This window comes from Pradoshia eiseniae, from assembly GCF_002946355.1.
Taxonomy (GTDB): Bacteria; Bacillota; Bacilli; order Bacillales; family Pradoshiaceae; genus Pradoshia; species Pradoshia eiseniae.
Genome location: NZ_PKOZ01000006.1, coordinates 1 through 57671, shown reverse-complemented (window position 1 = coordinate 57671; position 57671 = coordinate 1). Strand labels below are relative to the sequence as shown.

The 57671-nt window shown below is 43.4% G+C and carries 59 protein-coding genes and 1 other annotated feature (1 of these 60 running past the window's edge); of the genes, 54 read left to right on the top strand and 5 right to left on the bottom strand.

Features of this window, described 5'->3' with window-relative positions:
- The 4 genes from CYL18_RS11410 to CYL18_RS11395 form a co-directional block, all read left to right on the top strand.
- Positions 1-596, top strand: partial view of a CAP domain-containing protein gene (locus CYL18_RS11410; protein ID WP_236636427.1) — the 3' portion only. It extends 442 nt beyond the left edge of the window; 596 of the gene's 1038 nt are visible here — the last part of the coding sequence; the start codon falls outside the window, past its left edge; it ends in the stop codon at positions 594-596.
- A gap of 143 nt (positions 597-739) precedes the next feature.
- A complete protein-coding gene (locus tag CYL18_RS11405; protein WP_104849641.1) occupies positions 740-1159 on the top strand; it encodes a YlbD family protein in 420 nt (139 codons plus the stop codon).
- A gap of 12 nt (positions 1160-1171) precedes the next feature.
- On the top strand, positions 1172-1423 hold the full coding sequence (locus CYL18_RS11400; RefSeq protein ID WP_407984538.1) for a YlbE-like family protein: 252 nt from the start codon (positions 1172-1174) through the stop codon (positions 1421-1423).
- Between the two features lie 162 nt (positions 1424-1585).
- Positions 1586-2023: a YlbF family regulator gene (locus tag CYL18_RS11395; protein ID WP_104849639.1), complete on the top strand. Its 438-nt coding sequence runs from the start codon at positions 1586-1588 to the stop codon at positions 2021-2023.
- A gap of 57 nt (positions 2024-2080) precedes the next feature.
- Here CYL18_RS11395 and CYL18_RS11390 read toward each other — a convergent pair whose 3' ends face one another.
- The gene (locus CYL18_RS11390; RefSeq protein ID WP_104849638.1) at positions 2081-2407 is read right to left on the bottom strand and encodes a hypothetical protein; all 327 of its coding nucleotides are present in this window, start codon (positions 2405-2407) and stop codon (positions 2081-2083) included.
- A gap of 96 nt (positions 2408-2503) precedes the next feature.
- Between CYL18_RS11390 and CYL18_RS11385 the strand changes: the two genes are divergently transcribed.
- On the top strand, positions 2504-2776 hold the full coding sequence (locus tag CYL18_RS11385; protein ID WP_104849637.1) for a YlbG family protein: 273 nt from the start codon (positions 2504-2506) through the stop codon (positions 2774-2776).
- A 31-nt stretch (positions 2777-2807) separates the two neighbouring features.
- On the opposite strand, the gene CYL18_RS11380 is transcribed toward CYL18_RS11385, so the two are convergent.
- A complete protein-coding gene (locus CYL18_RS11380) occupies positions 2808-3200 on the bottom strand; it encodes a DUF7147 family protein (RefSeq protein ID WP_104849636.1) in 393 nt (130 codons plus the stop codon).
- A 329-nt stretch (positions 3201-3529) separates the two neighbouring features.
- On the opposite strand from CYL18_RS11380, the gene rsmD reads away from it, so the two are divergent.
- Positions 3530-4093 carry a 16S rRNA (guanine(966)-N(2))-methyltransferase RsmD gene (gene rsmD / locus CYL18_RS11375; RefSeq protein WP_104849635.1) on the top strand — a complete coding sequence of 188 codons (564 nt, stop codon included), beginning with the start codon at positions 3530-3532 and terminating at the stop codon, positions 4091-4093.
- A gap of 29 nt (positions 4094-4122) precedes the next feature.
- Positions 4123-4605, top strand: a complete 483-nt coding sequence (coaD, locus tag CYL18_RS11370; protein WP_201741271.1) for a pantetheine-phosphate adenylyltransferase — start codon at positions 4123-4125, stop codon at positions 4603-4605.
- Between the two features lie 50 nt (positions 4606-4655).
- Here coaD and ylbJ read toward each other — a convergent pair whose 3' ends face one another.
- Complete coding sequence (gene ylbJ / locus CYL18_RS11365; RefSeq protein WP_104849633.1) at positions 4656-5885, bottom strand: sporulation integral membrane protein YlbJ; 1230 nt, start codon at positions 5883-5885, stop codon at positions 4656-4658.
- A gap of 172 nt (positions 5886-6057) precedes the next feature.
- Between ylbJ and CYL18_RS11360 the strand changes: the two genes are divergently transcribed.
- Both CYL18_RS11360 and CYL18_RS11355 read left to right on the top strand, forming a co-directional pair.
- Positions 6058-6843 (top strand): patatin-like phospholipase family protein, encoded by a 786-nt coding sequence (locus tag CYL18_RS11360; RefSeq protein ID WP_104849632.1) that lies wholly within the window; start codon positions 6058-6060, stop codon positions 6841-6843.
- Positions 6844-7860: a SepM family pheromone-processing serine protease gene (locus CYL18_RS11355; RefSeq protein WP_330847587.1), complete on the top strand. Its 1017-nt coding sequence runs from the start codon at positions 6844-6846 to the stop codon at positions 7858-7860.
- 42 nt (positions 7861-7902) lie between these two features.
- Here the strand turns inward: CYL18_RS11355 and CYL18_RS11350 are convergent, their stop codons facing one another.
- Entirely contained in the window at positions 7903-9108 is a 1206-nt protein-coding gene (locus tag CYL18_RS11350; RefSeq protein WP_104849631.1) for a nucleotidyltransferase, read from the bottom strand.
- Between the two features lie 238 nt (positions 9109-9346).
- Here CYL18_RS11350 and CYL18_RS11345 point away from each other — a divergent pair, with 238 nt between their 5' ends.
- From CYL18_RS11345 to CYL18_RS11330, 4 genes are all read left to right on the top strand, one after another.
- Positions 9347-9883, top strand: coding sequence for a YceD family protein (locus CYL18_RS11345; protein WP_104849630.1), 537 nt, complete (start codon positions 9347-9349; stop codon positions 9881-9883).
- Positions 9884-9935: 52 nt separating this feature from the next.
- Positions 9936-10109, top strand: coding sequence for a 50S ribosomal protein L32 (gene rpmF / locus CYL18_RS11340; protein ID WP_049671523.1), 174 nt, complete (start codon positions 9936-9938; stop codon positions 10107-10109).
- 84 nt (positions 10110-10193) lie between these two features.
- On the top strand, positions 10194-10943 hold the full coding sequence (locus CYL18_RS11335; RefSeq protein ID WP_236636424.1) for an enoyl-CoA hydratase/isomerase family protein: 750 nt from the start codon (positions 10194-10196) through the stop codon (positions 10941-10943).
- A 97-nt stretch (positions 10944-11040) separates the two neighbouring features.
- Complete coding sequence (locus tag CYL18_RS11330; RefSeq protein WP_104849628.1) at positions 11041-11580, top strand: RsfA family transcriptional regulator; 540 nt, start codon at positions 11041-11043, stop codon at positions 11578-11580.
- Positions 11581-11698: 118 nt separating this feature from the next.
- On the opposite strand, the gene CYL18_RS11325 is transcribed toward CYL18_RS11330, so the two are convergent.
- Complete coding sequence (locus CYL18_RS11325; protein WP_104849627.1) at positions 11699-12172, bottom strand: N-acetyltransferase; 474 nt, start codon at positions 12170-12172, stop codon at positions 11699-11701.
- Between the two features lie 177 nt (positions 12173-12349).
- Between CYL18_RS11325 and CYL18_RS11320 the strand changes: the two genes are divergently transcribed.
- The 41 genes from CYL18_RS11320 to CYL18_RS11120 all read left to right on the top strand — a co-directional run bounded on the left by CYL18_RS11320 (position 12350) and on the right by CYL18_RS11120 (position 57405).
- Positions 12350-13243, top strand: coding sequence for a 2-dehydropantoate 2-reductase (locus tag CYL18_RS11320; protein ID WP_161497129.1), 894 nt, complete (start codon positions 12350-12352; stop codon positions 13241-13243).
- Entirely contained in the window at positions 13244-13633 is a 390-nt protein-coding gene (locus CYL18_RS11315; protein WP_104849625.1) for a DUF3397 domain-containing protein, read from the top strand.
- A gap of 260 nt (positions 13634-13893) precedes the next feature.
- The gene (gene bshC, locus CYL18_RS11310) at positions 13894-15522 is read left to right on the top strand and encodes a bacillithiol biosynthesis cysteine-adding enzyme BshC (protein WP_104849624.1); all 1629 of its coding nucleotides are present in this window, start codon (positions 13894-13896) and stop codon (positions 15520-15522) included.
- Positions 15523-15773: 251 nt separating this feature from the next.
- Positions 15774-16205, top strand: a complete 432-nt coding sequence (gene mraZ, locus CYL18_RS11305) for a division/cell wall cluster transcriptional repressor MraZ (protein WP_104849784.1) — start codon at positions 15774-15776, stop codon at positions 16203-16205.
- 35 nt (positions 16206-16240) lie between these two features.
- Positions 16241-17176, top strand: a complete 936-nt coding sequence (gene rsmH, locus CYL18_RS11300) for a 16S rRNA (cytosine(1402)-N(4))-methyltransferase RsmH (RefSeq protein WP_104849623.1) — start codon at positions 16241-16243, stop codon at positions 17174-17176.
- Positions 17177-17203: 27 nt separating this feature from the next.
- On the top strand, positions 17204-17554 hold the full coding sequence (ftsL, locus tag CYL18_RS11295) for a cell division protein FtsL (RefSeq protein ID WP_104849622.1): 351 nt from the start codon (positions 17204-17206) through the stop codon (positions 17552-17554).
- Positions 17554-19761, top strand: a complete 2208-nt coding sequence (locus CYL18_RS11290) for a penicillin-binding protein (RefSeq protein WP_104849621.1) — start codon at positions 17554-17556, stop codon at positions 19759-19761. Before ftsL ends, CYL18_RS11290 begins: the two co-directional genes overlap by 1 nt.
- 174 nt (positions 19762-19935) lie before the next feature.
- Positions 19936-21855 (top strand): stage V sporulation protein D, encoded by a 1920-nt coding sequence (locus CYL18_RS11285; protein ID WP_104849620.1) that lies wholly within the window; start codon positions 19936-19938, stop codon positions 21853-21855.
- A 154-nt stretch (positions 21856-22009) separates the two neighbouring features.
- Positions 22010-23500, top strand: a complete 1491-nt coding sequence (locus CYL18_RS11280; RefSeq protein ID WP_104849619.1) for a UDP-N-acetylmuramoyl-L-alanyl-D-glutamate--2,6-diaminopimelate ligase — start codon at positions 22010-22012, stop codon at positions 23498-23500.
- A gap of 4 nt (positions 23501-23504) precedes the next feature.
- Positions 23505-24479 carry a phospho-N-acetylmuramoyl-pentapeptide-transferase gene (gene mraY, locus CYL18_RS11275; RefSeq protein WP_104849618.1) on the top strand — a complete coding sequence of 325 codons (975 nt, stop codon included), beginning with the start codon at positions 23505-23507 and terminating at the stop codon, positions 24477-24479.
- Entirely contained in the window at positions 24480-25832 is a 1353-nt protein-coding gene (murD, locus tag CYL18_RS11270) for a UDP-N-acetylmuramoyl-L-alanine--D-glutamate ligase (RefSeq protein ID WP_104849617.1), read from the top strand.
- A gap of 134 nt (positions 25833-25966) precedes the next feature.
- Entirely contained in the window at positions 25967-27067 is a 1101-nt protein-coding gene (spoVE, locus tag CYL18_RS11265) for a stage V sporulation protein E (RefSeq protein WP_104849616.1), read from the top strand.
- 205 nt (positions 27068-27272) lie between these two features.
- The gene (murG, locus tag CYL18_RS11260; protein ID WP_104849615.1) at positions 27273-28364 is read left to right on the top strand and encodes an undecaprenyldiphospho-muramoylpentapeptide beta-N-acetylglucosaminyltransferase; all 1092 of its coding nucleotides are present in this window, start codon (positions 27273-27275) and stop codon (positions 28362-28364) included.
- Positions 28365-28909: 545 nt separating this feature from the next.
- Positions 28910-29698 carry a cell division protein FtsQ/DivIB gene (locus tag CYL18_RS11255; protein WP_236636412.1) on the top strand — a complete coding sequence of 263 codons (789 nt, stop codon included), beginning with the start codon at positions 28910-28912 and terminating at the stop codon, positions 29696-29698.
- Between the two features lie 556 nt (positions 29699-30254).
- A complete protein-coding gene (gene ftsA, locus CYL18_RS11250; RefSeq protein ID WP_104849613.1) occupies positions 30255-31544 on the top strand; it encodes a cell division protein FtsA in 1290 nt (429 codons plus the stop codon).
- A 36-nt stretch (positions 31545-31580) separates the two neighbouring features.
- A complete protein-coding gene (gene ftsZ, locus CYL18_RS11245; protein ID WP_104849612.1) occupies positions 31581-32744 on the top strand; it encodes a cell division protein FtsZ in 1164 nt (387 codons plus the stop codon).
- Positions 32745-32959: 215 nt separating this feature from the next.
- Complete coding sequence (spoIIGA, locus tag CYL18_RS11240) at positions 32960-33889, top strand: sigma-E processing peptidase SpoIIGA (protein WP_161497128.1); 930 nt, start codon at positions 32960-32962, stop codon at positions 33887-33889.
- A gap of 34 nt (positions 33890-33923) precedes the next feature.
- Positions 33924-34643, top strand: coding sequence for an RNA polymerase sporulation sigma factor SigE (gene sigE, locus CYL18_RS11235; RefSeq protein WP_104849783.1), 720 nt, complete (start codon positions 33924-33926; stop codon positions 34641-34643).
- 157 nt (positions 34644-34800) lie between these two features.
- Positions 34801-35574, top strand: a complete 774-nt coding sequence (sigG, locus tag CYL18_RS11230; protein WP_146102844.1) for an RNA polymerase sporulation sigma factor SigG — start codon at positions 34801-34803, stop codon at positions 35572-35574.
- A 264-nt stretch (positions 35575-35838) separates the two neighbouring features.
- Positions 35839-36072, top strand: a complete 234-nt coding sequence (locus tag CYL18_RS11225; protein WP_104849609.1) for a YlmC/YmxH family sporulation protein — start codon at positions 35839-35841, stop codon at positions 36070-36072.
- A gap of 74 nt (positions 36073-36146) precedes the next feature.
- Entirely contained in the window at positions 36147-36968 is an 822-nt protein-coding gene (pgeF, locus tag CYL18_RS11220) for a peptidoglycan editing factor PgeF (protein WP_104849608.1), read from the top strand.
- A 5-nt stretch (positions 36969-36973) separates the two neighbouring features.
- Positions 36974-37648, top strand: coding sequence for a YggS family pyridoxal phosphate-dependent enzyme (locus tag CYL18_RS11215; RefSeq protein ID WP_104849607.1), 675 nt, complete (start codon positions 36974-36976; stop codon positions 37646-37648).
- 16 nt (positions 37649-37664) lie between these two features.
- Entirely contained in the window at positions 37665-38111 is a 447-nt protein-coding gene (locus CYL18_RS11210) for a cell division protein SepF (RefSeq protein WP_104849606.1), read from the top strand.
- A gap of 8 nt (positions 38112-38119) precedes the next feature.
- Positions 38120-38380 carry a YggT family protein gene (locus CYL18_RS11205; RefSeq protein ID WP_104849605.1) on the top strand — a complete coding sequence of 87 codons (261 nt, stop codon included), beginning with the start codon at positions 38120-38122 and terminating at the stop codon, positions 38378-38380.
- A gap of 70 nt (positions 38381-38450) precedes the next feature.
- On the top strand, positions 38451-39224 hold the full coding sequence (locus CYL18_RS11200) for a YlmH family RNA-binding protein (protein ID WP_104849604.1): 774 nt from the start codon (positions 38451-38453) through the stop codon (positions 39222-39224).
- Between the two features lie 86 nt (positions 39225-39310).
- The gene (locus CYL18_RS11195) at positions 39311-39820 is read left to right on the top strand and encodes a DivIVA domain-containing protein (protein WP_104849603.1); all 510 of its coding nucleotides are present in this window, start codon (positions 39311-39313) and stop codon (positions 39818-39820) included.
- Between the two features lie 61 nt (positions 39821-39881).
- Positions 39882-40119 (top strand) — a binding site (T-box leader).
- 71 nt (positions 40120-40190) lie between these two features.
- Positions 40191-42965, top strand: coding sequence for an isoleucine--tRNA ligase (gene ileS / locus CYL18_RS11190; protein WP_104849602.1), 2775 nt, complete (start codon positions 40191-40193; stop codon positions 42963-42965).
- Between the two features lie 142 nt (positions 42966-43107).
- On the top strand, positions 43108-43599 hold the full coding sequence (gene lspA, locus CYL18_RS11185; protein WP_104849782.1) for a signal peptidase II: 492 nt from the start codon (positions 43108-43110) through the stop codon (positions 43597-43599).
- Positions 43571-44485, top strand: a complete 915-nt coding sequence (locus CYL18_RS11180; protein WP_104849601.1) for an RluA family pseudouridine synthase — start codon at positions 43571-43573, stop codon at positions 44483-44485. Before lspA ends, CYL18_RS11180 begins: the two co-directional genes overlap by 29 nt.
- A gap of 194 nt (positions 44486-44679) precedes the next feature.
- On the top strand, positions 44680-45216 hold the full coding sequence (gene pyrR, locus CYL18_RS11175) for a bifunctional pyr operon transcriptional regulator/uracil phosphoribosyltransferase PyrR (protein ID WP_330847593.1): 537 nt from the start codon (positions 44680-44682) through the stop codon (positions 45214-45216).
- A 123-nt stretch (positions 45217-45339) separates the two neighbouring features.
- Positions 45340-46647: a solute carrier family 23 protein gene (locus CYL18_RS11170; RefSeq protein WP_104849599.1), complete on the top strand. Its 1308-nt coding sequence runs from the start codon at positions 45340-45342 to the stop codon at positions 46645-46647.
- Between the two features lie 194 nt (positions 46648-46841).
- Positions 46842-47780, top strand: coding sequence for an aspartate carbamoyltransferase catalytic subunit (locus tag CYL18_RS11165; RefSeq protein WP_104849598.1), 939 nt, complete (start codon positions 46842-46844; stop codon positions 47778-47780).
- Complete coding sequence (locus CYL18_RS11160; protein WP_104849597.1) at positions 47743-49029, top strand: dihydroorotase; 1287 nt, start codon at positions 47743-47745, stop codon at positions 49027-49029. Before CYL18_RS11165 ends, CYL18_RS11160 begins: the two co-directional genes overlap by 38 nt.
- Positions 49026-50117, top strand: coding sequence for a carbamoyl phosphate synthase small subunit (locus tag CYL18_RS11155; RefSeq protein WP_104849596.1), 1092 nt, complete (start codon positions 49026-49028; stop codon positions 50115-50117). Before CYL18_RS11160 ends, CYL18_RS11155 begins: the two co-directional genes overlap by 4 nt.
- The gene (gene carB, locus CYL18_RS11150) at positions 50114-53326 is read left to right on the top strand and encodes a carbamoyl-phosphate synthase large subunit (RefSeq protein WP_104849595.1); all 3213 of its coding nucleotides are present in this window, start codon (positions 50114-50116) and stop codon (positions 53324-53326) included. The genes CYL18_RS11155 and carB overlap by 4 nt, the downstream gene beginning before the upstream one ends.
- Entirely contained in the window at positions 53323-54084 is a 762-nt protein-coding gene (locus CYL18_RS11145) for a dihydroorotate dehydrogenase electron transfer subunit (protein ID WP_104849594.1), read from the top strand. Before carB ends, CYL18_RS11145 begins: the two co-directional genes overlap by 4 nt.
- The gene (locus tag CYL18_RS11140; RefSeq protein ID WP_104849593.1) at positions 54084-55028 is read left to right on the top strand and encodes a dihydroorotate dehydrogenase; all 945 of its coding nucleotides are present in this window, start codon (positions 54084-54086) and stop codon (positions 55026-55028) included. The genes CYL18_RS11145 and CYL18_RS11140 overlap by 1 nt, the downstream gene beginning before the upstream one ends.
- Positions 55000-55713: an orotidine-5'-phosphate decarboxylase gene (gene pyrF, locus CYL18_RS11135; RefSeq protein ID WP_104849592.1), complete on the top strand. Its 714-nt coding sequence runs from the start codon at positions 55000-55002 to the stop codon at positions 55711-55713. The genes CYL18_RS11140 and pyrF overlap by 29 nt, the downstream gene beginning before the upstream one ends.
- Complete coding sequence (gene pyrE, locus CYL18_RS11130) at positions 55710-56336, top strand: orotate phosphoribosyltransferase (RefSeq protein ID WP_104849591.1); 627 nt, start codon at positions 55710-55712, stop codon at positions 56334-56336. Before pyrF ends, pyrE begins: the two co-directional genes overlap by 4 nt.
- 139 nt (positions 56337-56475) lie before the next feature.
- Entirely contained in the window at positions 56476-56745 is a 270-nt protein-coding gene (locus tag CYL18_RS11125; protein ID WP_104849590.1) for an autorepressor SdpR family transcription factor, read from the top strand.
- An 18-nt stretch (positions 56746-56763) separates the two neighbouring features.
- A complete protein-coding gene (locus CYL18_RS11120; RefSeq protein WP_104849589.1) occupies positions 56764-57405 on the top strand; it encodes an SdpI family protein in 642 nt (213 codons plus the stop codon).
- Positions 57406-57671 lie beyond the last annotated feature (266 nt).

Genomic DNA, 57671 nt, shown 5'->3' with positions numbered 1-57671 from the left:
CATATCGCTTCGAGCTGTCAGAGGAAGACTTGCATTACCGCCCGCTTGTAAAATTGGGAGATATTTATGCTCAAGTATATTTAGATAAATTTTTAGGGGAGGTATCGGGTGTCAGATATATGGATAAGGAGACGCTCATTCTGCATCGTCCCTATGAATTGACCTATCGTGGCAAACTTCATGAAGCACCTGAACCAACAGAGGAAGAGTGGAGACAAATTGAGGCAGGCAGTGAAGCTCAAGTATTGGATTTAACGAATATCATTCGCGCACGCATGGAATTATCGGTTTTACAGTCAGATGAAGAAGCGTCAGCAGTGGCCTTTTTGCATAGTGAGGACATGATGGAGAATGACTATTTCTCTCATGAATCTATCGATGGAAGTACATTGGCTGACCGCCTGAAGAGAGGCAATGTACCTTATATGACAGCTGGTGAAAATATTGCAGCCAATTATTCTGATGCGGTTGCGGCTGTTGAGGGGTGGCTGAACAGCAAGGGGCATCGAGAAAATATGCTGAATAAGGATTATACGCATTTAGGAGTAGGCGTATACCATAAATACTATACCCAGAATTTTATCGGTATTCGCTAATCATAAATAGAGCTTTAAAAAGAGATTTTCTTTTTTAAGCTCCATTTTTGTATGGTCAGAATGGGACTGCTCATTGCTCACATTTTTGCGGTCAGGAACATATACTGTGCTATAGGCGAATGTCTTGTGATGAGGTGAGGGAAATGGATGATTCTAAGCTGCATCCTTCCGTGAGGGAATTCAAGCAATTTTTAAAGGATAACCCTAAAATAGTCAGAGATGTGAGGCTGGGCAAAAAGACATGGCAGGACCTTTATGAAGATTGGTCGTTGCTTGGTGAAAATGATGAACGATGGACAGAATACAGGGATGGTAAATCAGAAGAGCCGGAAGCTAAGGAGGAGACTCCGCAAAAAGGGGAGAAGATTGAACTAATCTCACAGTTATTCAGTCAATTGAAGAATATGGACCCTGAACAAATACAGAAACAAATAGCCAATATAAGCCAAGCATTAGGAGCCATTCAGGGTGTAATCTCCCAGTTTCAGTCATCTTCAGGCAAGAATGAACAGCCCCCATCCCCGCCTGCTAGCAAACATCCATTCAGTTTTCGTCAAGACTAATGGAAGGGGTGAATCTCTCTGAGACAGGATGTATATGAACAGATTCAGGGAAACGAGGATTTACGGGATTTTTTGAGGCAGCAGCCGATGTGGTATCGGAGGCTGTCGCGAAATCCGCAGGATTTCTCGGTCTTTGAAACGGAATCTAAATATTTTTTTAAGAAATCCATTCCAGACCGGGTCTTGCAGCTATCGAACAGTGTCCAAATGGCCTCTATGATGGTTTCAATGTTTCAGTCAATGTCCATGAATAGAGGTTCATGATTAGTCTTTGAATCAGCAGCTGAAGGAGAAGGGCGCTTCGCTGCTTTTTTATTTGGCCTATTTACCTATTGTTATATCCATTCGACTTTGGTCTCTTATGGTGAGGAAGGATTCGCTTATCATGTAAATACATGTTAAAATGAAGCGGGAGGTGAGTATTTTATGCTTGCTACTATTGAAACCGTAGAAATAATGGATCAGGCGGAAAGATTAGCTCAAGAGATCATCCAATCAGAGGTGGGGCTTCATTATCTAGACAGCCTCAGAAAGATGAACTTGGACCCCGTTGCACAAGAAAAAATACAAACCTTCAATGCCATGAAGGATTCCTATGAAGAGGTCCAGCGTTTTGGAAGGTATCATCCGGATTATAAGACGGTGACAAAAGCTACTCGTGAGGCAAAAAGAGAAATGGATTTACATCCATCCATTATTGTATATAAACAAGCTGAGAATAGCCTGCAGCAATTGTTAGATGAAATCAGCATGCTGCTTGGTCATTCTGTATCCCCGCATATAAAGGTGCCCACAGGCAATCCATTCTTTGAGTCTTCATGCGGCGGAGGCTGTGGAAGCGGTGGCAGCTGCGGCTGTTCCTAGTATTTGACTGCGTCAGCGGATAAAGGACAATCCTGTTTAACGGGGTTGTCTTTTTCCTTAAGAGGGGAGAAAGCGTATGCAATCTGCGCATTCATTGCCGCAGCAAAACATTTTTCGCTGAGGGACGAGGAAGCGATGCTTGAATACGAAAAGGGCAGCTTCATTCCTGATGAATTGGGTCTTAGAATGAAGCTGATGTCCTTTCATTACGGCTCCCGCAGAGAGTGCGATTTCCCTTTCAAGTTCGCCAAGCCTGATATCGTTCTCTTTAGCGGTTATATAAAGAAACGGTATCCCGGCATAAACCATTCGTTTGGCTTCGATGATGGAAGCCGATTGTTCGAGAGCGGTGAGAAAATTGAGCCAAATAATATCAAGGTCCATATCTTCCTCTCTTTCCTAAACAATTTTGTAAGTATTGATACCCATTTTGCACTTGTGGTACACTTATCCTAAATGGCAGCTTAAAGGGGAATGATTATGTTTGTAGAAAGACAAAGCCTAATTGTATGGCTGCATAGTTTAAAGCAGGTAAAAACATTGCGTAAAATTGGAAATCTCCATTATGTTTCGCGCAAATTAAAATATGCTGTATTATATGTAAATATGGATGATATTGATGCCGTGACGCAGAAATTAACATCCTATTCATTTGTAAAACGAGTGGATCTCTCGCAGAAGCCATTCATTAAAACTGAATTTGAAAGCAAGAAACACGAGAAAGAAAAAGACGAGTACAAGATTGGCATATAAAGAACCGGACAGATATTGTCCGGTTCTTTTACTATTGCAACGGTGGAAGGTATCGGTTCATCCTCAAGATGCCAACTAAATATTGGTAATAAAGATCTATGTCGGCAAATGAATCAGAATGGCGAACCTCCATATGTATGACATTCTTTTCCTGTTCCTTGGCTGCCTGTTCAAATAGTTCATATCTCTTGGTGACCTTTCCTTCAATGACAGGAATGCCCTCCCTGCAAATATATAAAGGAATGAAGTCTCCATAAGAGGATTTCTTCAGGACAAGCACAAAGGACATCCCCTTTTTGCCTTTGGCGGATACGGCTTCCAAGCATAGGAAGTAATGCACCCGGTATGCATTGGACTTGGCTAGCTCTAGCAGTTCATAAAGATCTGAGAAGCCTTGGCCCAGCTCAATAAAACGTTGATTCATCTAATAAACCTCCTCTGAAAATACTACCAACAGTGTACCATAAAAAAAGCCCTGCGAAATCATTCGCAGGGTCCTTCTATATGCCTCCAAGCGTTGGAGGACAGAAGGCAAAGGGAGAGGAGAAACCGGAGGAAGAACTTATGGGGAAACGTAAGTCTTCTCCGCGGTTGGCAACAACATCAGTTAGAGATGCTGTTACTAACAGTATGGCCATAAAATGCATGTCTATTCATGGAAAACGGAAATTTCCGTTCTGAATTGTGAAAGCAGGAAATTTTATGGTAGGATATTTGAGAAGTTGAATATTGAAGAAATTTGGTGACAGTATGATGAGAGTCATTTCAGGTGTTTGCAAAGGAAGGCCATTAAAAGCTGTACAAGGCATGACGACGCGGCCTACGACTGATAAGGTAAAGGAATCTTTGTTTAATATCATCGGTCCCTACTTTGATGGTGGAATGGTGTTAGACTTGTTCTCAGGGAGCGGTTCTTTAGGTCTAGAAGCCTTAAGCAGGGGGATGGAGAAGGGGATTTTTGTTGAGAAAGACCCAAAAGCCCTGCAGGTGATTAAAGCCAATATCCAGGCCTGTAAGATGGAGGAGGAATCGGAAGTGCTGAGAAGTGATGCACTTCGGTCTATCAAGGCACTGGGAGGAAGAGGATTATCCTTCGATCTTATTTTAATGGACCCGCCGTATAAGATTGCGAATACGATCCCAGCCATCTTAAATGAAATTGAGGAAAATCATCTTTTGTCAGAGGATGGGTTAATTATCTGTGAGCATGGTGAAGAATTGAAGCTGCCAGAACAAATTGGATCTTTTATGAAATACCGTCATGAAAAGTATGGGATAACGGCTATCTCATTTTTTAGAACGCAGGATGAAGTATAGGTAGAGTGAATAGGATGGGAGGGGAAAAGGTGAAAAAAATTGCGATATGTCCTGGGAGCTTTGATCCAATTACATATGGTCATCTGGATATCATCCAGCGCGGTGCAAAAGTATTTGATGAAGTCTATGTCGGTGTTTTACATAATTCAGCAAAGAAGTCACTGTTCACGGTAGAAGAGAGAGTGAATCTCATTGAAGAAGCCACGGCCCATATCCCTAATGTTAAAGTTGACAGCTTCCAAGGATTGACCGTGGATTACGCTAAAAGCAAGAATGCCTGCGCGATGATTCGCGGATTGAGGGCAGTGACAGACTTCGAATATGAAATGCAAATTACCTCCATGAATCGGGTATTGGATGAGGGGATTGAGACATTCTTTATCATGACAAATAATCAATACTCCTTCCTGAGCTCCTCAATCGTCAAGGAAGTGGCCAAATATAACGGCAATATTAGCGAATTGGTACCCGAACCGGTTCAAAAGGCAATTGTTCGTAAAATGCAGGGCTAAGCTAAAGGAGAAGGGTTCCCGTGTGAGAGGGGAATCCTTCTTTTTTCATTCTATTTATGGGTTGATTGGCCATACGCATATAGTAAATAAAAGCAATAGGCCATCAAGCTGATCAGGGTAATCACCGCCCCGTTATGGGAGAGAAATCCCAAAATATCTATTGCAGTTCCATGTCCTGGGGAAAAGGTTTCCTCTACATTGGAGTTTTGGCTCCGGTTTCTTAGACCTATGTAGACTGGATTGAATAAAAGCCATGTTATCAAGCCGGATAAGAGCGTCTGGAGAAGTCTTGCCATGAAGAAGGGCCTGAACCGTATATCTGTTTCAGCGAGGATGCTTGCTACTTGTGCTTGAATACTGAACCCGCTAAAAGCCAATAAAGAGCTGGTGATGATTGCCTGCTGCATGAGAGTGGTATTTTCAACCTGGCTGGTCAGCTGACTTCCTAACGTCATTTCGAAAAGTCCAGTGATGAATGGAATGCTTAAGGATTGCGATAAGCTTAGAAAGCTAAACACGCTTGAAAACAAACCTGCCACAAATGCGGTAATATGTAAAAGGAATAAAACTTTGTTAATGACTGAGAAGATAATGATGAATCCGCCAATCATCAAGAGAGTATGAACAGATGAGCTGACGGCTTCTCCGAGTATTTTTCCGAAAGGCCGCGTGTCCTTTAAGCGAGTGCGGTGCATGATTTTAAAAGCCTCTAAAACAGAAAAAGGCTTGTTTTGCCCTTGTTCTTCAAGCTGCTTCTTTTCTTCCTTGCGGCCATAGAATCTCATTACCAGACCAACGCCGATATTACTGGCATAATGAGAGAGAGCAAGCAGGATTCCGAGCTCCGGGTTTAAGAAAAAACCAACAGACACAGCCCCGAAAATAAATAATGGATTGGAAGAGCTGGTAAATGAAACTAAGCGCTCTGCCTCTACTCTTGTCAGCTGGCCATCCTGTCTTAGGCGAACGGTGAGTTTGGCACCAGATGGATTACCGGAAGCGAGCCCCATCGCCCAGACAAATCCGCCGGCACCAGGCACCTTAAATAGCGGCCGCATAAAGGGTTCCAAAAAGACACCGAGAAATTTCACTACGCCAAAAGCAATCAGCATTTCAGATATGATCAGGAATGGCAATAAGGAAGGAAAGACAATTTCCAGCCAAATATCCAGCCCTCGTACAGAGGCCTCAAATGATTCCTCGGGCATGATAATAAGAGCAGCGGCCATTAATACGGCCGCACTAGCCAGGCTGATGGATTTGAAAATCGATTTATTCAATATAGATCCCTTCCCTTATCTGGTTTAACCTTACTGAACGAGGTGCTACAATAAGATGGAGATACCCTTTGGTCATGAAGGTGAGGGTTTGTCCCCTATACTTGAAAATATGCTGATGTAACGTACTTTTAGAACTAAGGATACTACTTTAGGATGAAGGGAAGACAGTAAAATGAGAGATCCTAAAATTGGGCTTGCTCTCGGTTCTGGAGGGGCAAGAGGATTTGCGCATATCGGCTTGCTGAAGGAGCTGGATAAAGAGGGAATAAAAGTGGATTGTATTGCAGGAAGCAGTATGGGGGCACTAATGGGCAGCTTTTATGCGAGCGGAAGTGACCTGGAATTATTAGAGAAGGTATCCTTGCAGTTCAAGCGAAAGTATTTTCTTGATTGGACCGTCCCGAAGATGGGCTTTGTGGCAGGGAAGAAAATAGAGGAATACATAAGATTGTTTACGAAAAATAAAAAGCTTGAAGATCTCTCCATTCCGCTCGCTGTCATTGCGACTGATATTGAGCGGGGAGAAAAGGTGATATTTAAGGATGGACCAGTTTATGAAGCTGTACGCGCAAGCATTGCAGTGCCGGGAATATTCGTACCCAAGCGGATTGGAGGGAGGCTGCTTGTTGATGGCGGCGTAATAGACAGGGTACCTGTATCAGTCGTACGAGAGATGGGGGCTGATATTGTCATTGCCTGTGATGTATCGAGTTCACATGAGGAATCAAAGGTCGAATCCATCTATGATGTAATTATGAAGAGCTTGGATATTCTCCAGATGGAAGTGGTAAAGGCAAGAGGAATCACGGCGGATGTGACCCTCGACCCGGCGGTAAAAATGTATAATTCAATGGCTTTTACCAATATTCCAGAAATCATTGAGGCGGGAGAAGAAGAGGCAAGGAAGAGGATGCCAGAGATTAAAGACGTGATAGAGCGATGGAAGGAGCATGAATAATTGAACAAGAAACACTTTTCGGGGAAGATATGGATTTTCATGTTGGCAATCATGGTGATTGCGGCTTTTTATAAACTACCTTATTATGTTTCGGCACCCGGATCTGCCGAAGTAATCAGTGATTATGTTACTGTTGAGGACGGGCAGGAGACTAAAGGGGAGTTCATGTTTACGACCGTTCGGATGGGCCGGGCGAATATTTATTCTTACCTGTGGGCAAAAGTGGCTGATTATCACAAAATCTATCAGCTAAATGAGGTCAGGAGTGAGGATGAGACTGATGAAGAGTACTCTGTTCGGCAATTGAAGCTGATGGACGAAAGCCAAAACACGGCCATTCTTAACGCTTATAGGAAAGCAGGCTATGAAGCCACGGTTATGATGGATGGGATATACATATTACATGTCGGTGAGGATACACCGGCTGAGGGGAATTTAAAAGCGGGAGACCGTATTTTAGAGGTTGATGGAAAAGCGATTACGTCGCAGAAATTCTTCGTTAATCATGTCTCAAGCAAGAAAGCGGGGGATAAGGTGAACTTGAAGGTGGAACGAGAGGATGAAACTCTAGAGAAAACCATCACCCTTAAGCGTCTGAAGGAAACGGGCAATATTGGGATAGGAATCACACTCGTAGAGGACCGCACCGTGAAAACAGAACCTGAGGTTGAGTTCAATACTGAAACAATTGGAGGACCTTCAGCAGGCCTCATGTTCAGCCTCGAGATTTACAACCAATTAACTGATATTGACTATACAGCTGGCAAAAAAATCGCCGGCACTGGCACGATTGCGGAAGATGGAACAGTAGGACCAATCGGGGGCATTGATCAGAAAATCGTTGCCGCTGATGAAGAGGGAGCTGAGATTTTCTTTGCTCCGAATGAAGAAGGAGCTAAAGACTCTGATTATCAAATAGCTGTCAAAACAGCAAAAGAAATTGGCTCTGATATGACAATCGTCCCAGTAGATACTTTTGACGATGCGGTGGGATATTTGGAGAAAATGATTCAGTAAAGAGGAAAGGCAATGGGCATCACCCATTGCCTTTTCGCTATATTAAATAATGACTGGCGGCTGATACTCCCTTTTTTGTACCTTTTGCCACATCTCAGCAGGAAGGATGGAGGCGTGTACATTTGCGGCACGCTGTTCAATACTCAGGATTGGGTCATTCGCAGCAGCAGGCCGGGTTAAGAGAAGATGCCCTTTTTCTTTTTTTAGCGACTGCATATATTCACGTCCCTTTTGGGAGAAGCCAAGCACACGAATATAGGTTGGCTTGAGTGTATGCGGGATGTCGTCATTGGTGATGTTCATGAGCAAGTAGGTAAGGAGGCGCTGCAGCCTCGTCCATGTATATCTCTTCGTTTTTACTTTTTGCATGAATTCAAGAAAGGTAGCTGATGTTTGTGCGGCTGTAACGAGCCGATTTTCAAGCCCTTCTTTCATTTCATATATGTCTTTCAGGGCGCTTGGCGAGGTAGTCAATAGTTTCAGCTTTACATAAGGCCAATACAAATCCCATGTGTGCCAAAGTCTCATCTCTTCTTGATAATCCCGCAAGACATCATATGAGGCACCAGGGAGGAAGCGAGCGACATCTTTAAGGCTTCCATCTGCCGTTATTTCCTTTCTTATGGCAGTCGCACTGGCGATGGAATCCTTCGGCAGTGCTGCATCATGATAACCGGAGCCGGTCCGCTGTATGGTTATGGGTTTGATGGAAAGCTTGTTTTTTAAGATGGCAGATACATAATGGAAGCCGAGTATATTATTGGGCTGGTCTAGGGTCAGCATATCTGGATAGTTTTTTTTGAGTTCTGCATAGGCAAGAGCCATTGCCTTAGGATAACTATGCCCCGCATTCATGAAGGTCTTTGCCTGCTGATCAATAAGGTCAGCATGCTCAGCTAATAAGGCGTATGTATTCGTGAAAGGCTCAATCTCACCTTTCTCGCTTCCGAAGCATACCCACTCACATTGTAGTTCCTCAAGCAATAGGATGGCTGCTTCAGAGAAGTATTCGGCTTTCTGAACGGCATGGACGAAGGGCAGCTCAACAATTAAGTCTACACCTGCCTTTAAGGCCATCTTTGTCCTCGCCCATTTATTTACGAGGGCAGGCTCGCCTCTTTGGAGGAAATTCCCGCTCATGACCCCAACGGCTATGTCAGCCTTCGTGCGGGCAAGTGATTGGTCGAGGTGATATTGATGGCCATTATGGAATGGATTGTATTCGACAACTAGTCCTGCAGCTTTCAAAGTTGGACCTCCTAACGTGTTCTTTGTGTATTAATAGTATATGACGGGTTGCTTGGTTGCAAACGGTCGGATTACTTTAGGAAATTCCCTTGTTTTCAAAACACGCATCTTCGGGTAAAATAACAGGACAAGCGCTTAAAATATGGATAAGGGTATCACTTATGGCTGTAAAGAAAAAACATTGACAAATGAGTTTACCAAAGCTATAATTACCTTTGTTGCCTAGAGGTGATAGGATTTGAAATGGACAATTCCGCAACTACAAAAATTCCGCGATAATGGATTTACAATTGATGAAACGGCTGATATGTCGGAGTTAACAAAGATTGACCCGCAAATACGCCGTATTTCACCAATACGAGTATTTGGCAAAGCTGATCTTGGCTCTAACCGTGTAACTTTTCATGTGAAAATATCAGGTACACTGACATTGCCTTGCTCAAGAACTTTAGTTGATGTCCCCTTTCCGATTGATGTACAAACGACAGAAACTTTTCTGTTCAATCGATTGGATGGTATGGAGGATGAAGACGGTGAGTTCCATTTAGCTGAAGGTGATGTAGTGGATTTGACACCGGTCATTAAAGAGATTATCCTGACGGAAATTCCGATGCAGATTTTCTGTGATACAGATAACCCTGCTAATGGGGCTCCGCAATCTGGTGATGATTGGGAAGTAATCTCTGAAGATCAGCAAGTCAAAAAGGTGGATCCAAGACTTGCGAAGTTAGCTCAGCTTTTTGACAAACAGGATGATCATGACAAAGACAAATGAAAGACTACATAAGTCTTCCATAGAACCATCGTTTTTTAAGGAGGTGTAAAACATGGCTGTACCTTTTAGAAGAACTTCTAAAACAAGAAAGAGATTGCGTCGTACGCATTTCAAACTTCAAGTCCCTGGTATGGTTGAATGCCCAAACTGCGGTGAAATGAAATTGGCTCACCGTATCTGTAAAGCATGTGGAACATACAAAGGAAAAGAAGTTGTAAATAAATAATCAACTCGAGAAAACACAGGGAGACCTGTGTTTTTTTGTTGTTGTGAATATGACGAGAGGACAATGGGGGGAGAAGTTTTGAGTGTGATTAAGTATGAACGATTGGGAGAATGCTTATTCGTGACATTGCACAGACCTGAGGTGCGCAATGCGGTTAATTTCGAAATGATGGATCAATTAGCCGAGGCGATTAGCTTGGCAGGTAAGGATAGGGCAATCAAAGCATTGATTTTGACTGGCAGTGGTGAAGAGGCTTTTTGTTCGGGCGGAGATTTAGGGGAATTTCATCGGCTGCATACATATGAAGAGGCCCGGTATATGCTCTTAAAGATGTCTAAGGTTTTAGTCCAGCTTGCTTTTCTTCCTAAGCCGTCTTTTTGTTTCATTAATGGAGCGGCGGTTGGCGGTGGGATGGAGCTGGCTGCAGCCTGTGATTTCCGCTTTGCTAAAGAGGATGCCCGGCTTGGGTTCATCCAAGTCCGCCAGGCAATCACAACAGGCTGGGGAGGGGGAAGTCTTCTGCTTGAAAAGCTTGATTCTCAAAAGGCACTGGAGTGGCTGATGTGCGGACGGTTTATTACGGTTGGGGAGGCAGTTCAATCCCGGTTCATTCAAGCTGCCTATAAGTCCGTAACGAAGGAAGAAATATTAGAGATGGTCAATCCATATATAAAAAACGCTCCTGAAGCGGTCATGGCATATAAAGAGATGCTGATTCGCAAGTGGAAGAGCTCTGGACTTCCGGATAGAATGGAACTGGAAGTTGACCGCTGTGCAGTGTTATGGGAAAAACCGGCCCATTTGGAGGCAGTCAGCAGATTTCTGGCTAAATAAGAAAATCCTCATTTGATAGAATCTTTGTGCATTCTATCTTTCCTACCAACAGCATAAGTATGGATATATAACCATGCAATGGATGGGAGGAAAATAGATGTCAGGATCGAGGCAGGATGGGTGGACAGAGGATGAGGATGCATATTTAGCGGAAGTGGTACTGAGACATATCAAGGAAGGAAGCACACAGCTGAAAGCCTTTGAGGAAGTCGGCAAGGGTGTCACCAGAACAGCGGCAGCTTGCGGGTTTAGGTGGAATTCATTCGTGCGGAAGCAATTTAAGCAGGAGATAGAAGCGGCGAAGAAAACGCGAAAAGAAATGAAAAAAGGAGGCCCGAAAGAGGACCGCTCTGTTGTGCCTCACTCTGATGCGGGGAAGGCTGAAGCAGATGAAGGGAAGGATCTTTCGCTGCATGAGGTGATTGCTTACTTAGCAGAGCTAGCGGGAATGCTTGAGGAATACTCGATTGATTCCTATAAAGAGCTGCAAAGGGCACATGAAATGCTGAAGAAGCATGCTGATGTTCTGATGGAGGAAAAGAAGAAGCTTGAGGAGCAGTACAAAATGATTGAGTCAGAGTATTACGGTCTATTGGAAGTGCTTGAGAAGGCCAGGAAGTTCTCAGTGGGAAAATAAAAAAAAGCACATGCCGGGGTGCCGCTTCCCAAAAGTTAGAGGAAAACTAACTTTTGGCGGTCACTGCTTGTATGTGCTTTTTTGTATGAATGGCTTACCGATGTTAAAGCCATTTGTTTTATTTTTCTAAGAGGCTAACGCCCTCTGGCCTCCAGATAAGCGGGTTCTCTCCCAGGTCTCTTTCCACATCATAAGACACGGATTCGAAGCCCTGTTTTTCCCAGAAGGTTCTGGAGTGTACTCTTGGATTTGTCTTAATCGGAAGACCGAAAGATTTAGCGAAATCGACGAGCATGGTCCCATATCCCTTGCCTTGGTAATCTGGAAGCACTTCCAATTTCCATATCTCGTAATATTCGTGCGGGGGGTTAAAATATTTATCAAAGCGTGCTTCAATCTTATAAAGGCTCATCCGGGCTACCAGCTTATCTCCGTAATAAATGCCGTAAAAAGGTGACTCGCTATCATCCTCAATAAGGTTTGCCTGCAGATCCTCAAGCATAGATAGCTCCTGCAGTCCATATTCCTTAAATTTCTTGAATTCCTCTAAAGTACGATAATTCACTAGTAATCTTTCAACTTTTACACTCATGCCATGTCCTCCCCTTGTTTGTATATCCATCTTCTATGTATTCATTATATATAAAATAATGGAAAATTCATATTGTTTAGTCGAATGGATAATTCCTGTCATCAACGTTCATTGGCTATCTTTCCATGAAAGAAAGGTTTTGCTACAATTATGACAAAAGGGCTGATGGAGGTATATATGAAGGTTGGCATTATAGGAGGAGGATCCATCGGCTTGCTTTTGGCCGGAAGATTAGGGAAAAAACATGAGGTTACTTTATTTACAAGAACAAAGAGCCAAGCCGATCAAATAAACTGCGCCGGAGGAATTGAGATCAAAGGCATTCATCCGGTCTTTACAGAATGTAAGGCAGAGATGCTTGCTCACTCAAAAGCGATTGCAACACAGGAGCTGCTGATTGTTACGGTGAAGCAAGGTGCAATTGAAGAAATCCTTCCATATATTCAAAGTGTGAGGTCACCGCTTCTCTTCTTGCAAAATGGCATGAGTCATTTGAAGAAATTAGATTGTTTACATAGCGTTTCTGTATATGTTGGAATAACGGAGCATGGCGCACTTCGTGATAACGAGACAACGACGATTCATACGGGTATGGGTATCATACGAGCCGGTTTGTACAGGGGGGAAAGACAGGTAGCTCTTTTGGAACAGCAGGATGCCGACTTTCCTATTGAAGAAGTGAATGATATTTACCCGAGGCTAATCGAAAAATTAATCGTAAACGCCTGCATTAATCCGTTGACAGCCGTACTCGGTGTAAAGAACGGGGAGCTGATTGCCAATTCTTATTTCCGGCAAATCCTTAAGCAATTGTGCGAGCAGGTATGCTATGGTCTTGGTATCGATAAGGAGCAGTATCTGAAATATCAAGAAAAGGTATTCCTAATTTGTGAACGAACAGCGGACAACAAATCATCCATGCTTCGTGATATCGAAATGCAGAGAAAAACAGAAATCGAGGCCATTCTTGGGTACTGTCTTGAGGAAGCGAATGAGCGTATACAAAAGATGGGTTTAGTCTCAGCGCTATACGCCATGATAAGAGGCCTAGAAGAGAGCGGGGGTAAGTGAGTGGAAACTATATTTGCAGGTCTTATTGCGGCATTTATTATTGTGCCGGCATTGGTTTATATCATAAGCTACACTATTGCTAAATCAGCGTTTGGGAATAACCGTAAAGCTGCGAAGCTTTCCGTTGATGTGACAACATTTTTCCTCATATTGGCGGTTCATTTTGCTGTACAGGCAATGCTTGGCGAGTCGTATATTTGGTTGATTCTCATTATTTTGGCATTGACAGCATCAATCGTTTTGATCGTGCAATATAAAGCGAAAGAAGAAGTGGACTTCCGTCGTTTTATAAAAGGTTTTTGGAGAATGACCTTCTTGCTTTTCGGAGCAGCTTACTTTATTCTTTGTCTGGCTGGAATTACAGGGAGGGTCATTAGAATATTCATATAGACCCAAGTCGCCGTGGGTGGAATCTGCTCTTGCTGGAATCCATCCGGCTTTTTATTTTGTTGACAAAGAACTAGAGCTGGTAATTGTTTGTATGGGTTATTATAGACTGCCAATAAAGAATCACTTTTGCCTCGAGCGAGGAAGTTCCCGCTTACATTGAAGGGAGCTGTACTATTTTGTTAAGCAAGTGATTTCGTGGTTTTATTTGTAAATGCTATACTGAATGATAATATGAAATTGTTTAAAAGGAGACAGCCTTGATGGATTACATAAAAATGAATCTGCCAGCGTTAAATCGCTTTGCTACAGATTATATAAATGGCGTATTGAAGAAGGGAGATTTTTTTCAATATGACTGGCAGGACGAAGGGGATATTCTCAAACGAGCTGAGTGGCTTGATTCAAAAATGTTCCCGCGTGATGAAGCTGCGTCCTATATTGAAGGCTTTATGGGGAAATTCGGGATATCGGAACGTTCGAAGGAGAATATTGAGGCATTAAGGAAAGATGCCCTCGTTATAATTGGAGGACAGCAGGCTGGTTTGCTGACAGGACCGCTCTACTCTATTCATAAAATCATTTCAATTATAAAATTGGCAAAAGAGCAAAGTGAAAAATTAAAAAAACCGGTCATTCCCGTCTTTTGGATCGCAGGAGAGGACCATGATTACAATGAGGTTAATCATGTGTATCTGGAATCAGAGAGCTCCATGCAGAAAATGACCTACCCTGGGCCGCCAACCGGAAAGCGAATGGTATCTGATATTAAGCTGGACAAGGATATGGCATTGGAATGGGCAGAGGCTGTGTTTGCTGAGCTTGGTGAAACCGAGAGGACTAATTTGCTAATGGACTGGGTTGATCATGCTATTGAACGCTCAGAGACATTTACAGAATTCTTTGCCTGTTTAATTAATGATTTGTTTAATGATACGGGTCTGCTGCTTGTCGATTCAGGAGATCCGCATTTCAGGAAGCTGGCCGCTCCTTATTATTATCAAATCGCTTTTGAGGGAAAAGGCATCAGCACCGAAGTTCTGAACCAGCAAGCCGTTCTTCGGGAATCGGGCTATAAGCCAATTATTGATATTAATGAAGAATGCTGTAACCTCTTTTATTATGAACCCACAACCCAAAATCGGGTTTTGCTGGAGAGAAAGCCTGGTACGGATCACTATGAGGGTAAGGGGTCAAATATCACCTTTACGGAAGCTGAATTGGATCGCCTTCTTTCTAAAACGCCTGAGAGCTTCAGTACGAATGTTGTAACTAGACCGCTGATTCAAGAAAAGCTATTCCCTGTGCTTGGTTTTATCGGAGGTCCGGGGGAGATTGCTTACTGGAGTGAAATTATGCCGGTCTTCCGTATGCTTGGAGAACAGATGCCGCCGTTATGGCCACGGTTATCCTTTACTTTGGTTGAAGGTGCTGTTAACAGATTGTTGCATGAATTAGATTTATCGATTGAGGAGGTTCTCCGTAAAGGCTGCTCAGCGCAGAAGGAGTCTTATCTGGAGAAACTTCATAAAAATGTACCAAACACTTATTCTGATATAATAAAATCACTAGAAAACGACCATATGAAGTGGCAGAACGATGTCGTTCATCTTGATGAGGGACTGAAACCTCTCTTCGAAAAAAACCGTCAGATTTTAGTGGATCAACTGCTGTTTATGCAGAAAAAGATAGAAGAACATCAAGCAAGAAAGAATGCTGATACTATAGGTAAATATGACCGTGTCGAAAATAGCTTGCATCCTGTCGGCGGATTGCAGGAGAGGATTTGGAATCCATTCTACTTCCTCAATCATTATGGATCTTCATGGATTGATGACCTTTTGGAAGAGGATTTAGCATTTGATGGATCTCACTATGTTATATATTTGTAAGTAGTACGAAAGACCCTCCTTTTAAGGAGGGTCTTTTTTGTGTGCAGCTAAAAAAAAGGGCGGCAATAGACTTGGTGAAATTAGGTGTAATCTTACAAGTTGAGTTGGAAAACACACACAACGGAGGATTGAATTGGCAGTTTGTAATAAATGCAGTGATATTTTATTCAAATATTAAAGATTTTTTAGTGAAATGGTGGTTAAAAGTGGAGGGATGTGGTACATTAAGGGGGAGAAGTGGGGTGAAGGACATGTTTTTGGGCGAATACCATCATTCTATTGATAATAAGGGCCGAATCATTATTCCCTCTAAATTCCGAGAGGCTTTAGGGGAGTCGTTTGTCATTACGCGCGGTCTTGATCAATGTTTGTTTGGATATCCCCGGAATGAATGGTCCGAGCTGGAAGAAAAGCTCAAAGGTCTCCCGCTTACGAAAAAGGATGCTAGGGCATTCACTCGGTTCTTCTTCTCCGGTGCTACAGAATGTGAGATTGATAAGCAAGGACGTGTGAATATTCCAAGCACTCTTTTAAACTATGGGAAATTGGAAAAAGAATGCGTAGTACTAGGTGTATCAAACCGGATAGAAATTTGGAGCAAGCCAATTTGGGAAGAGTATTTTGCAGAATCAGAAGATTCTTTCTCAGAGATTGCTGAAAACATGATTGGTTTTGATATTTAATGCGCATACTTCCTTTCAGGAAGGTGAAGAATGATATGTTTAATCATACTACTGTATTATTACATGAAGCTGTCAATGGACTAAATATAAAACCTGATGGGATTTATGTGGATTGTACCCTTGGTGGGGCCGGCCACAGCGAATTGATTGCAAAGGCTTTATCTGAAAAGGGCAGATTGATTGCTTTTGACCAAGATATAACAGCTCTAGAGAATGCAAAGAAGAAGCTTTCAGCCTATATGGATCGAGTTACTTTGGTAAATAGCAATTTTGTCCACTTTGACGAAAAGCTGAAAGAACTGGGAATTGAGAAGATTGATGGGATTCTTTATGACTTGGGAGTATCCTCCCCTCAGTTTGACACGCCAGAAAGAGGGTTCAGCTATAATTATGACGCACCGCTGGATATGAGGATGGACCAATCAGCACCCTTGAGTGCCTATCATGTCGTGAATGAATGGTCCTTTGAAGAACTAGTGAAGATATTTTTTAAATACGGGGAAGAAAAGTTCTCCAAACAAATTGCCAGAAAGATTGAGCAGGCAAGGGAAACGAAGCCTATTGAAACGACATTTGAGCTCGTCGATCTCATTAAAGAAGGCATACCGGCTCCAGCCCGCCGCAAAGGCGGTCATCCTGCTAAACGAATATTTCAGGCAATTCGCATAGCAGTCAACGATGAATTACGAGTATTCGAGGTTTCTTTAGAAAAAGCCCTTCCTATGCTTAATAAAGGCGGAAGAATTTCTGTGATAACCTTCCATTCACTCGAGGACCGCATCTGCAAGAGTTTTTTTAAGGAGAAATCAGAGTTACCGCCAATGCCGCATGGCTTGCCAGTCATTCCGAAAGAATTTGAGCCTGATCTTAAATTGATTACGAGGAAGCCGATTGTACCGAGTGAGGAAGAATTGGAAGCGAATAAACGTGCCAGATCCGCCAAGCTTAGAGTAGCTGAAAAGATTAAATAGAACAGATAATATTAGGAGGGGATAAACATGAGCAGTTTAGCGAAAAAACTTCAGCAGGAACAAACTAAACATACCGAAGTCAAGACGAAGAAAGTGGTCATACCTAATGGAATTACATTAGGAGAGAAGGTTTTGTACATAAGCTTTGCTTTGTTTATCGCTTTCTTTGCTGTCAAAATTATCTCGACGCAGGCTGACATTTATGCAATCAACCGCGATATTGTATCCGTTGAATCAAAAATAGAGGATCAAACGAAAGCCAATAAAGATTTAACCGACCAAGTGAGCGAATTAAGTACATATGATCGAATCTGGGCAAAGGCTAAAGAGTTAGGTCTTACACTGAAAGATCAAAATGTTAAGGTCGTGGAAAATTGATGAACAATAAAAAGAGTCGTAACAAAGGGGCAGCCTTCTTATTCATTATGTTTGGGCTGTTTTTTTGTGTAGTGTTCGTCCGGTTCCTCATCATCCAATATACCGGGGTCGCCGGCGGAGAGGAACTGGCTGCTAAGGCACAGGATAAATATCAAGTAAGCAGGACTTTAACTGCTGAGCGTGGCTCCATTGTGGACACAAAAGGAGAGGTATTGGCACGTGATACGTCTTCTTATAAATTGATTGCGATTTTAGATGACTCCCTGACAGAGGATGAGGATAACCCGCGCCATGTGGTTGATTCAGAGAAGACAGCTAGAATCCTTGCCGAACATATCAATATGGAGGAAAGTGAAATTCTTGCAAAGCTGCAAAAGAAGAATGTTTACCAAACGGAGTTCGGGTCCGCAGGGCGAGACCTTTCGCATCAGACGAAATTAGCCATTGAAGAGCTAGAGCTTCCTGGGATCACTTTCATTAAGGATACGAAACGTTTCTATCCGAATGGCGTATTCTCCTCTCATGTAATCGGATTTGTAGAAGAGGATGAAAATACCGGTAAAGTAACCGGAGCGCTAGGAGTAGAGAAGATGCTTGATAAGCATTTGCAGGAAGAGGATGGGTCCATAACCTTCCAGGGAGACTTATGGCGCAATATTTTGCCAAATAAGCAAACTGAAGTTCAGGAGCCATCAGATGGTGCGACTGTTCAATTGACCCTCGACAGCAAAATTCAAATCTTCCTTGAGGACGCAATGTCACAGGTTAACGATGAGTATAACCCGGTGAAGATGATCGGCATTGTGGCTGACCCAGACACTGGAAAGATACTCGCTATGTCCCAGCGGCCAACCTATGATTTAAATACAAGGAAGGGGCTTGAAAAAACATGGCAGAACCTGGCGGTAGAAGAATCATATGAACCAGGGTCAACGATGAAGGTATTTACGCTTGCAACCGCAATTGAAGAAGGGGTTTGGAACCCGAATGAATTATATAAATCCGGCACGTATAAAATTGATAAATCCACCACTATTGGTGACCATAATGGAAAACGAGGCTGGGGAACGATATCCTATTTAGAGGGTGTGCAGCGCTCATCTAATGTGGCCTTTGCGAAATTAGCGGTAGAGAAGATTGGATCTGATACCCTGCTTGAATATTTGAAGGAATTCGGTTTTGGAAAGAAAACAGGGATTGACCTTCCGCACGAAACGACTGGCCAGTTTGCTTATAAGTGGGAGTCTGAAAAAGTTACGACTGCCTATGGACAGGGAACTACGGTCACGCCTATTCAATTAATCCAGGCTGCAACAGCTATCACAAATGACGGAAAGATGATGAAACCATATGTAGTAGAAAAAATCACTGATTCATCAACTGGAGAAACGATCAAGGAGACCAAGCCCACTATGGTGGCAAAACCGATTTCCAGTGAGACGGCCACTGAGGTCCGAAATATTTTGGAGACGGTTGTCACCTCAGAAAAAGGGACGGGTAAACCGTATAAGATTGATGGTTATGATGTCATTGGGAAGACTGGAACAGCCTCCATTTATTCAAGTGAAAAGGGCAGATATTTAACCGGACACAACAATTATATCTTCTCTTTCCTTGGGGCTGCTCCTAAGGATGATCCGGAAGTGGTTGTTTATATCGCGGTTCAGCAGCCTCAGCTAAAAGGAAATGAATCAGGCTCCGCACCTGTTTCGAAAGTATTCAATAGCGTAATGGAAAACACGCTGAAGTATTTAAATATCGAATCAGAAGAAACTGACACGAAATCATTTGTTGAGGTCCCTGATGTTGTCGGCACAAATATAGAGCTTGCCAAGATGCAGGTTGAGAAAGCTGGCTTAACGCCAATTGTGATTGGTAATGGGACAAAGATTAAAAAGCAATCACCGAGCGGCACATCGGTCATTGAAGGTGAGAGGATTCTTCTGTTAACTGATGGAAAGCTTACTATGCCGGACTTTTCCGGCTGGTCATTGAGGAATGTTATGAAGGCTTCTTCCTTGATGGGGATTGATTTGAATACCTCTGGCTCTGGATATGTCTCAAGTCAAAAGCCTAAGACTGGTACGGTTTTAAAAGAGAATCAATCGATTGTCGTGCAATTTGAGGACCCGGAAACCATTTACGAGAAATCCAAAAAAGATGAAAAAGATGAGGAAAAAGAGGAAGTAGAGGAAGTAGGAGGCTAATTCCACTAGTTCAATAAGATAGTCCTTTTAGAAGGAATCCAGATGCCCAACCCGGCTATGTCTGGATTCCTTTTTTCATGAAATAAGGCCATGCTCATCCGTGATTTCTGTTTGGTTCTAATTCCACTGGTACAAGCATAAAGTGGAAATGTGCTTGTATTGGAGGGATTATTAGTGAGGGCATCAAATCATACGGTCCGAAAGCGATTAATTGCGGCATTATTAATTGGGTTAGCTGTTTTCGTTGTGATTGACCTGCGTCTTGGATATGTACAAATCTATATGGGGAATTTCTTGACGGAGCTTGCAAAGGATTCGTGGAGCCGAAATATTCCCTTTGAACCGAAAAGAGGAGAAATCAAGGATCGCAATGGCGTGGTTTATGCCACGAATAAATCGGCTCCGACTGTATATGTCGTGCCGCGGCAGGTGAAGAACCCGGGTGAAACGGCGACGGAGCTGGCAAGTGCCTTAAATATGAAATCGGACAAGGCTTATAAGCTCATTACCGCGAATACTTCAATCGTTAAGATTCCCGAAGGAAGAAAAATCAGTCATAGTAAAGCAAAGGAAATTCGTAATCTGGATTTGCCTGGTGTTTATATCGCAGAAGATTCCATTCGGTATTATCCGCATGGCTCGGCACTTTCTCACGTTCTCGGCTTTGCGGGTATCGATAATCAGGGTCTGATGGGCCTGGAGCTTGCTTATGACGAAGAGCTTAAGGGGAACAAAGGCTATGTGAAGTTTTATGCAGATGCGAAGGGTAAGCGGATGGAGAATATGGCTGATGATTACAAGTCTCCGCTGAATGGATATGATTTAACGCTTACCGTGGATAACCGCATCCAGACCATTATTGAACGGGAAATGGATATCGCCCAGGAAACGTATAATCCTGATGGAATGGTTGGTATTGCCGTAAATCCAAATACTGGAGAGATAATGGCGATGTCGAGCCGGCCAACATTTAATCCGACCAATTTCCGCAATGTTGCACCGGAAATTTATAATCGCAACCTGCCCGTATGGAGTACATATGAGCCGGGCTCCACCTTTAAAATCATTACACTGGCTGCTGCTCTTGAAGAGGAGAAAGTAGATTTAAAGAATGACCGGTTTTATGATGCGGGTTATGTAAAGGTGGGGGGAGCAAATCTTAGGTGCTGGAAAAGAGGAGGTCATGGGTCAGAGAGCTTCCTTGAAGTCGTGCAGAATTCGTGCAACCCAGGCTTTGTGGAACTAGGAGAGAGGCTCGGCAAGGAGAAGCTGTTTGATTATATTCATGATTTTGGTTTTGGAGAGAAAACAGGGATAGACCTCCAGGGTGAGGGGAGAGGAATCCTATTTAATGTGGATAGGGTTGGTCCGGTTGAGCAGGCAACGACGGCATTTGGTCAAGGGGTTTCCGTTACGCCGATTCAGCAGGTGATGGCGGTATCTGCAGCGGTCAATGGTGGGACATTATATACACCTTTTATCGCAAAGGAAATAAAGGATCCCGTAACAGGGGAAACAATCATGAAAAAGACTCCTAAGCCAAAGCGAAAGGTTATCTCTAAGGAAACATCGAAGGAAATAAGAGAGGCTCTAGAGACGGTGGTTGCCAAAGGGTCCGGAAAAGGCGCGTTCGTGGACGGATATAGAGTAGGCGGGAAAACGGGAACAGCCCAGAAGGCACAAAATGGCCGTTATTTAGAAAATAATTTCATCGTCTCCTTTATTGGATTCGCTCCGGCAGATGACCCTCAGATTGTTGTTTATATCGCGATTGATAATCCAAAAGGAACCGTCCAATTCGGTGGGGTTGTAGCTGCGCCGATTGTGGGCAGAATCATGAAGGATAGCTTGCCGGCATTGGGTATTAAGCCGAGGGAAGGGCAGGTTGAAAAGAAAAAAACCTATTTAGACCCTGTGGAGGAGGAGGTTCCTGACTTAGTTGGACTTACTTTAAGAGATCTGAGCGAGCAATACTCCAGGTTTAAAATTGCCGCTTCCGGGAAAGGAAACCGGATAGTACAGCAGTCGCCAAAAGCAGGTGTGAAATTGAAGGAAGGATCAACTATCCGCATCTATCTTGATGAAGATAATTGACCTTATGCTATATTGCAAGAAAGCATGGCGGCTGATTCGGTCAGCTGCCTTTTTGACATTTTTTTATAGATTGAATACATACTTTCTTATTTCTAATACCCTTAATTTACGATACAATAAGGAAGATTGCTTTTAAAAGAAAGGAACCTGTTTTATGAGACTTGATGATTTAATCAGTATAATACCGTTTAAACAAAAACAGGGTGAAGGGAATCCAAGCCTTACATCCATTGAAAATGATCACCGAAAAGTGAATAGTGGCAGTCTGTTTATCTGCATTAAAGGATATACCGTTGATGGGCATGACCTGGCACCGGAAGCCGTTAAGAATGGGGCTGTCGCTATTGTATCCGAGAAACCACTTGATGTGGACGTTCCTGTCGTCATCGTCAAGAGTACGGCAAAGGTTATGGCGCAAGTGGCAGATCAGTTCTATGGTCATCCTACACAAAAGCTCAACTTGATAGGTATTACCGGCACAAACGGCAAGACCACGATTAGCCATCTCATTGAGAAGCTATTTAAGGATATTAATCAAGTGACCGGATTAATCGGTACGATGTATACAAAGATTGGTAATGAAACCTTTGAAACAAAGAATACGACACCTGATAGTCTTACTCTTCAAAAAACATTCCATAGCATGACGGAGAAGGGGGTAGAGACAGCGGTAATGGAGGTCTCCTCACATGCCTTAGAAATGGGCCGTGTCTTTGGATGTGACTATGATATTGCTGTATTCTCAAACTTGACACAGGATCATTTAGATTATCATGGAACTATGGAGAATTATCGTTACGCTAAAGGCTTGCTGTTTGCAAGAATGGGCAATGCCTATAGGGACGGCAAACCGAAATATGCGATTCTAAATGCAGATGATGAGGCATCCATTATGTACGAAAGGGCGACTGCTGCAAATGTCGTTACATACGGGATTCATCAGGCGGCTGACGTAAAGGCTGAAAATATCCGGATTACTGCGCAAGGCTCATCCTTTACCCTTATTACCCCGGCTGAGAAGGTCGAGGTTTCCTTGCCGCTTATCGGCAAGTTCAATATTTATAATTGCCTTGCGGCGATTGCTGTCGGATTGGTATCAAATATTCCGCTTCAGCAAATCATTCAGTCGCTCAAAGAAATCAAGGGTGTTTCAGGGCGGTTTGAACGCGTCTATGGCGGTCAGGATTTCACGGTTCTTGTGGATTATTCCCATACACCGGACAGTCTAGAGAATGCTTTGAAAACTGTTAATGAATTTGCCGAGAAGAAGGTCTATGCCATTGTCGGATGCGGCGGAGACAGAGACAAAACCAAACGTCCGCTCATGGCGCAAGTAGCCTGTGAATACAGCACAAACCCGATTTTCACTTCTGATAATCCACGAAGCGAAGACCCTGAATCCATTTTGGATGATATGACAAACGGTGTGCTTGGGAAAGACTATAAGAGAATCACGGACCGCAGGGAAGCGATTTATGAAGCAATCAAGCAGGCCGAGCCGAAGGATGTCATCCTGATAGCCGGAAAAGGGCATGAGGATTATCAAATCATTGGCAAGGAAGTCATTCACTTTGATGACAGGGAAGTCGCTATGGAAGCAATCAAAGAAAAATTGAATAGTCAGCAGAAAGAAGAGAGGGTTTAAGAAAATGCTTGAACAAGTTTTATTTTTTACGATACTCGTATCATTTTTAATTACGGTTCTGCTCTCTCCAATCTTTATCCCATTTCTTAGAAGGCTCAAATTTGGGCAAAGCATTAGGGAAGAAGGACCAAAATCACACCAGAAGAAAACAGGAACACCTACAATGGGAGGAATCGTATTCCTTTTGGCCATCCTTGTGACGACCTTGGTTATGACAGGGAAATTTACAGAGGTAAGCGAAGAAACCTATTTGCTTTTATTTGTTACAATCGGGTTTGGGCTTCTCGGTTTCTTGGATGATTTCATTAAGATTGCGATGAAGCGTAATCTTGGGTTGACATCTAAGCAGAAGTTTATCGGCCAAGTCGTTATTTCTATCATTTTTTATCTCATTTGCAGGCAAAGTGATTTATCTACTGCAATTGGAATTCCATTCACGGATTATGAGCTCGATTTCGGATGGTTCTATGTGGTCATCGTGATTTTCTGGCTTGTTGGATTTTCCAATGCAGTCAATTTGACTGATGGATTGGATGGACTCGTTTCCGGGACATCCGCTATCGCTTTTGGCGCATTTGCCGTTTTAGCGTGGAACCAGCAAAACTATGAGGTAGCCCTTTTCTGTGTGGCAGTTGTAGGAGCTGTACTGGGCTTTTTAGTATTTAATGCTCACCCAGCGAAGGTCTTCATGGGAGATACAGGCTCCCTTGCTCTTGGGGGTGCCCTTGCGACTGTTGCCATCCTTTTGAAGCTTGAATTATTGCTCGTCATTATTGGCGGCGTATTTGTTATTGAAACATTATCGGTTATTCTGCAGGTAGCTTCCTTTAAAACGACTGGCAAGAGAATCTTTAAGATGAGCCCGCTGCATCACCATTATGAATTAAGCGGCTGGTCTGAGTGGAGGGTTGTCGTCACTTTCTGGTCAGTCGGATTGTTGTTATCAATCCTTGGAATCTATATAGAGGTGTGGTTATAGATGAAGCAAATAAATGACTTTCTTCGGAAAAAAGTATTGGTGTTAGGTTTAGCGAAAAGCGGAGTGAGTGCAGCATCCTTGCTGCACAAGCTTGGCGCGTTTGTTACCGTGAATGACTTCAAGCCCTTTGATGAGAATCCAGAAGCCCAAGGTCTTTTGGAGGAGGGGATAAAAGTGGTCTGCGGCTCCCATCCAATTGAGCTTTTGGATGATGGCTTTGAGCTGGTTGTCAAAAATCCGGGTATTCCCTACACAAATCCGATGATACAAGCGGCACTGGAGAGAAATATCCCAATAATTACAGAAGTAGAACTTGCGTATAAGGTTTCTGAGGCTCCGTTTATCGGAATCACCGGAACAAACGGAAAGACAACGACAACTACTCTCATTTATGAAATGCTAAAAGAAGGCGGGAAAAATCCGCTGATTGCCGGTAATATCGGAACCGTTGCGAGCGGTGTAGCTCAAGAGGCGACAAAGGATCATGTTATCGTCATTGAATTGTCATCCTTCCAATTGATGGGGATCAAGGAATTCCGCCCGCATATTGCCGTTTTCTTAAATCTTTATGATGCTCATTTGGATTATCACGGCACAAAAGAAGAGTATGGAAATGCAAAGGCGCGAATTACAGCCAATCAAACAAATGAGGATTATTTCATCTATAACGCAGGACAAGGAGAGACAACGGCTGCTGCGAAAGGAACCTCTGCCGTTTCAGTTCCATTCAGCACAGATTCCATTCAACGGGATGGGGCATATGCTGAGAATGGGTACATATGCTTCCGCGGAGAACAAATCATGGAAATGGATAAAGTTGTCCTTCCTGGACGTCATAATCTTGAGAACATCTTATCAGCTGTTGCGGCTGTTAAGCTCTATGGCGTTTCCAATGAAGCGATTGAAAAGGTATTAACTACCTTTGGAGGCGTTAAACACCGCACTCAATTTGTCCGTGAGCTGAATGGACGCAGATTCTATAATGATTCGAAAGCAACGAATATCCTTGCGGCAAGTGCAGCTATCTCCTCCTTTGATGGTCCGTTAATTCTGCTTGCGGGAGGGCTAGATCGCGGGAATGGCTTTGATGAGCTTATTCCGCTGCTCCAAAATGTCAAGGCAATGATTGTTTTTGGAGAAACTGCAGACAAACTGACAGAAACAGCGAAAAAAGCAGGAATAGCCATTATTAAACATGTCGATAATGTAGGAGTGGCAGCTCGTGAAGCATACGAGCTCTCAGAGAGCGGGGACACTATTTTGCTTTCTCCTGCATGTGCAAGCTGGGACCAATATAAAACTTTTGAGGTCCGCGGTGACATGTTTATGGATGCTGTGCATAAGTTAAAATAGGGGCTTGTTCCAAAACAGGACGTTATGTTCTGTTTGCGGATGAAGCAAAAGAGACGATTACTCAAGGAATGATCGTCTCTTTTTGTTACTAAGCCGGTTCATCCCTAATTTAGAATGCGTGAGGTGCATGCCAAGTGCCTGCTAAAAAAACAACACCTGATTTTATATTGATTATTGCCATGCTGAGTTTATTGTCAATCGGTCTTATTATGGTGTACAGCGCCAGTGCCATATGGGCCACCTATAAATTTGACGATACCTTTTTCTTTGCAAAGAGGCAGCTGTTATTTGCGGGTGTAGGGATTGTTGCGATGTTTGTCATTATGAATATCGACTATTGGAATTGGCGGAAATGGGCAAAGCCTATTATTATCATTTGTTTCGTGCTGCTTTTAGTGGTACTCATACCAGGTATCGGCACGGTTCGAAATGGGTCGAGGAGCTGGATTGGAGTTGGGGCTTTTTCCATCCAGCCGTCAGAGTTTATGAAGCTGGCGATGATTGTGTTCTTGTCTAAGTTTTTGTCTGAACGCCAGAAATACATAACCTCATTAAAGAATGGGCTTCTTCCATCGCTTGGTCTCGTGTTCATTGCTTTTGCGCTGATTATGCTTCAGCCGGATCTTGGAACGGGTACCGTTATGATTGGGACATGTATTGTGATGATTTTCATCGCAGGTGCCAGAATCAGTCATTTTGCTGGACTGGCGATGATAGGCATAGTTGGCTTTATCGGATTGGTTGCTTCTGCCCCTTACAGGATGAAACGGATAACCTCCTTTCTTGATCCTTGGCAGGATCCGCTTGGGAGCGGATTTCAAATCATCCAGTCACTATATGCGATAGGTCCAGGCGGATTATTTGGGCTTGGACTTGGACAAAGCAGGCAAAAATTCTTTTACCTTCCGGAGCCGCAAACAGATTTTATTTTTGCCATTCTATCTGAAGAGCTTGGATTCATCGGAGGAACACTCGTTATTTTCCTTTTCGCGCTGCTCTTGTGGAGAGGAATCCGGATTGCTCTTGGTGCGCCTGATTTGTTCGGCACTTTTCTTGCGGTTGGAATCATCGTGATGATTGCGATACAGGTCATGATTAATATAGGCGTTGTAACTGGCTTAATGCCGGTAACAGGCATAACACTACCGTTTCTAAGCTATGGTGGGTCTTCTCTTACATTAATGCTGATGGCAGTTGGTGTATTGCTGAACATCAGCCGATATTCAAATTATTAAAGGGGCTCATTAGAAAGTCCCTTTTTTGTAGTATTTTACACATGGAGTTCCAAAAAATTACCGTGGAACAGAGGGGCAGAAAACCCCTTGTTTCATGGTGTAAACGTGATAATATGTAAATGATACTATGTAAACAACGTTTATAGTGTAGTAGAATATGGGTAAACAGTAGAGTTGCTATATTAGCATTGAAAGGTGAATATAAATGAAAATTGTATTAAGCGGCGGTGGGACAGGAGGACATATTTATCCTGCACTTGCCTTGGCTAGAGAAATCAAGAAATTGAATCCAGAAGCAAGCTTTTTATACATAGGCACTGAGAAGGGATTAGAAAGCGATTTGGTAAGAAGGGAAGGGATACCGTTTGAAGCCATAGAGATAACAGGGTTCAAACGGTCCTTAAGTCTTGAAAATGTTAAAACCATCATGAGGTTTTTGACAGGTGTCTCAAAAAGCAAGAAGCTGTTGAAGCAGTTTAAGCCTGATGTGGTGATTGGGACTGGAGGATATGTGTGCGGACCTGTTGTCTATGCTGCATCCCGTTTGAATGTTCCTACCATTATCCATGAACAGAACAGTGTGCCGGGTTTGACCAATAAATTTTTGAGCCGCTATGTGAGTAAGGTCGCGATCAGCTTTGAGGAGTCTGCTCAATTCTTCCCGAAAGAGAAAGTCATCTTGACGGGCAATCCGCGCGGTTCAGAGGTGGTTTCCCATATTGGATCAAGGGCTATAGAATCTCTTGGCATAGATTCGAATAAGCCGGTTGTGCTGATCTTCGGAGGCAGCCGCGGTGCTAAGGCCATTAATGAGGCAGTCTTAAAGAATATAGAAGCATTAAAGGATAAGCCATATCAAGTGATTTATATTACGGGAGAGGTCCACTATCAATCTGTGAAGGATGAATTGGATCTGGTAGGTACACCGCCGAATATTATTGTGAAGCCATTCATCCACAATATGCCGGAAATATTGCCTGCAGTTGATTTAGTAGTCTCAAGAGCCGGTGCAACCACCATAGCAGAGCTGACGGCCCTTGGCATTGCAAGCATCCTGATTCCAAGTCCATATGTAACGAATAATCATCAAGAGAAAAATGCACAGGCACTAGTCGCTGACGGTGCGGCCATGATGATTAAAGAAAGTGATTTAAATGGAAACACCTTATTGAAAACGATTGATGACATCATGCTAGATGGCGAAAAGAACAAAATGATGAAAGAGGCGGCTAAGCGAAAAGGCATGCCTGATTCAGCTCGGAGGATGTTCCAGATCATAAAAGACTTGAAGCGATAAAAACAATGCCAGAAATTGATGAGGATGGGACAGGGAAAAGGTTGGATGTAAAGCGTTCCGTACTGGTATGCTGCATTCATCCTTTTCTTTTCTGCTTATTGGAGTGATAAATGCCACAAAGAAATATTTTTGCTTGGCGGGCAGAGGCTGATAAAGTCTTCGTCCACATCTCGTTATCAATTAATCATTCTATTGAAAAAAAATAAAAAAATACAAGCTGCGATGTGTTATAATTTTCTCATAATTAGGCATATTTTGTGTCTGACTATGGTCTTTTGAACAGGATTGACAAAAATTTGAAATCAGCGCAGGACTGAATAGACTTTCGCTTCATTAGACTGCTGCAAAAGGACAGATAATAACCATAAACCACTATGCCTCATTTAGAGGGAATAATGGTAACTTCATAAAAATAAATAGACCAACCATGGGTGTACAATTTCATCAGTGCTATTGTTGCCGCTTGGATTCTTAAGTGTTTCAGCAAACATTTTGGGTTATTGCTTCTTTATGCTGAGCAGGATTTAACACGTGGTGAATTAGAGGTGTATGGGTTGGAAAAAAATATTGTATCCATAGAAGATAGGATTCCGAAATTAAAGCAAATGCGGAAAAAGAAAGCAAACAGGAGATTGATTGGATTGCTGACGATTTTCTTTTTGCTGATTTTCAGCATTATTTATTTTCAGTCTCCGATAAGCAAAATTCAGGCAATAAAGGTTGAAGGAAATTCATATTTGACCGATAAGGAGATTATCCAAGCAAGCGGCATTCAGCTCGAGGAAAATTTCTGGGAAGTTAAAAAGGATCAAGCAACCTCAGCAATTAAAAAAGAAAAGGAAGTGAGCTCGGCTAAAATATCGAGGCAGCTTCCAAATACGATAGTTATTACAGTAGATGAATATGAATACACGGCCTATGTACAGGAAGGCAAAAACTATTATCCTGTCTTGGCGAACGGCACGATTTTAAAAAAGAAATTAAGAGTGATACCTGATTCAGGTCCTTTGCTAGTTTCCTTCAAGGAAGGAAAAGCACTTCAGACAGTTATAGAGCAATTGGACAATCTTTCACCGGAAATTATGAATTCTATCTCAGAGATTCATTTTAATCCAAGTGAATCCTCGCCCTATAAGATTACTTTATATATGAATGACGGCTATGAAGTGACAGCGAGCGGGGAAACGCTGGCCAAAAAAATGGCTCATTATCCTGCCATTGTCAGTCAGCTGAGTGAAGAGGATAAAGGTGTCATTGATTTAGAGGTAGGCTCTTATTTTAGGGCATATGAAACCGATACAGAAGAAGAGGGAGCATCTGAAGAACAAGAATAGGAAGATGAACTCCGTATTGCTCTTAAATAAAGATGGGTAAAAAGTATTAGTTGTAAAGTCCTTTTTATGACATTTAAGACGAGTTAAACTCCATTTTGTCAATGGGAAATCATCAAAATGAAAAAAAAGTAACAAAATTAAATAATATTTAATAAAGTTTCTTTTGTAATATCATTTTTCGCTATAAATATGGCTTTTCTAGGCGTGCATCTTAGTGTAGACTTGTATTTAACAAGGCGATTTTCAGCATAAGGGAATTACTTTTGTGAAATAATGCAAAATGAACCGAAATACCTTGTAAATTGCAAGTAAATGCCAAAAGGAAAACAGGAATTCATAAACTTTTGGCGAATAGTATTTTATAGACAAAAAACATGACATATAGGCTATGTTAGCTTTCACTGCTGCTACGATTAGCAATTCGAGGCGAATGAAAACAGAACGTATGCTAAGTGAGCATGGCTGTTCTGCCTGAGTATGGCTGAGAGGGCGGCAAAAGGCTGGCATAAACCTTGATAATAAATAGAGATTGCTATATTAAAGGAGGTGCCAAAGGGTGCACAACAATGAATATTATGTTAGCTTGGACATCGGTACATCCACTGTGAAAGTGATTATAGGAGAGATGGAAAACAACTCCTTAAACATTATCGGCGTGGGAAATGTTGCATCTGAAGGCTTGAAAAAAGGACAAATCGTTGACATAGATGAAACTGTCAAGTCGATTAGAAAAGCGGTAGAGCAGGCTGAAAGAATGGTAGGAATGAAAATACAGCGCGTAATCGTAGGCATAAGCGCCAACCATGTACGTTTACAGCCGTGCCACGGTGTCGTTGCGGTATCAAATGAAAACAGGGAAATCACAGAGGCGGACAAGCTGCGTGTGAAGGATCAGGCTGAACTCGTGACTATCCCATCCGACAGAGAGATTATTGATTGTATTCCAGTGAGCTATAAAGTAGATGAAATAGAAGACATAAGCGATCCAAAAGGTATGACCGGTGTTCGACTAGAAATGAAGGGTGTTCTGATTACCGGCCTAAGAACCATTTTACATAATACTTTGCGCGCGGTAGAACGGGCAGGTTTAGAGATAACTGATATTGCTTTGCAGCCTATGGCGGCGGGATCACTCGTATTATCCAAGGATGAAAGAAATTTGGGAATTGCCCTTGTGGATATAGGCGGAGGATCAACTTCAGTTGCTGTGTTTGAGGATGGAGAACTGAAGGGAGCTTCCGTTATTCCGCTTGGAGGCGATGCGATTACGAAGGATATCAGCATCGTTTTAAAGACACCTACTGAGGAATCAGAGAAAATCAAAATTCGATATGGACATGCGTTCATTGACGATGATGCCGAGGAAGAGATGTTTACGATTCCTGTTATCGGCACTGACAAAATGCAGAAGTGTAATCAATTCGTCATTTCTGATATTATGGAGGCAAGACTCAGCGAAATCTTTGAAATGGTAGAAGATGAGATTGCCAGAATGGGTGTTAAAGAGCTCTTAGGCGGCTATGTTTTGACTGGCGGTGTCGTCAAAACGCCAGGTATACTTGATTTGGCACAGCATGTTTTCCAAAATCGTGTCAGAGGGGCAGAACCTAATTATATCGGGGTAAGAGAGCCGCAATATACAACTTCTGTTGGGCTTATTACATATGCTTGCAGAAAAGCAAGATCTCAAGGTCTTCAATTAGGAGCGCACACGGTTGCTGCTGCTAGTGAGCCGGTGGAAAAAAGACCATCTCAAAAATCACCACAAAAAGAAAAAGCACCGAAAAATCCGGAAGATAAAATGAGCAACAAGATGAAAAAATTCTTCGGAGTGTTTTTTGAATAGCGAATATATTTAACTGAAAAAATAGGAGGACTACTCATGCTAGAATTTGATACAAATATTGATTCGTTAGCAACAATAAAAGTAATCGGAGTAGGCGGCGGAGGAAACAATGCCGTTAACCGAATGATTGAACATGGTTTGCAAGGCGTTGAGTTCATTGCTGTGAATACGGATGCCCAAGCACTTAACCTGTCCAAAGCAGAAGTGAAAATGCAAATTGGCGGCAAGCTGACTCGCGGACTTGGAGCAGGTGCAAACCCTGAGGTTGGTAAAAAAGCTGCTGAAGAAAGCAAAGAACAAATTGAACAAGCTCTTGAAGGAGCAGACATGGTATTCGTTACTGCCGGTATGGGAGGCGGTACAGGAACTGGAGCGGCACCGGTTGTTGCCCAAATTGCCCGTGAACTCGGTGCCCTTACCGTTGGTGTCGTAACAAGACCGTTTACCTTTGAAGGCCGCAAGCGTTCTACTCAGGCTCAGGGCGGAATAGCTTCCATGAAAGAATCGGTTGATACATTGATTGTCATTCCTAACGACCGACTTTTAGAAATCGTTGATAAAAGTACGCCGATGCTTGAAGCTTTCCGTGAAGCGGATAATGTCTTAAGACAAGGTGTACAAGGTATCTCTGACTTGATTGCTGTACCTGGTCTCATTAACCTTGACTTTGCCGATGTGAAGACAATCATGTCCAATAAAGGATCAGCCTTAATGGGTATTGGTGTGGCATCTGGCGAAAGCCGCGCTGCTGAAGCAGCCAAAAAGGCTATCTCTAGTCCGCTTCTAGAAACATCTATTGATGGTGCACAGGGTGTCTTGATGAATATTACAGGCGGAACAAACTTAAGCTTGTTTGAGGTACAGGAAGCAGCTGATATTGTCGCATCTGCCTCTGATCAAGAAGTGAATATGATCTTTGGTTCTGTCATCAATGAGAACCTGAAGGATGAAATTGTCGTAACGGTCATTGCAACTGGCTTCAGTGAAGTTGAACAGGCTCGACCGGCATCCAGACCAAACTTTGGCCAAACAAGACCTCAAGCTAACCCCAATCCTGTGAAAAGAGAAGCACCGAAACGAGAAGAGAGAGAAACCTATTCTCAAGAACCTAGTAGAAGCAGCCAAAGTGGCAGCCAAAATAATCAAGATGAGGCGCTTGATATTCCGACATTCTTAAGAAACCGGAACCGTCGCCGATAATTAAATACAAATTAGCAGAAGGGTGCTCCATATCGTCTTAATGATGACGATATGGAGCACCCTTTTCGCTTTCTGACATGTCGCAATCTCGACAAATAGTGCTGAAATCACAAATAAAAAGAGCTTGTCTGCTTTACAGGAAATGACAACCTTTTAAGTGAATGGGCTGTATAATTTCTAGTATATTCTGCATTATGCAAATAGGTGATGGGTGCATGGAAATATACATTGATGCGATTTGGTTCCTGAATGTTGTATTTGATTCTCTGCTATTGGTTTGGTCGGCGCTGCTGCTGAAGGAAAAGGTCAACTGGATCAGAATGTTAGGAGGTGGCCTGGTAGGCTCATTAATCATTTGGCTGTATATTACGCCTTATGCATTTTTAGCTGATCAAATATGGCTGAAGGGTTGCTTTTCCTTATTAATGGTGCTCGTTGCCTTCGGCTTCAAGGCCCCCGGTATATTTTTGAAACGCCTGCTAACCTTGTATGCAATCACCTTTATGTCTGGCGGCATTCTGCTCGGCTGCTATTATTTTTTTAATTTTAAAGCAGCAGGCTATCTTAATGGTTTTGCTAGCGGCTCTGGAAGCTTCGGTGACCCGATAAGCTGGATATTTGTCATGATTGGATTTCCGCTTGCCTGGCATTTTACGAAGAAGCATATACAGGTCCTCGAGCTAGCCAATTGGAGTGATAAGCAATCAGTCGATTTGCGCATTGTATTGAATGGACTGGAAATTGAGGCGAAAGGACTGGTGGATACAGGGAATCAGCTAATGGATCCTTTGACGGGGTGCCCTGTTTGCATTATCTCGATTCATGGGAAAGAGAAAATTCTTCCAAAAGAAGTTGTGACGATGATTGAGAAGGGTGTAGAGAATATGAGCCATGAGGGTGGAGGTCTGCCTGATGCATGGCAAGGGAAGATGAGGATTATTCCTTGCCGGGTTGTAGGTGAGGATAACCAGCTTTTAATAGGGTTTAAGCCAGATGCACTTTATATTGAAGTCTTAGGAGAATACAAGGAAACATCCAAATGTGTGATTTCTTTTACAAAGCAGCAATTATCATCTGATGGAAATTTTGACGCCATCATTCATCCGAAGCTAGTGCCGGCAGCAAGTACGGTCCATGCCTCATAAGGATGCCAAACAAAGGGAAAGGGCGGTCCTGAAAATGAAAAATATCCGATTTAAGATCTCATACTATTGGACAAAAATCTTAGTTAAGTTAAGAATCAAATCAAAAGAAGTCTATTATATAGGGGGAAGTGAAGCCCTACCGCCGCCGTTAAGCAAGGAAGAAGAAGAGATTCTCATTCATAAGCTCCCAAAAGGGGATGAAACGGCGAGAGCCATCCTGATAGAACGCAATCTCAGACTCGTCGTCTACATAGCGAGGAAATTTGAGAATACAGGCATAAATATTGAGGATCTTATCAGCATTGGCACCATTGGATTAATCAAAGCGGTAAATACATTTAATCCGGAAAAGAAGATAAAATTGGCTACCTATGCATCTCGCTGCATTGAGAATGAAATCTTGATGTATTTGCGGCGCAACAGCAAAACACGTTCGGAAGTTTCTTTTGATGAACCGTTAAACATTGATTGGGACGGAAATGAATTGCTGCTTTCTGATGTGCTTGGAACAGATGATGATATCATTACGAAAAATTTGGAATCTACCATTGATAAGAAACTTCTTTTGAAAGCGCTTGATCAGTTAAATGACCGTGAGAAACAAATCATGGAGCTCCGGTTTGGCCTCGTCGGCGGAGAAGAAAAGACGCAAAAGGATGTTGCTGACTTGCTAGGGATTTCGCAATCTTATATTTCAAGATTGGAAAAGAGAATTATTAAACGGTTACGCAAGGAGTTTAATAAAATGGTTTAATAAGACATTTTATTTTTTTGCCGGAAATAAGAAAGAGCGCTGAGCACTTGCTTTATCCTGCCTAGATTGTCTGCATCTTCATTTTTTTATATGAATATAATTTCTCCCGAGGGAGATACTTTACTTTGTACATCAGTTCCTGCTAGGAGGGAATGGATTGACTCGAAACAAAGTAGAGATATGTGGTGTGGATACATCCAAATTACCAGTATTAAAAAATGAAGAAATGCGGGAATTGTTTAAACAGATGCAGGCGGGTGAGAGAAGCGCAAGGGAAAAGCTCGTCAATGGGAACCTGAGACTTGTTTTAAGCGTCATTCAGCGTTTCAATAACCGCGGCGAATTCGTCGATGACCTTTTTCAGGTCGGATGCATCGGGCTGATGAAGTCTATTGATAACTTCGATTTAAGCCAGAATGTTAAATTCTCAACCTATGCTGTACCAATGATTATTGGGGAGATTCGCCGCTATTTGCGGGATAATAACCCCATCAGGGTTTCAAGGTCGCTTAGGGACATTGCCTATAAGGCTCTCCAGGTCAGGGAACGGCTGACAAGTGAAACATCAAGAGAACCTACGTCAGAGGAAATCGCAAAAGAGCTTAATGTAACGTATGAGGAAATTGTGTTTGCATTGGATGCCATTCAAGATCCTGTATCCTTGTTTGAACCCATCTACAATGATGGAGGAGATCCTATTTATGTCATGGATCAGCTGAGTGATGAGAAAAGCAAGGATAGCACATGGATTAATGAAATTGCGCTTAAGGATGGTATGAGACGTCTAAATGAGCGAGAAAAAATGATACTGAAAAAGCGTTTCTTCCAAGGGAAAACCCAGATGGAAGTAGCAGAGGAAATTGGGATATCCCAAGCACAGGTTTCCAGGCTCGAAAAAGCAGCCATACGTCAAATGAACAAAAATATATAAGAGCGGTTGTCGCAGGCCGAGATTTAAGCGGACAAGTCATTCTTAATTTTTGGCCTGGCATAACAGCAGTTACAGTATGGATGGAGGAGAGTGAATGCTCTCCTCCTCTTTTTTTTGCATGCGTATAATAGGTTTTCGAGCATACCGGCAAGGGAATAGAAAAAGGTGGTATGCCAGGATGTACCTGGTAACGAGGGGTTCTGTATCTGCCTAGAACAGCATATACTGTCATAAATCTCTTTATGTGAATAGGTGGTATCAGCCATGATTAAAATTTCGGAATTCCAGGTAAAAGACATCGTTAATACACTTGATGGAAAGCGGCTTGGTAATGTGGGAGATATTGATATTAATTTGCATACAGGAAGAATTGACAGTATAACGGTCGGAACAGGAAGAATGCTTTCTTTCTTGAACAAAGAAGAGGAAATTGTCATCCCTTGGAATAAGATTAAGATGATTGGCGAAGATGTCATTTTGGTAGAATATCGCCTATAGGAGGCGAGTCAACCAAGTAGAGCATAATATGACGGTTTATGATAAAATGAAAGAAAAAGTCAAGGAGTTCAATAGTGGAATCGTTTGTACGAACATCTGAATCAATTTTATCCATAAGACCATGGACGGATAAGTACCCCAATCTGGCTGCAGGCTTTACGACAAAGGATGGCGGTATAAGCAGGGGTTATTTTCATTCGATGAATCCAGCCTTTCATGTGAATGATTTGGCTGATGATGTTGTCAGCAACAGGAAAATATTGGCCGAGAGAATTCATGTGCCGGCTGAGAAATGGGTCGGGGCCGAGCAAACCCATGAAACGAATATCGTGAAGATAACGGCTTCAGAAGCAGGATTAGGTGCCTTGGATTATGCCACTGCCTTAAAACAGACAGATGGAATGTATACGAAGGAAAACGGCATATTATTGACGCTCTTGTTTGCTGATTGCGTTCCTGTGTTCTTTTTTGCCCCAAAGCATCATCTGGTTGGCGCCGCCCATGCTGGGTGGAAGGGAACAGTTGGAGGAATCTCAAAAGCGATGGTCGAAAAATGGACAAGGGTGGAAGGGATTCCTGCTGAGGATATTTATGTAGCAATTGGTCCATCTATTTGTCCCAAATGCTACATGGTCGACAAAAAAATTATTGACTTGTTAAAGGTAATACTAGAAGAAGAGACAAAAACCGCTTATAATCAAATTACAGAATCACAATTTTCGCTTGATTTAAAGAAGGCAAATGCGTTAATTCTTCATAAATCCGGTATCTTGAATGAGAACATCATCACATCTGAGTTGTGTACAAGCTGCGACGAAACGCTCTTTTTCTCCCATCGGAGAGATTCAGGGAAAACAGGGCGAATGATGGGCTTTATTGGCTTTAAGGAGGAATAAACGTAATGGATGTTGCCAGCAATCTACATAATATTGAAACGCGCATCAATGAGGCAGCGGAGCGAGCGGGACGAAATCCTGGTGACATTAAGATCATCGCGGTTACGAAATACGTTACAGCCGCACGTGCCAAAGAAGCGTATGAAGCGGGAATCCGGAACCTCGGAGAAAACCGTTCAGAGGGTATACTCGCTAAGCGTGAGTTCTTTGATGAACAGCCGATATGGCATTTCATCGGTTCACTGCAAACAAGAAAGGTCAAGAGCATCATTGATAAAGTAAATATTATTCATTCACTTGACCGCATCTCGCTGGCGGAAGAGATCCAGAAAAGGGCAGAAAATCCTGTCGAATGCCTTGTTCAGGTCAATGTCAGCGGAGAAGATACTAAACATGGTATAACCCCTCAAGAAACAATAGAATTTGTTAAACAACTTGCAAACTTTGATAAAATAAGGATCATTGGTTTGATGACAATGGCACCATTAACCGATAATCATGATGTAATTCGTCAATGTTTCAAAGATTTGAAGAACTTGCAAGTTCAAATACAGAACTTATTGTTGCCGTATGCCCCTTGCCGCGAATTATCAATGGGAATGTCAAATGATTTTGAGATTGCTGTTGAAGAAGGTTCAACAATGGTCAGAATTGGAACTGCCCTGGTAGGGAATGAATAAGAAAGAGGTGTAATATATGTCAATCGTATCTAAAGTGAAAACTTTCTTTGCTCTTGACGATGAAGAATATGAATATGAAGAAAATTATGTTCAAGAGGAAGCAACTCCTATGAAAACAAATAAATCAGCCGACCAAGCAAATAAACAGCAAAATGTAGTGAGTTTGCAAAGCGTCCAGAAATCATCGAAATTAGTATTGCTAGAGCCAAGAGCTTATGCGGATGCTCAGGAGATAGCTGATCATCTCAAAAATCGCCGCGGTGTCGTGGTGAATCTTCAAAGGATTTCACCAGATCAGGCTCGCCGTATCGTGGATTTCCTGAGCGGTACAGTGTATGCGATTGCTGGTGATATTCAGCGAATTGGTTCGAATATCTTTTTATGCACTCCTGAAAATGTTGATGTTTCTGGTTCGATTTCTGGTTATGCGCAAGAGGACGAGCTGGAGGATGTAAGGTGGTAGTTAAATAAATGGATTTTATTCTTAGAATTGCAGGCACATTGGTTGAATTATACAGTTGGGCGTTGATTATCTATATTTTAATGTCCTGGTTCCCAGGTGCGCGTGAATCGAGCATTGGTTCAGTGCTCGCCCGTATATGTGAACCATTTCTAGAGCCGTTTAGAAGGATTATTCCGCCGCTTGGCATGATTGATATTTCCCCGTTGGTGGCTATTCTTGTTTTGAATATGGCAGCACGCGGGATTATTGCATTGCAATATTATTTCTAGAAACGAAACTGTAAGCTCCCCCTTAATAAGGATTGGGAGCTTTTGTTTTTCATCAAGGAGGACAGTTGGGATGGATATTTATCAGCATTTTCGTCCTGAGGAGAAGGACTTTATTGACCAAGTCCTTGGCTGGGCAGAGCAGGTTAGGGAGCAATATGCACCCAAATTAACAGATTTTTTAAACCCGCGTGAAGCGGAAATCATTCGGATGTTGATTGGTAAAGAGGGGGATGTCCGTGTTTCTTTTTTCGGCGGGGGAGAGAATGCTGAACGAAAACGCGCCATTTTATTTCCGGACTATTATACACCGAATGAGGAGGATTATGAGATTGCATTCTATCAATTATCCTATCCCTCCAAGTTTGCGACGATCGATCATCGGCAAGTGCTTGGTACACTCATGTCGCTTGGAGTAAAAAGAGAGCTGTATGGTGATATATGGATTGAGGGTGAGACGGTTCAATTTGCTGTCGAAAGAACCATTGCGGCCTATATGGAGGCCAATTTGACAAAAGTCGGCAATATCGGCGTGAAATGTAGATCAATCAGCTCTAATCAACTTATTGAAGTGAATGAATCCTGGAAGGAGCTTCCGATTACGTCATCTTCTCTTCGCCTGGACAATGTAATAGCAAATGCGGTATCCTTCTCTCGTCAAAAGAGCCAAATGCTCATTGGACAAGGACGTGTAAAGGTGAACCATCGTCAGATAGAATCCTCCTCTTACGAATTGAAGCAGGGAGATGTGATTTCCATCCGTGGAACAGGTCGTATAAAAGTGCTGGCCATTGATGGAAAAACGAAAAGAGATAAATGGAAAATCGTCATAGGGTTACAAAAATAATTGAGAATTTAAAAGGTTTATCACCATTCGTGTCGAAAGCATAGTATAATAATGTAGATAAGACTTAGTATTCGGAGGTGCAGTATATGCCATTATCACCGCTAGACATACATAATAAGGAATTCGGCAGAGGATTCCGCGGTTACGATGAAGATGAAGTGAATGAATTCCTCGACCAGATTATTAAGGATTATGAATTGGTCATCAGAGAAAAGAAAGAATTGGAAGACAGAGTCGTAGAATTAGAGCAACGCCTTGAGCATTTCTCAAGCATCGAGGAGACGTTGAATAAATCAATAGTAATTGCCCAGGAAGCTGGGGAAGATGTTAAACGCAACTCACAAAAAGAAGCAAAGCTCATTATGAAGGAAGCCGAGAAGAATGCTGACCGCATTGTAAATGAGGCGCTCTCAAAGGCTAGGAAGATTGCGATCGAGATTGAAGACTTGAAAAAGCAGTCCAAAGTATTCAGAATGCGCTTTAAAATGCTCGTTGAGGCTCAGCTTGACCTCTTGAATAGCGAGGATTGGGATAAGCTTTTGAAATACGATGTAGACGCAACGGAGCTTAATATTGATTTAGAAGAAGAAATGTAAGGTCCTCTTGACTTTTAGGGTGATTATTGAATATAATACATTCACGAATCATTGATAATATGACAAAACGAAGACGGGAACAGTACATGAGCTAATCTTTTTTAGCGAGCCGGGGCAGGTGGGAGCCTGGTAAAAGACGCTGCATGGAAGATCATCCCCGAGTCCGCTCTCGAAGCTCTCGATAGAGTGAGTAGGGAACGGCGAGTCATTCACGTTACGAATTCCAAGCGGAATATCATGTAAGAACTGATATTCTATAAGGGTGGTACCGCGGAAATTCAAGCCTTTTCGTCCCTTTACCGGGATGGAAGGGCTTTTTGTATTTTATAAAGATTCCAACTAATATTGGATATCGACTGGAGTGAATGTAATGGAATTAAAAGACACATTGTTAATGCCAAAGACAGAATTCCCAATGCGCGGGAATCTGCCGAACAGAGAACCTCAAATGCAAGAAAAATGGAATGAGGAGGATATTTATAAACAAGTGCAAGAGCGCACGAAAGACCTTCCGAAATTCATTCTTCATGATGGTCCTCCATATGCGAACGGAAACATCCATATCGGGCACGCGATGAATAAGATTTTAAAGGATTTCATCGTCCGCTATAAATCTATGAGCGGCTATCATGCTCCTTATGTACCTGGCTGGGATACACATGGACTTCCGATTGAAACGGCTCTCACAAAAAACAAAAAGGTAAACCGCAAGGAAATGTCCATTGCGGAATTCCGGAAGCTTTGTGAAGAGTATGCGTATACGCAAATCAATAATCAGCGCGAGCAGTTCAAGCGTCTTGGCGTAAGAGGGGATTGGGAAAATCCGTATATCACCCTTAAGCCTGAATACGAAGCAGAGCAAATTAAGGTATTTGGTGATATGGCAAAGAAAGGCTATATCTATAAAGGCCTTAAACCGGTATATTGGTCTCCATCCAGTGAATCAGCACTTGCTGAGGCGGAGATTGAATATCATGATAAGAAATCTGCCTCCATCTATGTTGCCTTTGATGTGAAGGATGGAAAAGGAGTTGTGCCTGAGGACGCGAAATATATCATCTGGACAACAACACCTTGGACTATTCCGGCGAACCTTGGTATTTCCGTACACCCTCGTTTGAACTATGTGGTTGTGAATGCAGAAGGAACTCGTTATATCGTTGCTGAAGCTTTATTGCCATCTGTTAAGGAAACATTAGGATGGGAAACGGCAGAGGTAGAGAAAACGCTTAAAGGAAGCGAGCTTGAATATACAGTTGCTAAACATCCTTTATATGGCCGTGATTCCCTCGTGATGAACGGAGAGCATGTTACGACTGATGCTGGTACTGGCTGTGTCCACACAGCACCTGGTCATGGGGAAGATGACTTCATCATTGGTCAGAAGTATAATCTTGGCGTTCTTGCTCCTGTAGATGAGAAAGGCCATATGACAGCGGAAGCGCCTGGATTTGAAGGGTTGTTCTATGATAAAGCGAATAAGGAAATCACAGATAAGCTAGCAGAAAATGGCGCATTGCTTAAGCTTGATTTCATTACACACTCCTATCCGCATGACTGGAGAACGAAAAAGCCGACTATCTTCCGTGCGACAGATCAATGGTTTGCTTCCATCGACCAAATCAGAGAGCAGCTGCTTGAGCAAATCAAGGCGACGAAATTTGTGCCGGCATGGGGCGAAACACGCCTATTCAATATGGTTCGTGACCGCGGTGACTGGTGTATCTCCCGCCAGCGTGCGTGGGGTGTTCCAATCCCGGTCTTCTATGCAGAAAACGGTGATGCAATCATTACTGATGAAACAATTGAACATGTGGCACAATTATTTAAAGAGCATGGTTCAACGGTTTGGTTTGAAAGAGAAGCGAAGGATCTTCTTCCTGAAGGATTCACTCATGAAGGAAGCCCGAACGGCAAATTCACGAAGGAAACAGATATCATGGACGTTTGGTTTGACTCCGGTTCATCCCACCAATCTGTCCTTGAAGCTAGAGAAGATCTTGAAAGACCGGCTGACCTTTACTTGGAAGGCTCTGACCAATACCGCGGCTGGTTTAACTCATCCTTGACAACAGCTGTAGCAGTGACAGGAAAAGCACCTTATAAAGGCATTCTGTCTCATGGCTTTACACTTGATGGCGAGGGTCGCAAGATGAGTAAATCACTCGGGAACACGGTTGATCCATTGAAGGTTATTCAGCAAATGGGTGCGGACATCCTTCGCTTATGGGTAGCAAGCGTGGATTACCAAGCAGACGTCCGTGTGTCCGACAATATCTTGAAACAAGTATCAGAAGTATACCGCAAGATTAGAAACACCTTCCGTTTCCTATTAGGTAACTTGAATGGATTCAATGCGGCTAGTGATGCGGTAAGCTATGAGAATCTCCGTGAAGTTGATAAATATATGCTCATCAAGCTCAATCGTTTGGTCGAGCAAGTACAAAATGGATATGATCGCTATCAATTTGCCGATGTCTACCATGGTATCAATAACTTCTGTACGCAAGACTTAAGCTCCTTCTACCTGGATTATGCGAAAGATATTCTTTATTGCGATGCAGAAGCAAGTACAGGAAGAAGAGCCATCCAAACAGTTCTTCATGAATGCCTGATTAAGCTTGTGAAGATGGTTGCTCCAATCCTTCCTCATACAGCTGACGAAGTATGGGCATTCATCCAAGACAAAGAAGTGAATAGTGTTCAATTAACAGATATGCCATCTGTTGAAACCTATGAGAATGCTAAGACAATTGAAGAGAAATGGGATCGTTTCATGAACCTTCGAGATGACGTCTTAAAGGCATTGGAAGAAGCGCGTAACGCCAAAGTAATCGGTAAATCGCTTAATGCAAAGGTTACACTATATGTAGATGAAGAAGTGAAGGAATTGCTCGCTGGAATCAAAGAAAGTCTGGAGCAATTATTCATCGTTTCTAAAGTGGAGCTGTCCGGCTCCGTCTATAATGCACCGGAAAATGCCCTTAAATTGGAGCATGCCGCTATTCTTATCGAAAAAGCGGAGGGCGAGACTTGCGAACGCTGCTGGAATATCAGTGAAGAGGTTGGCGCAAATGAAAAACATCCAACTCTATGTGAACGCTGTGCATCAGTCGTAGATGCTGAATATCCGGAATTAGGATAAGGATGTAGAAGCTTTTAGGCCCTTTTTCTTTATGCGAAAAGGGCCTATCTGTTTGTCCAGGTTCGTTTTTTACGAGATGGTATGCTACAATTTTTATGCATGGTTAGGACATTATAAGTAGGCAGGGGGCGGTTTTAAGGTGTTGCGTGTATATTACGGAATTGCCTTGATCATCATTCTGATCGATCAATTGACGAAATGGATGATTGTGAAATATATGGAGTACGGGGAAAGCATTCCTGTCCTTGAGAATATTTTTTATATTACATCACATCGTAACCGCGGTGCGGCATGGGGAATCCTGCAAGGGCAGATGTGGTTCTTTTATATCGTGACAGCAATCGTTATCGTCGGAATTGTGTACTATATCAAAAAATATGCCGCAGATAAGCTGACAGGCGTTTCGCTTGGCCTCATTTTAGGAGGGGCCATCGGGAACTTTATCGACCGCTTATTCAGACAGGAAGTAGTGGATTTCTTCCACATGTATATTTTTTCATACAGCTTCCCGGTTTTCAATATAGCGGACGCTTCCTTGTGCGTCGGTGTTGTCTTACTGATTATCGCGATGTTTATGGAAGAAAGAAGAGCTAAGGAGTTAACGAATGGACAATCAAAAGATACAAATAAGTGAAGAACAAAAGGGGCAAAGGCTTGATAAAATCCTCTCCCTCATCAATGAAGAATGGTCACGCTCGCAGGTGCAGCAATGGATTAAAGCAGGAAATGTACTGGTAAATGGTACTGCCTCTAAAGCGAATTATAAATGCCAGGAAGGCGATTCCATCGAGATTACAATTGAGGAGCCAGAAGAGCTTGATATTACGCCTGAGGATATTCCGCTTGATATTTATTATGAGGATGCGGATGTCATCGTCGTGAACAAGCCAAAGGGAATGGTCGTGCATCCGGCACCTGGGCACACGAGCGGTACATTAGTGAATGCGCTTATGTATCATTGCAAAGATTTATCAGGGATTAATGGTGTCATGCGTCCTGGTATCGTGCACCGCATCGATAAAGACACCTCAGGACTTCTGATGGTCGCAAAGAATGATATGGCTCATGAGAAACTGGTCAAGCAGCTTCAGGAGAAGACGGTGACGAGAAAGTATAATGCACTCGTTCATGGCGTTATTCCGCATGATGCGGGCACGATTGACGCTCCGATTGGACGTGATAAGCGCGATCGCCAAAGCATGACCGTAACGGATGACAATTCCCGCCATGCGGTGACACATTTCCATGTGCTTGAGCGCTTCCGTGATTTCACATTCATTGAATGCCAGCTAGAAACGGGAAGAACACATCAGATTCGCGTTCATATGAAATATATAGGCTATCCGCTTGCTGGAGATCCGAAGTATGGACCGAGGAAGACGGTTGATTTGAATGGACAGGCATTACATGCAGCGGTTCTCGGATTTGTTCATCCGAGAACAGAGGAGTATTTAGAATTTGAAGCCCCTCTTCCAGCTTACTTCATCGAATTTTTGGAAACATTACGAATTGATCGTTGACAAGTGGATGCAGGAAAGAGTATGATTATCCTAATCGAATAAGTCCTTTAATACAGTCCAGAGAGGCTGACAAGGTACGTGATGATACTTGAACATGGCAGAACTATGCCATAATTCTATGTGTATTTAAACTATATCCTTTTGCCTCTGGCAAAAGGATTTTTTATTTTCCGCAGAAAGGATGCTTTTGAATGATAGAAAAAGCTACATTGCTTGATGATAAGGCAATAGCGAGATCGCTAACAAGAATTGCCCATGAAATCATCGAGAAGAATAAAGGTGTGCAGGATTGCGTGCTTATTGGAATCAAGACGCGCGGCATTTTCCTTGCGAAACGGCTTGAACAGCGAATTGCAGAAATTGAAGGAACGAACATCCCTGTCGGGGAGCTCGATATTACGCTATACCGTGATGACTTAACGAAAAATACGGATAGCGGCGAACCGGAAGTGAAAGGAACAGATGTATCCTTCTCGATTGAGGATAAGAAAGTCATTCTTGTCGATGATGTCCTTTACACGGGCCGAACCGTACGGGCTGCATTAGATGCGCTTGTTGACCTCGGGCGGCCGAGCCAAATTCAATTGGCGGTATTGGTGGACAGAGGACATCGCGAACTGCCGATTCGTGCGGACTATGTAGGCAAGAATATTCCTACTGCCAAAAACGAAAAGATTGTCGTGAAACTGAAGGAAATGGATGGCGGCGAACAAGTGGCCATTTATGAATAAGAAACATCCTTTTTAATCGCAGTCCAGAGAGGCTCGCAAAGAGGAGAGTTCAGTAAAATTGAATCATGCTTGAATTCTTCTCCTCGAACATCTTGTTTTTCTTAAATTAGAGGAGGCTTACAAATGGAATTGAATGAAACAACCCAACAACAGGTGGACATCCGGCTCGATGTCCAGGAAAGACCAACAATGAGAGAATGGTTTACCTTGAGCCTGCAGCACCTATTTGCCATGTTTGGCGCAACCGTACTGGTGCCAATCCTTACTGGCCTAGACCCTGGGATTGCGTTATTGACAAGCGGTGTTGGTACACTTGTATATCTATTGATAACGAAGGGACAGATTCCAGCGTATCTGGGCTCATCCTTTGCCTTTATCGCTCCGATTATTGCCTTGAATGAGAACAGTGGAGTGGGCTCTGCACTTGTTGGAGGCTTCTTGGTCGGTATCGTTTATGCGCTTGTCGCCGTGTTTGTCAAGACAGTCGGAACAAAGGCAATTCTGAGATTCCTGCCGCCGGTTGTCGTTGGTCCTGTAATTATGGTCATTGGTCTAAGTCTTGCTTCAACAGCGGTCAATATGGCTATGTATGAAGATTCAACAGCTAAAGTACTTGTTTATAGTTCAACCCATTTAATAATCGCACTCATAACGCTGGGCATTACCATCTTTTGCTCAGTAGTTCTTAAGAACTTCCTGTCGCTGATTCCAGTCTTGATTGGAATAACAGGAGGATATATTGCTTCCTTATTTTTCGGGATCGTTGATTTCCAACCGGTCATCGACGCTCCGTGGTTCCAAATACCAAATTTCACAGTCCCGTTTGTGGATTACACACCACAATTGACGTGGGAAATCATTCTGATGATGGTGCCGATTGCGATTGTTCCTATCTCGGAGCACATCGGGGGACAATTGGTGCTAGGTAAGATTGCTGGCAAGAATTTCGTTGAAAAACCTGGTTTACACCGTTCTTTATTCGGTGATGGGGTCTCTATCATGATTGCTTCATGTTTAGGGGGACCTCCGAATACGACTTACGGTGAGAATATTGGTGTTATGGCCTTAACGCGCGCTTTCAGTGTCTATGTCATTGGAGGAGCAGCATTGTTCGCCGTCGCCTTCGGGTTTATCGGAAAAATTTCAGCACTTATCCTCTCCATACCGTCAGCGGTTATGGGTGGTGTATCTATCTTGCTATTCGGAATTATCGCATCAAGCGGGCTAAGAATGCTGATTGACAGCAAAATTGATTTGTCAGTCAACAGAAATTTGGTTATATCATCTGTCATCCTAATCATTGGTGTGGGCGGAGCATTCCTCAAGCTTACTGAGAATGCCTCGCTCTCCGGAATGGCCCTGGCTGCCATCGTCGGTGTCATCCTTAATCTTATATTGCCTGGAAGAGAGAAAACGTCAACTGAAAGCTAAAGCAGATTGATCATATTTCAAAAACAGGGATAAGATTTAGGGACATAAATCCAATGAGATGTACCTGGATTTGCACCTATTTAAAGGCCCTGATTCGAATTTTCGAATGAGGGCCTTTTTTACAAATAAGATATAATGCGCAGATTTTATGCAGAACATTCGGAAAACAGGAAAGAATAGGAAGGATGAGAAAGATGAAACATTTATTAACCATGAATGATTTATCCATCGAAGAAATTATGGGGCTACTGTCAGATGCAGAGCAATTTGCAAAAGGCGAAACATGGCGGCCAAAACGAAACTACTACATATCCAACCTTTTCTTTGAGCCGAGCACAAGAACGAAATCGAGCTTTGAGATGGCAGAAAGAAAATTGGGTCTAGAAATCATTCCATTTGAAGCCCATACTTCAAGTGTTTTAAAGGGTGAAACCCTATATGATACAGTGAGAACTTTAGAGTCAATCGGAGTTGATTCAGTAGTAATTCGTCATACAGAAGATAATTACTTTGCCAAATTAATACAAAGTGGTGTATATTTATCCATAATGAATGCTGGAGATGGATGTGGTCATCATCCAACACAGTGCTTATTGGATTTGCTGACAATCAAGCAGGAATTCGGGCAATTCAGTGGACTGAAGGTAGCTATTGTTGGTGACATCAGACATAGCCGTGTTGCGAGATCGAATGCAGAAACGTTGAGAAGGCTTGGCGCGGAGGTGGTATTCTCCGGACCGGAAAATTGGGCTAATATAAAAGGCTCCGGAATTGCCTATGAACCAATTGATACGGCTGTGGAAACCGCTGATGTATTCATGCTTCTGAGAATTCAGCACGAACGTCACTCGGCAGGTATGCCGTTGACGAAGGAAGAATATCTTGCTCAATTCGGGCTGACTCTGGAAAGAGAGAGCCGTATGAAACAAAAATGTATAATTATGCACCCTGCACCGGTGAATAGAGGCGTTGAGATTGAGGATGCCCTAGTTGAATGCGAAAGATCAAGAATCTTCAAACAGATGGAAAATGGAGTGTTTGCCAGAATGGCCGCGTTAAAGAATAGCATCGAGCATAAGGAAGGGGCGGGTTTAAATGAAACTATGTATACAAAATGCAAAATTGTTGGCTGAGGATCAAACATTCCAAAAAACCGAGATTGTCATAGAGAACGGTATCATACAAGCAATTGGGAGCAATCTTGATACAAGTGGTGCTGAAATCATTGATGCCAATGGATATCTCCTTTCGCCAGGATTCGTTGACTTGCACGTCCATTTGCGAGAGCCGGGCGGGGAGAAGAAGGAAACCATCGAAACAGGCACGCTGGCTGCTGCAAAGGGCGGATTCACGACTGTTGCTGCCATGCCGAATACAAGACCGGTCCCAGACACGCCGCAGCAAATGAATTGGCTGATTAATAGAATTAAAGATAAGGCCGCAGTACGTGTCCTCCCGTATGCTTCCATTACGGTCAGGGAACTAGGGCAGGAGCTGACAGACTTTAAGGGGCTGAAAGAGAATGGAGCATTTGCCTTCACCGACGATGGTGTTGGCGTACAGTCTGCTGACATGATGCTTCAAGCGATGAAAAATGCAGCTGCGCTGGATATGCCCATCGTAGCTCATTGTGAAGAGAATACGCTTATCCATGGTGGATGCGTCCACGAAGGTATTTATTCCGCTGAACAGAACCTGCCAGGTATCCCGTCCATTTGCGAATCCGTACAAATCGCACGTGATTGCCTTTTAGCAGAGGCGGCCGGCTGTCACTATCATGTGTGCCATATCAGCACGAAGGAATCAGTCAGGGTAGTTCGTGATGCCAAAAGAGCGGGCATACGGGTTACGGCTGAAGTCACGCCTCATCATCTCTTATTATCAGAGGAGGACATCATTGGCACTGATACGAACTTCAAAATGAATCCTCCGCTAAGAGGCGCAGATGACAAGCTGGCCCTGATAGAGGGTCTCTTGGATGGAACCATTGATTTTATCGCAACTGACCATGCTCCGCATACAGAGGAAGAGAAAGCGCAAGGAATGAAGCTTTCGCCATTTGGGATTGTCGGTCTTGAGACAGCGTTCCCACTTCTCTATACGAATCTCGTGAAAAAAGATGTCCTGACATTACAGCAGCTCATCGATTTCTTAACAATCAAACCTGCAGAAGCGTTTAATCTTACATATGGAAAATTAAAGGTGGGGGCACCGGCCGATCTCGTCTTGCTTGATTTGGACAGCGAGTATGAAATCAATCGGGAAGAATTCCTATCTAAAGGAAAGAATACTCCATTTGGGGGATGGATTTGTCAAGGATGGCCTGTATTGACCATGGTCAATGGAAATGTAGTTTGGCAGAAAGGGAGAATGCTAGTATGAAAAGACAGCTCATTTTAGAAGATGGTACGATCATGATTGGCGAAGCGTTTGGCGGAGAAATCGATAAAATCGGCGAAGTCGTTTTTAATACAGGAATGACAGGCTATCAAGAAATCTTGTCTGACCCATCCTATTGCGGGCAAATCATCACGATGACCTACCCCTTAATTGGGAACTACGGAATTAACCGCGATGATTTTGAATCGATCATGCCTAGCTTATCAGGATTAATCGTTAAGGAGGTTGCAGATTTCCCCTCCAACTGGAGAAGCGGCTTTTCCTTGGATGAATATATGAAAATCAAGAATATCCCGGGTATTTCAGGCATTGATACCCGTAAATTGACTAAGATGATCCGGGAGCGGGGAACCGTTAAAGGGGTTATCTGCTCCATCACAAAGGATCCTGAAATGATGCTTCACCAAGTCAGAGCGACTGTGCTGCCGAAAAATCAGGTGCAAAAGGTATCGACGAAGAAGCCTTACCCAAGTCCAGGCAGGGGCTTTCGCGTCATCGTCGTTGATTTCGGAATGAAGCATGGCATCTTACGCGAATTAAATAATCGAGGCTGTGATGTGATTGTGGTGCCTCATAACACAACTGCAGAGGAAATTATGAACTTATGCCCGGATGGAATCATGCTCACGAATGGACCGGGGAATCCGCAAAATGTCCCGGAGGCGATTCAAATGATCAAGGAAGTGCTCGGCAAGGTACCTTTATTCGGAATCTGTCTCGGACATCAATTGTTCGCTCTCGCTTGCGGAGCGGAGACGGAAAAAATGAAATTTGGTCACAGGGGCTCCAATCATCCTGTCAAAGACCTCAAAACAGGCAAGATAGCGCTCACGTCCCAAAATCACGGCTATACCGTCAATGCGGATTCAGTCATCGGGACAGACATGGAAATCACTCATATTGCGCTGAATGATGGCACGGTTGAAGGCCTGAAACATAAAGAATTTGACGCATTTACCGTTCAGTATCATCCAGAGGCATCACCGGGACCAGAGGATGCAAATTACTTATTCGATCAATTTATCGCGATGATTGAACAAGCCAAATTGAAGGAGGCAGCAGCACTATGAGTAAACGTACAGATATCAAATCCATCCTTGTCATCGGATCTGGCCCCATTGTCATTGGGCAGGCAGCTGAATTTGATTATGCCGGTACACAGGCCTGCCTTGCACTGAAGGAGGAAGGTTACCGGGTTATTCTCGTCAATTCCAATCCAGCCACGATCATGACGGACACGGAAATCGCTGATGCTATTTACATAGAACCGCTGACATTAGAATTTGTCAGCAAAATCATTCGCAAGGAAAGACCGGATGCGCTTGTTCCGACACTTGGCGGTCAAACAGGCCTAAATCTGGCTGTTGAACTCGCAAAATCAGGCATATTGGAAGAATGCGGTGTGGAGATTCTTGGTACGAAGCTGTCTGCCATTGAGCAGGCAGAGGACAGGGATCTGTTCAGAAACCTCATGAATGAATTAGGGGAGCCTGTACCAGACAGCGAAATCATTCACAACTTGGATGAAGCCTTGTCATTTGTGGAGATAGTCGGATACCCTGTGATTGTCCGTCCAGCCTATACGCTTGGCGGGACAGGCGGCGGAATCTGCACAAATGAAACGGAATTGCGCGAAATCGTGGCGAATGGGCTGAAGAGCAGCCCAGTCACACAGTGCTTGCTTGAGAAGAGTATCGCTGGATTCAAGGAAATTGAATACGAGGTCATGCGTGACTCAAATGATAACGCAATCGTCGTATGTAATATGGAAAATATCGATCCTGTAGGTATTCATACAGGTGATTCCATTGTTGTCGCACCAAGTCAGACATTAAGCGACCGGGAATATCAGCTCCTTAGAAATGCTTCATTGAAAATCATCCGTGCCTTAAAGATTGAGGGAGGCTGTAATGTGCAGCTGGCACTGGACCCGTATAGCTTCAACTACTACATCATAGAGGTCAATCCGCGTGTAAGCCGCTCATCCGCCCTGGCTTCAAAGGCAACGGGCTACCCAATCGCTAAGCTCGCAGCCAAAATCGCTGTTGGCTTAACATTAGATGAGATGATCAACCCTGTTACAGGAAAAACCTATGCAAGCTTTGAGCCGGCACTGGATTATGTGGTTACGAAAATTCCGAGATGGCCGTTTGATAAGTTTGAGGAGGGTAACCGCATCCTTGGCACTCAAATGAAAGCAACAGGAGAAGTGATGGCCATTGGGCGGAACCTGGAGGAATCCTTGCTAAAAGCCATTCGTTCCCTTGAAGTAGGCATCCTGCACTTTGAGCTTCCAGGGGGGCACAAGGTAAGCGATGCGGAGATTGAGAAACAAATCAAGGTGGCAACAGACGAACGGCTATTCTACATTGCTGAAGGCTTGAAACGCGGCCTGGCGATTGAAACCATTCATGATTGGTGCAAGATTGACCTGTTCTTCCTTTATAAATTCAAAAAAATCATCCAGATGGAAGATAAGGTCAAGCAATCACCATTCGCCCATGAAGTATGTCTTGAGGCCAAGAAAATCGGCTTCTCCGATTATGCGCTTGCCAGCCTGTGGGAGTGCAGTGAGCTTGAAGTATACAAGTGGAGAAAACGAGAGGGAATTCGCCCGGTCTATAAGATGGTTGATACATGCGCGGCTGAATTCGAATCAGAGACTCCTTACTTCTATTCGACCTATGAGGAAGAGAACGAATCACTCGTCACACCGAAAAAGAGTGTGGTCGTGCTTGGCTCTGGTCCAATTCGAATCGGTCAAGGAGTGGAATTCGACTATGCAACCGTTCACTCTGTCTGGGCCATTAAAGAAGCCGGTTATGAGGCAATCATCATCAACAGCAATCCTGAAACGGTTTCAACCGACTTCAGTATATCCGATAAATTATACTTTGAACCGCTTACGATTGAGGACGTGATGAATGTCATCGATCTTGAACAGCCAGAGGGAGTCATCGTTCAGTTTGGCGGACAAACAGCCATCAATCTTGCCTCGGCCCTTGTAGAAAGAGGCATCAAGATCCTTGGTACCTCTCTAGAGGATGTTGACCGTTCTGAAAACCGTGATATGTTTGAGCATGCCCTGTCACAACTTAACATACCTCAGCCAATGGGGAAAACGGCCATGTCAGTTGCGGAAGCCGTAGCAGTTGCCGAAACAATCGGTTATCCAATCCTCGTGCGTCCATCCTATGTATTGGGCGGCCGGGCGATGGAAATCGTCGACCACAAGGAAGAGCTGCTCCATTACATGGAGAATGCCGTAAAAGTCAATCCGAAGCATCCAGTCTTAATTGACCGTTATCTGACCGGGAAAGAGATTGAGGTAGACGCCATTTCTGATGGTGAGACCGTCGTCATTCCGGGCATCATGGAACATATCGAAAGAGCAGGGGTGCATTCCGGTGATTCCATTGCTGTGTATCCGCCGCAAAGTATAACGAAGGAAATCAAGGACCGTATTGTTGATTATACCATCAAGCTTGCCAAAGGACTGAATATCATTGGACTGTTTAATATCCAATACGTCGTCTCTAATAATGAAGTGTATGTCATTGAGGTCAATCCGCGTTCAAGCCGTACGGTGCCTTTCTTGAGTAAAATTACGAATGTGCCGATGGCGAATTTGGCCACGAAAGTGATTCTCGGACAAAAGCTTGCCGATTTTGGCTTTGAGAACGGCATGGTTGAGGAAAAAGCAGGCGTGTATGTAAAAGCACCAGTATTCTCATTCGCAAAACTTCGCCAGGTAGAAATTACTCTTGGACCAGAAATGAAATCAACAGGAGAAGTGATGGGGAAAGATGATACGCTTCATAAAGCTCTTTATAAAGCCTTGGTTGCTTCAGGCATTCATATTAAGCAGCATGGATCCGTTCTTTTGACAGTGGCTGATAAGGATAAGGAAGAAGCGATTAACCTTGCCGGCCGGTTCCATGAGATTGGTTATCGTCTGCATGCAACGAGCGGGACAGCAAAGGTGCTGGAAGAGGCCGGTGTACCTTGCAGCGTGGTTGGTAAAATAGGCGGCCCAGAACCGAATCTTTTGAATCTCATTCAAGAAGGCAATGCGCAATTGGTCATCAACACATTGACAAAAGGCAAGCAGCCTGAGCGTGATGGATTCAGGATCCGTCGGGAATCCGTCGAGAACGGAATCCCATGCTTGACGTCACTTGATACAGCCAATGCTATCCTGACAGTGCTTGAATCCATGACATTTTCAAGCTCGCCGATGAACAAGCTGGAAAAAACAAGGGAGACAGTAAATCTATGATTCAACAGCAGCAGATGACGGTTATCAGCCAGAGATTGATTGCCCCGAATATTTATGAATTGACGATGGAGGGGACACTTGTCTCCTCCATGACAATGCCCGGACAGTTCGTGCATATAAAAGTGTCCAATTCATTCGACCCATTACTGAGAAGGCCAATCAGCATCTGCCAAATCGACCAAGAAGCCTCACGCTTCACGGTCGTATACCGTGCGGAGGGAAAAGGCACGAAGCTATTGGCAGAAAAGGCAGCCGGCGAGAAAGTCGATGTTCTCGGCCCCCTTGGAAAAGGCTTTTCGCCTGATGAGGTTGTGCGAGGCGCAAGGGCCTTACTGATTGGCGGAGGCATCGGAATTCCTCCTCTGCTGCAGCTTTCAAGGGAACTGAATGAAAGAGGAGTGAACGTGACTCATATTCTTGGACTTCGAACGGCCGCAGATGTCTTTTATGAGGAGGCCTTCAATGAGCTTGGTGAAACGATTATTACGACAGAGGATGGCTCTAAGGGGACGAAGGGATTTGTGACAAGCGTGGAGCTTTCGGATGAGTTCGATGTCATCTATACTTGCGGTCCAACCCCAATGTTAAAGGCAGTCATGCAGAAGTATGCGGGCAAAAAGGTGTTCATATCCCTTGAGGAGAGAATGGGCTGCGGAATTGGTGCCTGCTTTGCCTGTGTTTGTAAGACACCTGATGATGGATACAAGAAAATTTGCAGTGATGGACCTGTATTCCGTGCAGAGGAGGTGCTAATTTGATGACAAATTCCTTGAAGATTGATTTGCCAGGATTGCACTTGAAGAACCCGATTATGCCTGCATCTGGCTGCTTCGGTTTTGGGCGCGAATTCAGCAATCTGTATGATTTGAGCAAGCTCGGGGCAATTATGATCAAATCAACGACACTTGAACCGCGTTTTGGCAATCCGACTCCGCGCGTGGCTGAGACGAATGCCGGTATGCTGAACGCGATTGGCCTGCAGAATCCCGGGCTTCATAAGGTGATGGCTGAAGAGCTTCCATGGCTCGATACATTTGATGTCCCGATTATTGCCAATGTGGCTGGTACAGCCATGGAGGACTACGTGGAAACAGCGAAGGAAATCAGCAAGGCACCAAACGTCCACGCCCTTGAACTGAATATATCCTGCCCAAATGTAAAATGCGGCGGAATCCAATTCGGTACCGACCCAGAGACGGCCAAGGAACTGACGAAAGCAGTCAAAAACGTCTCAGAGGTGCCTGTCTATGTGAAGCTTTCACCAAATGTCAGTGATATCGTGTCCATTGCTAAGGCAGTAGAGAGCGGCGGGGCCGATGGCCTGACGATGATTAACACGCTTGTCGGCATGCGCATTGATTTAAAAACGGCAAAGCCGGTTTTAGCCAATAAGACTGGGGGCTTGTCAGGTCCGGCGATTAAACCTGTAGCCATTCGTATGATTCATGATGTGTCGCAAAATGTGTCCATTCCGATCATTGGCATGGGAGGAATCTCAACTGCGGAGGATGTATTGGAATTCTTCCTTGCGGGCGCTAGTGCTGTCGCAGTGGGTACGGCGAATTTCGTTAATCCGTTCGTTTGCCCGGAAATTATTGATACCTTGCCTGAGCTGTTAACATCACTCGGATATGAGCATATTTCAGAATGCACGGGAAGGAGCTGGAGGAAGCATGAACAATATACCGGTTATCGCCCTTGACTTTGCTGGGAAGGAAGAGGCCCTGCAATTATTAAAATGGTTCCCAGATGAAAAATTAGCGGTGAAGATTGGAATGGAGCTTTATTATGCGGAAGGTCCTTCTATCGTGACTGCCATTAAGGCAATGGGGCATGACGTCTTTTTGGATTTGAAATTGCATGACATCCCTAACACCGTTAAAAAAGCCATGGAGCGGCTTGCTGGGCTTGGGGCTGATATGGTCAATGTGCACGCAGCGGGCGGGCAGGCCATGATGGAAGCGGCATTGGAAGGACTAGATAAAGGAACTTCACTAGGACAAAAGAGGCCATTATGCATTGCTGTTACGCAGCTGACAAGCACGACAGAGTCGCAGATGCAAAAAGAACAAATGATCCAAGGATCTTTAAGCGAAAGTGTGCTGCACTACGGGAAACTTGCCAAGACAGCCAAGCTTGACGGAGTTGTTTGCTCCGTTCATGAAGCCTATGACATACATAAAAGAGTAGGGATGGATTTTCTAACGGTGACTCCAGGAATCCGTTTGGCAGATGATGAAAAGGGTGATCAAAAACGAATTGCAACCCCATCAGAAGCACGAAAACAAACGAGTGACTTTATCGTTGTCGGCAGATCAATCACAGAAGCGGCAGATCCGCGGGCAGCCTATCATACAATCTTACGAGAATGGGAGAGAGCGCTATGAGCAAACAAGCAATTGCAGAGCATTTATTATCCATTAAGGCCGTATCGCTGAAGCCGAACGACCCGTTCACTTGGTCTTCCGGATTGAAATCGCCCATTTATTGCGACAATCGCTTGACCATGTCCTACCCGTCTGTACGGAAGGAAATTGCCCAAGGGCTTGCGGAGCTTATTCAGAAAAACTTCCCGGATGCTAACGTCATCGCAGGAACGGCAACAGCGGGAATCCCTCATGCTGCATGGGTCAGTGAAATCCTCGACCTTCCAATGGTCTATGTACGCTCCAGCGCAAAAGGACATGGAAAAGGAAACCAAATTGAAGGAATCGTTCAGGAGGGTGATAAGGTTGTTGTGGTGGAGGACTTGATCTCTACTGGCGGAAGCTCCATCAAATGTGTTCGGTCGTTGAGGGAGGCAGGCTGTGTTGTCGAAGGAGTCGTCTCCATTTTCACCTATGAATTGGAAAGAGCGAGGGAAGCATTTACGGAAGCGGATATCCCTTACTTCTCGCTTACTGATTTCTCAACATTGACCGAAGTGGCGAAAGAAAAGAAATTCATCTTAGAAGATGAGCTCGAAAGTTTAAGACGATGGAAGGGTAATCCTGGAGAGTGGGGGAAATAAAACAGCAAGCTCAACATGAGCTTGCTGTTTTTTTACGGAGTCATTCAAATGTCTCTTTACAATTCTGTTTAAATTTAGTAACATTTAAGTAATTACTTAAATACTTATATTGTGAGCAGACTAAAAAGCGGGGATAAAGATGAACGATACCTTTAAAGCATTATCAGACCCAACGAGAAGAAAAATTCTGGACTTATTAAAAGACGGGGACATGACTGCCGGTGAGATTCACCAGCATTTTAACATGTCTAAGCCAAGTATCTCCCAGCATCTGAAAATCTTAAAGGGAGCGGGCCTTGTCCATGATATCAAAAAAGGCCAGTATGTCTATTACTCGCTTAATACTACCGTTTTGCAAGAGCTGATTTCGTGGGTTTACGATATTACAGGCTCAGAGAAAAAAATTTAAGAAAATGGGGGGGATTATATGAAAAAACATTTATTGCCCATCAGCCTTATAACCATCTCTTTCTTTACATGGCTATTCTTCTACCCATCTTTGCCAGAACAGATACCAATTCATTGGTCAATTGGTGAAGGGCCTGATGGCTATCAATCCAAGGTGATGGCCTTAATCACATTGCATGTTCTCATGATCGGCATCTACCTGTTACTGACTGTTATACCGAAAATTGACCCGAAGAAAAAGAATTACCAATATTTCTCGAAGGCATATTCAATCTCTATTCTAAGTATGATGGTCTTTTTCTTTTTGATTAACATGCTTATTCTCCTTTTCTCGCTCGGTTATGATATCCCGATGGAAAGTCTGGCAGGACCGCTCGTCGGCCTTTTATTCTTGATTATGGGCAATTATATGCAGCAGGCAAAGCAAAACTTCTTCTTTGGAATCCGCACCCCATGGACCTTGATGGATGAAACCATCTGGAGAAAAACACACCGGCTCGGCGGCAAGCTATTTATGGTGGGTGGTATCATTATGATGCTTACTTTATTCCTGCCGGCTCGCTATGAGATGTTCATCATTTTATCTGTCACAGCGATGGTCGCGGCGGTGCCGACAGGGTATTCTTATATGCTTTTTCGAAAATTAGATAGTCAATCATGAATGTAATGAAGCTCCCGGCTGAGGCAGGGAGCTTTTTGTATATATGAAGTGATTTCAAAAGAACGAAATAGGGTGGATGAACGATGGGGAAAGCCAGGCAAAGCCCCCCCCTTCGCCCAGGCTATGTGTAAGAAGGTGGGGAAAGGGTGGACGAAAGATGGGGAAAGCCAGGCAAAGCCCACCCTTTCCAGTCAAGTCCATATTCTTGTGTAAAATTAAAAACAATGTTTATTGGATGTGAAAATAAAACTTCTCCATTGATCTAT

Excerpts from the sequence above, each read along its gene's own strand:
- pyrE (WP_104849591.1), top strand. The coding sequence starts at position 55,710 with ATGAGCAAACAAGCAATTGCAGAGCATTTATTATCCATTAAGGCCGTA.
- CYL18_RS11140 (WP_104849593.1), top strand. The coding sequence starts at position 54,084 with ATGACAAATTCCTTGAAGATTGATTTGCCAGGATTGCACTTGAAGAAC.
- pyrF (WP_104849592.1), top strand. The coding sequence starts at position 55,000 with ATGAACAATATACCGGTTATCGCCCTTGACTTTGCTGGGAAGGAAGAG.
- murD (WP_104849617.1), top strand. The coding sequence starts at position 24,480 with ATGAAGCAAATAAATGACTTTCTTCGGAAAAAAGTATTGGTGTTAGGT.
- CYL18_RS11325 (WP_104849627.1), bottom strand. The coding sequence starts at position 12,172 with ATGAGTGTAAAAGTTGAAAGATTACTAGTGAATTATCGTACTTTAGAG.
- spoIIGA (WP_161497128.1), top strand. The coding sequence starts at position 32,960 with ATGGAAATATACATTGATGCGATTTGGTTCCTGAATGTTGTATTTGAT.
- CYL18_RS11360 (WP_104849632.1), top strand. The coding sequence starts at position 6,058 with ATGAGAGATCCTAAAATTGGGCTTGCTCTCGGTTCTGGAGGGGCAAGA.
- rsmH (WP_104849623.1), top strand. The coding sequence starts at position 16,241 with ATGTTTAATCATACTACTGTATTATTACATGAAGCTGTCAATGGACTA.
- CYL18_RS11205 (WP_104849605.1), top strand. The coding sequence starts at position 38,120 with ATGGATTTTATTCTTAGAATTGCAGGCACATTGGTTGAATTATACAGT.
- CYL18_RS11215 (WP_104849607.1), top strand. The coding sequence starts at position 36,974 with ATGGATGTTGCCAGCAATCTACATAATATTGAAACGCGCATCAATGAG.
- bshC (WP_104849624.1), top strand. The coding sequence starts at position 13,894 with ATGGATTACATAAAAATGAATCTGCCAGCGTTAAATCGCTTTGCTACA.
- CYL18_RS11225 (WP_104849609.1), top strand. The coding sequence starts at position 35,839 with ATGATTAAAATTTCGGAATTCCAGGTAAAAGACATCGTTAATACACTT.
- CYL18_RS11290 (WP_104849621.1), top strand. The coding sequence starts at position 17,554 with ATGAACAATAAAAAGAGTCGTAACAAAGGGGCAGCCTTCTTATTCATT.
- rsmD (WP_104849635.1), top strand. The coding sequence starts at position 3,530 with ATGAGAGTCATTTCAGGTGTTTGCAAAGGAAGGCCATTAAAAGCTGTA.
- CYL18_RS11280 (WP_104849619.1), top strand. The coding sequence starts at position 22,010 with ATGAGACTTGATGATTTAATCAGTATAATACCGTTTAAACAAAAACAG.
- CYL18_RS11170 (WP_104849599.1), top strand. The coding sequence starts at position 45,340 with ATGGAATTGAATGAAACAACCCAACAACAGGTGGACATCCGGCTCGAT.
- mraZ (WP_104849784.1), top strand. The coding sequence starts at position 15,774 with ATGTTTTTGGGCGAATACCATCATTCTATTGATAATAAGGGCCGAATC.
- CYL18_RS11195 (WP_104849603.1), top strand. The coding sequence starts at position 39,311 with ATGCCATTATCACCGCTAGACATACATAATAAGGAATTCGGCAGAGGA.
- CYL18_RS11395 (WP_104849639.1), top strand. The coding sequence starts at position 1,586 with ATGCTTGCTACTATTGAAACCGTAGAAATAATGGATCAGGCGGAAAGA.
- murG (WP_104849615.1), top strand. The coding sequence starts at position 27,273 with ATGAAAATTGTATTAAGCGGCGGTGGGACAGGAGGACATATTTATCCT.
- CYL18_RS11210 (WP_104849606.1), top strand. The coding sequence starts at position 37,665 with ATGTCAATCGTATCTAAAGTGAAAACTTTCTTTGCTCTTGACGATGAA.
- CYL18_RS11165 (WP_104849598.1), top strand. The coding sequence starts at position 46,842 with ATGAAACATTTATTAACCATGAATGATTTATCCATCGAAGAAATTATG.
- sigE (WP_104849783.1), top strand. The coding sequence starts at position 33,924 with ATGAAAAATATCCGATTTAAGATCTCATACTATTGGACAAAAATCTTA.
- ftsL (WP_104849622.1), top strand. The coding sequence starts at position 17,204 with ATGAGCAGTTTAGCGAAAAAACTTCAGCAGGAACAAACTAAACATACC.
- CYL18_RS11160 (WP_104849597.1), top strand. The coding sequence starts at position 47,743 with ATGAAACTATGTATACAAAATGCAAAATTGTTGGCTGAGGATCAAACA.
- CYL18_RS11120 (WP_104849589.1), top strand. The coding sequence starts at position 56,764 with ATGAAAAAACATTTATTGCCCATCAGCCTTATAACCATCTCTTTCTTT.
- mraY (WP_104849618.1), top strand. The coding sequence starts at position 23,505 with ATGCTTGAACAAGTTTTATTTTTTACGATACTCGTATCATTTTTAATT.
- CYL18_RS11125 (WP_104849590.1), top strand. The coding sequence starts at position 56,476 with ATGAACGATACCTTTAAAGCATTATCAGACCCAACGAGAAGAAAAATT.
- CYL18_RS11320 (WP_161497129.1), top strand. The coding sequence starts at position 12,350 with ATGAAGGTTGGCATTATAGGAGGAGGATCCATCGGCTTGCTTTTGGCC.
- CYL18_RS11330 (WP_104849628.1), top strand. The coding sequence starts at position 11,041 with ATGTCAGGATCGAGGCAGGATGGGTGGACAGAGGATGAGGATGCATAT.
- CYL18_RS11380 (WP_104849636.1), bottom strand. The coding sequence starts at position 3,200 with ATGAATCAACGTTTTATTGAGCTGGGCCAAGGCTTCTCAGATCTTTAT.
- CYL18_RS11385 (WP_104849637.1), top strand. The coding sequence starts at position 2,504 with ATGTTTGTAGAAAGACAAAGCCTAATTGTATGGCTGCATAGTTTAAAG.
- CYL18_RS11405 (WP_104849641.1), top strand. The coding sequence starts at position 740 with ATGGATGATTCTAAGCTGCATCCTTCCGTGAGGGAATTCAAGCAATTT.
- carB (WP_104849595.1), top strand. The coding sequence starts at position 50,114 with ATGAGTAAACGTACAGATATCAAATCCATCCTTGTCATCGGATCTGGC.
- CYL18_RS11180 (WP_104849601.1), top strand. The coding sequence starts at position 43,571 with ATGGACAATCAAAAGATACAAATAAGTGAAGAACAAAAGGGGCAAAGG.
- CYL18_RS11155 (WP_104849596.1), top strand. The coding sequence starts at position 49,026 with ATGAAAAGACAGCTCATTTTAGAAGATGGTACGATCATGATTGGCGAA.
- CYL18_RS11145 (WP_104849594.1), top strand. The coding sequence starts at position 53,323 with ATGATTCAACAGCAGCAGATGACGGTTATCAGCCAGAGATTGATTGCC.
- rpmF (WP_049671523.1), top strand. The coding sequence starts at position 9,936 with ATGGCTGTACCTTTTAGAAGAACTTCTAAAACAAGAAAGAGATTGCGT.
- CYL18_RS11390 (WP_104849638.1), bottom strand. The coding sequence starts at position 2,407 with ATGGACCTTGATATTATTTGGCTCAATTTTCTCACCGCTCTCGAACAA.
- CYL18_RS11200 (WP_104849604.1), top strand. The coding sequence starts at position 38,451 with ATGGATATTTATCAGCATTTTCGTCCTGAGGAGAAGGACTTTATTGAC.
- ileS (WP_104849602.1), top strand. The coding sequence starts at position 40,191 with ATGGAATTAAAAGACACATTGTTAATGCCAAAGACAGAATTCCCAATG.
- ftsZ (WP_104849612.1), top strand. The coding sequence starts at position 31,581 with ATGCTAGAATTTGATACAAATATTGATTCGTTAGCAACAATAAAAGTA.